Origin of the sequence: Janthinobacterium longum (genome assembly GCF_051380735.1) — a bacterium.
GTDB lineage: Bacteria > Pseudomonadota > Gammaproteobacteria > Burkholderiales > Burkholderiaceae_D > Janthinobacterium.
In genome coordinates this window covers 57,438-114,374 of the sequence record NZ_JBNYXQ010000003.1, presented here as the reverse complement: position 1 = coordinate 114,374, position 56,937 = coordinate 57,438, and the positions used below count along the sequence as shown (strand labels likewise).

53 protein-coding genes and 1 other RNA gene (1 of these 54 cut by a window edge) are annotated in these 56,937 nt (G+C 61.8%); 32 read left to right on the top strand and 22 right to left on the bottom strand.

Annotated elements, in window-relative coordinates; translation table 11 throughout:
- The 4 genes from ACQ4WM_RS11335 to ACQ4WM_RS11320 all read left to right on the top strand — a co-directional run.
- Positions 1-596 carry the 3' portion of a fumarylacetoacetate hydrolase family protein gene (locus ACQ4WM_RS11335; protein ID WP_436546775.1) on the top strand. Its footprint begins 271 nt before the window's first position, so only the last 596 of its 867 coding nucleotides appear in the window; the start codon falls outside the window, past its left edge; its stop codon occupies positions 594-596.
- A 79-nt stretch (positions 597-675) separates the two neighbouring features.
- Complete coding sequence (locus tag ACQ4WM_RS11330; RefSeq protein ID WP_436546774.1) at positions 676-2,187, top strand: sugar ABC transporter ATP-binding protein; 1,512 nt, start codon at positions 676-678, stop codon at positions 2,185-2,187.
- A gap of 19 nt (positions 2,188-2,206) precedes the next feature.
- Positions 2,207-3,181, top strand: a complete 975-nt coding sequence (locus tag ACQ4WM_RS11325; RefSeq protein WP_436546773.1) for an ABC transporter permease — start codon at positions 2,207-2,209, stop codon at positions 3,179-3,181.
- Positions 3,182-3,235: 54 nt separating this feature from the next.
- Positions 3,236-4,189, top strand: a complete 954-nt coding sequence (locus tag ACQ4WM_RS11320) for an ABC transporter substrate-binding protein (protein ID WP_436546772.1) — start codon at positions 3,236-3,238, stop codon at positions 4,187-4,189.
- An 11-nt stretch (positions 4,190-4,200) separates the two neighbouring features.
- On the opposite strand, the gene ACQ4WM_RS11315 is transcribed toward ACQ4WM_RS11320, so the two are convergent.
- A complete protein-coding gene (locus ACQ4WM_RS11315; protein WP_436546771.1) occupies positions 4,201-5,103 on the bottom strand; it encodes a LysR family transcriptional regulator in 903 nt (300 codons plus the stop codon).
- 92 nt (positions 5,104-5,195) lie between these two features.
- Here ACQ4WM_RS11315 and ACQ4WM_RS11310 point away from each other — a divergent pair, with 92 nt between their 5' ends.
- Positions 5,196-6,263, top strand: coding sequence for an SDR family oxidoreductase (locus tag ACQ4WM_RS11310; protein ID WP_436546770.1), 1,068 nt, complete (start codon positions 5,196-5,198; stop codon positions 6,261-6,263).
- 112 nt (positions 6,264-6,375) lie between these two features.
- Here ACQ4WM_RS11310 and ACQ4WM_RS11305 read toward each other — a convergent pair whose 3' ends face one another.
- Complete coding sequence (locus ACQ4WM_RS11305; protein ID WP_436546769.1) at positions 6,376-7,350, bottom strand: SMP-30/gluconolactonase/LRE family protein; 975 nt, start codon at positions 7,348-7,350, stop codon at positions 6,376-6,378.
- Between the two features lie 256 nt (positions 7,351-7,606).
- On the opposite strand from ACQ4WM_RS11305, the gene ACQ4WM_RS11300 reads away from it, so the two are divergent.
- From ACQ4WM_RS11300 to ACQ4WM_RS11270, 7 genes are all read left to right on the top strand, one after another.
- Complete coding sequence (locus ACQ4WM_RS11300; RefSeq protein ID WP_436546768.1) at positions 7,607-8,977, top strand: hybrid sensor histidine kinase/response regulator; 1,371 nt, start codon at positions 7,607-7,609, stop codon at positions 8,975-8,977.
- A 58-nt stretch (positions 8,978-9,035) separates the two neighbouring features.
- Entirely contained in the window at positions 9,036-9,452 is a 417-nt protein-coding gene (locus ACQ4WM_RS11295; protein ID WP_436546767.1) for a hypothetical protein, read from the top strand.
- Positions 9,449-10,894: an ATPase domain-containing protein gene (locus ACQ4WM_RS11290; protein WP_436546766.1), complete on the top strand. Its 1,446-nt coding sequence runs from the start codon at positions 9,449-9,451 to the stop codon at positions 10,892-10,894. The genes ACQ4WM_RS11295 and ACQ4WM_RS11290 overlap by 4 nt, the downstream gene beginning before the upstream one ends.
- A 99-nt stretch (positions 10,895-10,993) precedes the next feature.
- Positions 10,994-11,248 carry a hypothetical protein gene (locus ACQ4WM_RS11285; RefSeq protein WP_436546765.1) on the top strand — a complete coding sequence of 85 codons (255 nt, stop codon included), beginning with the start codon at positions 10,994-10,996 and terminating at the stop codon, positions 11,246-11,248.
- An 86-nt stretch (positions 11,249-11,334) separates the two neighbouring features.
- Positions 11,335-12,168: a hypothetical protein gene (locus ACQ4WM_RS11280; protein ID WP_436546764.1), complete on the top strand. Its 834-nt coding sequence runs from the start codon at positions 11,335-11,337 to the stop codon at positions 12,166-12,168.
- Positions 12,169-12,170: 2 nt separating this feature from the next.
- Positions 12,171-12,629, top strand: coding sequence for a GTP pyrophosphokinase (locus ACQ4WM_RS11275; RefSeq protein ID WP_436546763.1), 459 nt, complete (start codon positions 12,171-12,173; stop codon positions 12,627-12,629).
- A gap of 166 nt (positions 12,630-12,795) precedes the next feature.
- The gene (locus ACQ4WM_RS11270; protein WP_436546762.1) at positions 12,796-14,436 is read left to right on the top strand and encodes a diguanylate cyclase domain-containing protein; all 1,641 of its coding nucleotides are present in this window, start codon (positions 12,796-12,798) and stop codon (positions 14,434-14,436) included.
- Positions 14,437-14,558: 122 nt separating this feature from the next.
- On the opposite strand, the gene ACQ4WM_RS11265 is transcribed toward ACQ4WM_RS11270, so the two are convergent.
- The 8 genes from ACQ4WM_RS11265 to ACQ4WM_RS11230 all read right to left on the bottom strand — a co-directional run bounded on the left by ACQ4WM_RS11265 (position 14,559) and on the right by ACQ4WM_RS11230 (position 22,814).
- Positions 14,559-14,939, bottom strand: a complete 381-nt coding sequence (locus ACQ4WM_RS11265; RefSeq protein WP_436546761.1) for a hypothetical protein — start codon at positions 14,937-14,939, stop codon at positions 14,559-14,561.
- A complete protein-coding gene (locus tag ACQ4WM_RS11260) occupies positions 14,936-15,109 on the bottom strand; it encodes a hypothetical protein (protein WP_436546760.1) in 174 nt (57 codons plus the stop codon). Before ACQ4WM_RS11260 ends, ACQ4WM_RS11265 begins: the two co-directional genes overlap by 4 nt.
- Before the next feature lie 436 nt (positions 15,110-15,545).
- Positions 15,546-16,316 (bottom strand): hypothetical protein, encoded by a 771-nt coding sequence (locus ACQ4WM_RS11255; protein ID WP_436546759.1) that lies wholly within the window; start codon positions 16,314-16,316, stop codon positions 15,546-15,548.
- A 243-nt stretch (positions 16,317-16,559) separates the two neighbouring features.
- A complete protein-coding gene (locus ACQ4WM_RS11250) occupies positions 16,560-17,984 on the bottom strand; it encodes an MFS transporter (RefSeq protein WP_436546758.1) in 1,425 nt (474 codons plus the stop codon).
- 739 nt (positions 17,985-18,723) lie between these two features.
- Positions 18,724-20,271 carry a PepSY-associated TM helix domain-containing protein gene (locus ACQ4WM_RS11245; protein WP_436546757.1) on the bottom strand — a complete coding sequence of 516 codons (1,548 nt, stop codon included), beginning with the start codon at positions 20,269-20,271 and terminating at the stop codon, positions 18,724-18,726.
- Positions 20,268-20,537, bottom strand: a complete 270-nt coding sequence (locus tag ACQ4WM_RS11240) for a hypothetical protein (RefSeq protein ID WP_436546756.1) — start codon at positions 20,535-20,537, stop codon at positions 20,268-20,270. Before ACQ4WM_RS11240 ends, ACQ4WM_RS11245 begins: the two co-directional genes overlap by 4 nt.
- Positions 20,527-20,823 carry a hypothetical protein gene (locus tag ACQ4WM_RS11235; protein WP_436546755.1) on the bottom strand — a complete coding sequence of 99 codons (297 nt, stop codon included), beginning with the start codon at positions 20,821-20,823 and terminating at the stop codon, positions 20,527-20,529. Before ACQ4WM_RS11235 ends, ACQ4WM_RS11240 begins: the two co-directional genes overlap by 11 nt.
- An 11-nt stretch (positions 20,824-20,834) precedes the next feature.
- A complete protein-coding gene (locus ACQ4WM_RS11230) occupies positions 20,835-22,814 on the bottom strand; it encodes a TonB-dependent receptor (protein WP_436547033.1) in 1,980 nt (659 codons plus the stop codon).
- Between ACQ4WM_RS11230 and ACQ4WM_RS11225 the strand changes: the two genes are divergently transcribed.
- Positions 22,753-23,010: a hypothetical protein gene (locus ACQ4WM_RS11225; RefSeq protein WP_436547042.1), complete on the top strand. Its 258-nt coding sequence runs from the start codon at positions 22,753-22,755 to the stop codon at positions 23,008-23,010. The genes ACQ4WM_RS11230 and ACQ4WM_RS11225 overlap by 62 nt on opposite strands.
- A gap of 58 nt (positions 23,011-23,068) precedes the next feature.
- Here the strand turns inward: ACQ4WM_RS11225 and ACQ4WM_RS11220 are convergent, their stop codons facing one another.
- From ACQ4WM_RS11220 to ompA, 5 genes are all read right to left on the bottom strand, one after another.
- Positions 23,069-23,269 (bottom strand): transposase DNA-binding-containing protein, encoded by a 201-nt coding sequence (locus tag ACQ4WM_RS11220; RefSeq protein WP_436547032.1) that lies wholly within the window; start codon positions 23,267-23,269, stop codon positions 23,069-23,071.
- A 279-nt stretch (positions 23,270-23,548) separates the two neighbouring features.
- Positions 23,549-23,908, bottom strand: a transfer-messenger RNA (tmRNA) gene (gene ssrA / locus ACQ4WM_RS11215).
- A 260-nt stretch (positions 23,909-24,168) separates the two neighbouring features.
- Entirely contained in the window at positions 24,169-24,873 is a 705-nt protein-coding gene (locus tag ACQ4WM_RS11210; protein WP_436546754.1) for an HAD family hydrolase, read from the bottom strand.
- A 76-nt stretch (positions 24,874-24,949) separates the two neighbouring features.
- Positions 24,950-25,645, bottom strand: a complete 696-nt coding sequence (gene ubiG, locus ACQ4WM_RS11205) for a bifunctional 2-polyprenyl-6-hydroxyphenol methylase/3-demethylubiquinol 3-O-methyltransferase UbiG (RefSeq protein WP_436546753.1) — start codon at positions 25,643-25,645, stop codon at positions 24,950-24,952.
- A 124-nt stretch (positions 25,646-25,769) separates the two neighbouring features.
- Complete coding sequence (gene ompA, locus ACQ4WM_RS11200) at positions 25,770-26,477, bottom strand: outer membrane protein OmpA (RefSeq protein ID WP_436546752.1); 708 nt, start codon at positions 26,475-26,477, stop codon at positions 25,770-25,772.
- A 588-nt stretch (positions 26,478-27,065) separates the two neighbouring features.
- On the opposite strand from ompA, the gene gyrA reads away from it, so the two are divergent.
- The 16 genes from gyrA (at position 27,066) to ACQ4WM_RS11120 (ending at position 45,122) form a co-directional block, all read left to right on the top strand.
- Positions 27,066-29,744 (top strand): DNA gyrase subunit A, encoded by a 2,679-nt coding sequence (gene gyrA / locus ACQ4WM_RS11195; RefSeq protein WP_436546751.1) that lies wholly within the window; start codon positions 27,066-27,068, stop codon positions 29,742-29,744.
- 63 nt (positions 29,745-29,807) lie between these two features.
- Positions 29,808-30,359, top strand: a complete 552-nt coding sequence (locus ACQ4WM_RS11190) for a DUF2059 domain-containing protein (RefSeq protein ID WP_436546750.1) — start codon at positions 29,808-29,810, stop codon at positions 30,357-30,359.
- A gap of 26 nt (positions 30,360-30,385) precedes the next feature.
- Positions 30,386-31,477, top strand: a complete 1,092-nt coding sequence (gene serC, locus ACQ4WM_RS11185) for a 3-phosphoserine/phosphohydroxythreonine transaminase (protein ID WP_436546749.1) — start codon at positions 30,386-30,388, stop codon at positions 31,475-31,477.
- A 79-nt stretch (positions 31,478-31,556) separates the two neighbouring features.
- Entirely contained in the window at positions 31,557-32,627 is a 1,071-nt protein-coding gene (gene pheA / locus ACQ4WM_RS11180) for a prephenate dehydratase (protein WP_436546748.1), read from the top strand.
- A 151-nt stretch (positions 32,628-32,778) separates the two neighbouring features.
- Entirely contained in the window at positions 32,779-33,885 is a 1,107-nt protein-coding gene (hisC, locus tag ACQ4WM_RS11175) for a histidinol-phosphate transaminase (protein ID WP_436546747.1), read from the top strand.
- Between the two features lie 5 nt (positions 33,886-33,890).
- The gene (locus ACQ4WM_RS11170) at positions 33,891-34,799 is read left to right on the top strand and encodes a prephenate dehydrogenase (protein WP_436547031.1); all 909 of its coding nucleotides are present in this window, start codon (positions 33,891-33,893) and stop codon (positions 34,797-34,799) included.
- A 15-nt stretch (positions 34,800-34,814) separates the two neighbouring features.
- Positions 34,815-36,176 (top strand): 3-phosphoshikimate 1-carboxyvinyltransferase, encoded by a 1,362-nt coding sequence (gene aroA / locus ACQ4WM_RS11165; protein ID WP_436546746.1) that lies wholly within the window; start codon positions 34,815-34,817, stop codon positions 36,174-36,176.
- A 65-nt stretch (positions 36,177-36,241) separates the two neighbouring features.
- Positions 36,242-36,916, top strand: coding sequence for a (d)CMP kinase (gene cmk / locus ACQ4WM_RS11160; RefSeq protein ID WP_436546745.1), 675 nt, complete (start codon positions 36,242-36,244; stop codon positions 36,914-36,916).
- Positions 36,917-37,029: 113 nt separating this feature from the next.
- Entirely contained in the window at positions 37,030-38,742 is a 1,713-nt protein-coding gene (gene rpsA, locus ACQ4WM_RS11155) for a 30S ribosomal protein S1 (RefSeq protein ID WP_071650172.1), read from the top strand.
- An 18-nt stretch (positions 38,743-38,760) separates the two neighbouring features.
- Positions 38,761-39,066 carry an integration host factor subunit beta gene (locus ACQ4WM_RS11150; protein ID WP_008446215.1) on the top strand — a complete coding sequence of 102 codons (306 nt, stop codon included), beginning with the start codon at positions 38,761-38,763 and terminating at the stop codon, positions 39,064-39,066.
- Between the two features lie 133 nt (positions 39,067-39,199).
- Positions 39,200-39,505 (top strand): LapA family protein, encoded by a 306-nt coding sequence (locus ACQ4WM_RS11145; protein WP_436546744.1) that lies wholly within the window; start codon positions 39,200-39,202, stop codon positions 39,503-39,505.
- A 49-nt stretch (positions 39,506-39,554) separates the two neighbouring features.
- Positions 39,555-40,730: a lipopolysaccharide assembly protein LapB gene (lapB, locus tag ACQ4WM_RS11140; protein ID WP_436546743.1), complete on the top strand. Its 1,176-nt coding sequence runs from the start codon at positions 39,555-39,557 to the stop codon at positions 40,728-40,730.
- A gap of 79 nt (positions 40,731-40,809) precedes the next feature.
- Positions 40,810-42,177 carry a UDP-glucose dehydrogenase family protein gene (locus tag ACQ4WM_RS11135; RefSeq protein WP_436546742.1) on the top strand — a complete coding sequence of 456 codons (1,368 nt, stop codon included), beginning with the start codon at positions 40,810-40,812 and terminating at the stop codon, positions 42,175-42,177.
- Positions 42,174-43,124: a D-glycero-beta-D-manno-heptose-7-phosphate kinase gene (gene rfaE1 / locus ACQ4WM_RS11130; RefSeq protein ID WP_436546741.1), complete on the top strand. Its 951-nt coding sequence runs from the start codon at positions 42,174-42,176 to the stop codon at positions 43,122-43,124. Before ACQ4WM_RS11135 ends, rfaE1 begins: the two co-directional genes overlap by 4 nt.
- Positions 43,125-43,283: 159 nt before the next feature.
- Positions 43,284-43,610, top strand: a complete 327-nt coding sequence (locus ACQ4WM_RS11125) for a ComEA family DNA-binding protein (protein ID WP_436546740.1) — start codon at positions 43,284-43,286, stop codon at positions 43,608-43,610.
- Between the two features lie 135 nt (positions 43,611-43,745).
- A complete protein-coding gene (locus ACQ4WM_RS11120; protein ID WP_436546739.1) occupies positions 43,746-45,122 on the top strand; it encodes a M20/M25/M40 family metallo-hydrolase in 1,377 nt (458 codons plus the stop codon).
- Here the strand turns inward: ACQ4WM_RS11120 and ACQ4WM_RS11115 are convergent, their stop codons facing one another.
- On the bottom strand, positions 45,123-46,886 hold the full coding sequence (locus ACQ4WM_RS11115) for an FAD-dependent oxidoreductase (RefSeq protein WP_436546738.1): 1,764 nt from the start codon (positions 46,884-46,886) through the stop codon (positions 45,123-45,125).
- Between the two features lie 253 nt (positions 46,887-47,139).
- Here ACQ4WM_RS11115 and cysM point away from each other — a divergent pair, with 253 nt between their 5' ends.
- Entirely contained in the window at positions 47,140-48,042 is a 903-nt protein-coding gene (gene cysM, locus ACQ4WM_RS11110) for a cysteine synthase CysM (protein ID WP_436546737.1), read from the top strand.
- A gap of 94 nt (positions 48,043-48,136) precedes the next feature.
- Here cysM and ACQ4WM_RS11105 read toward each other — a convergent pair whose 3' ends face one another.
- The 5 genes from ACQ4WM_RS11105 to ACQ4WM_RS11085 form a co-directional block, all read right to left on the bottom strand.
- Positions 48,137-48,469: a hypothetical protein gene (locus ACQ4WM_RS11105; protein WP_034751784.1), complete on the bottom strand. Its 333-nt coding sequence runs from the start codon at positions 48,467-48,469 to the stop codon at positions 48,137-48,139.
- A gap of 438 nt (positions 48,470-48,907) precedes the next feature.
- Entirely contained in the window at positions 48,908-50,020 is a 1,113-nt protein-coding gene (mltB, locus tag ACQ4WM_RS11100; RefSeq protein ID WP_436547030.1) for a lytic murein transglycosylase B, read from the bottom strand.
- A 56-nt stretch (positions 50,021-50,076) separates the two neighbouring features.
- Positions 50,077-52,053 (bottom strand): transglutaminase TgpA family protein, encoded by a 1,977-nt coding sequence (locus tag ACQ4WM_RS11095; protein ID WP_436546736.1) that lies wholly within the window; start codon positions 52,051-52,053, stop codon positions 50,077-50,079.
- Positions 52,050-52,997 (bottom strand): DUF58 domain-containing protein, encoded by a 948-nt coding sequence (locus tag ACQ4WM_RS11090; protein WP_436546735.1) that lies wholly within the window; start codon positions 52,995-52,997, stop codon positions 52,050-52,052. Before ACQ4WM_RS11090 ends, ACQ4WM_RS11095 begins: the two co-directional genes overlap by 4 nt.
- 4 nt (positions 52,998-53,001) lie before the next feature.
- Positions 53,002-53,910 (bottom strand): AAA family ATPase, encoded by a 909-nt coding sequence (locus ACQ4WM_RS11085; protein ID WP_436546734.1) that lies wholly within the window; start codon positions 53,908-53,910, stop codon positions 53,002-53,004.
- A gap of 185 nt (positions 53,911-54,095) precedes the next feature.
- Between ACQ4WM_RS11085 and ACQ4WM_RS11080 the strand changes: the two genes are divergently transcribed.
- Entirely contained in the window at positions 54,096-55,022 is a 927-nt protein-coding gene (locus ACQ4WM_RS11080) for a histone deacetylase family protein (protein ID WP_436546733.1), read from the top strand.
- Here ACQ4WM_RS11080 and ACQ4WM_RS11075 read toward each other — a convergent pair whose 3' ends face one another.
- Positions 55,023-55,787, bottom strand: coding sequence for a hypothetical protein (locus ACQ4WM_RS11075; RefSeq protein WP_436546732.1), 765 nt, complete (start codon positions 55,785-55,787; stop codon positions 55,023-55,025). It lies immediately after the preceding gene.
- Positions 55,788-55,981: 194 nt separating this feature from the next.
- Here ACQ4WM_RS11075 and ylqF point away from each other — a divergent pair, with 194 nt between their 5' ends.
- A complete protein-coding gene (gene ylqF / locus ACQ4WM_RS11070; RefSeq protein ID WP_436546731.1) occupies positions 55,982-56,929 on the top strand; it encodes a ribosome biogenesis GTPase YlqF in 948 nt (315 codons plus the stop codon).
- The last annotated feature ends 8 nt before the right edge of the window (positions 56,930-56,937 follow it).

Genomic DNA, 56,937 nt, shown 5'->3' with positions numbered 1-56,937 from the left:
TACCGGCGGAACCGGTGCTGTTCATGAAGGCCACCAGCGCCGTGATCGGCGCCAACGACGCGGTGGTGATGCCGCAGGACTCAAAAAAGAGCGACTGGGAAGTGGAGCTCGGCGTGGTGATCGGCACCACCGCGCGCTATGTATCTGAAGCCGATGCGCTGTCGCACGTGGCCGGCTACTGCGTGGTGAACGACTTGTCCGAGCGCGAATATCAACTGGAGCGCGGCGGCCAGTGGGACAAGGGCAAGGGCTGCGATACCTTCGGTCCGATAGGCCCGTGGCTGGTCACCGCCGACGAAGTGGCCGACCCGCAAAACCTGGGCCTGTGGCTGGAAGTGAACGGCAAGCGCGTCCAGGACGGCAATACCAAAACCATGGTATTCGGCGTGGCCAACCTGGTCAGCTATATCAGCCGTTTCATGACCCTGTACCCGGGCGACATTATCAGCACCGGCACGCCGCCTGGCGTGGGCATGGGCCAGAAGCCATCGGCCGTGTACCTGAAGCCGGGCGACACCATGCGCCTGGGCATTACCGGCCTCGGTGAACAGCAGCAGACCGTGCATGCGTGGAATCCGGAACTGATCGACGGCTAACAAGGCAGGACCGGCGCGCAAGCAAGATGCACAGACATCGGCGCGCCCTTACATTGCAGTGCAGTGGAGGAGACCCACCATGAATCAATCCGAAGAGATACTGGCGCTCAATCGCGTCAGCAAACGCTTTCCCGGCGTGCTGGCGCTCGACAATGTCAGTTTCACCCTGCGTCGCGGCGAAGCGCATGCGCTGTGCGGCGAAAATGGCGCCGGCAAGTCCACCCTGATGAAGGTGATGAGCGGCGTGTACCAGGCCGACGAGGGGGAACTGGTCTACAAGGGCAAGGTGTGCAGCTTCGGCAGCAGCGTCGACGCGGAAGCGGCCGGCATCGCCATCATCCACCAGGAACTCAATCTGATACCCCACCTGAGCGTGGCCGAGAATATTTTCCTGGCGCGTGAACCGGTGCGCGGCTTTTTTATCGACCGCAAGAAGATGCGCCTTGATGCCCAGGCGCTGCTGGACCGGCTGAAATTGCGCATCGACCCGCGCCAGCTGGTGAAAAACCTGTCCTGCGCACAGCAGCAGATGGTGGAAATTGCCAAGGCCCTGTCGCTGAACACGGAAGTGCTGATCATGGACGAGCCCACGTCGTCGCTGACGGAAAGCGAAACGGGCCAGCTGTTCGAGATCATCAATGAACTCAAACGCAATGGCGTGAGCGTGGTGTATATCTCGCACCGCCTGGAAGAAATGCAGCATATTATCGACCGGGTGACGGTGCTGCGCGACGGCAAATTTGTCAGCACCGACGACTTTCATGCCACCTCGCTCGACGCCATCGTGGCGAAAATGGTGGGCCGCACCCTCGATGAAAAATTTCCCGAGCGCGTGTCGCAGCCAACCAGCGACGTGCTGCTGCGCGTGACGGATCTGCACCGCAAGGATGTCTTCGGCCCGCTCAGCTTTGACCTGCGGCGCGGCGAAATCCTCGGCTTTTCGGGGCTGATGGGGGCCGGGCGCACGGAAGTGGCGCGCGCCATTTTCGGCGCCGATCCGCTCACCGGCGGCGCAATCCATCTCGGTGACACGGAAGTCGTGATCGGCTCGCCGATCGACGCCATCGACCACGGCATCGCCTACCTGTCCGAAGACCGCAAGAGCCATGGCCTGGCGATCCGCATGTCGGTAGCGGCCAATCTGACGCTGACCAATGTCTCGGCATTGTCCAACCGTTTCGGCTTTATCGATTTTGCGAAAGAAGAGGCGGTGGCCAAGCAGTATATCGCCGCGCTGGGCATCAAGACGCCGAGCTCGAAACAGATTGCGCGCAATCTGTCGGGCGGCAACCAGCAGAAAATCGTGATCAGCAAATGGCTGTACCGCGAATCGAAAATTATCTTCTTCGACGAACCCACGCGCGGCATCGACGTGGGCGCCAAGTTCGCCATTTATCAACTGCTCGACAAGCTGGCCTCGCAAGGCATCGGCGTGGTCCTGATCACCTCCGAGCTGCCCGAGATCATGGGCATGACGGACCGCGTCGCGGTATTCCACGAAGGGCGCATCAGCGGCATTCTCAATACGCGTGAGTCGTCGCAGGAAGAAATCATGCATCTCGCATCGGGCCGCCAGGCAGCAATGCATTAACATCAGAAAGCACAAGAAAATGAATAAAGAACTGATCCAAAAATTTGCCGCGCTCGGCAGCCTGTCCTTGCTGCTGCTGGTATTTTCGCTGACCAGCGATGCCTTTTTCTCGGTCAGCAATGGCATGAGCGTGGCGCTACAGGTGACCTCGATTGCCTACCTGGGCATCGCCGCCACTTGCGTCATTATCACCGGCGGCATTGACTTGAGTTCCGGCTCGGTGCTGGCGCTGGCCGGCGTGGCTGCGGCCTTGCTGGTCAAGAGCGGCATCCCGGTGCCGGTCGCCATGTTGGGCGGCATTCTGGTCGGCGCCATGTGCGGCGCCGTCAACGGTTTCTGCATCACGCAATTGAAACTGCCGCCATTTATTGCGACCCTGGGCATGATGCTGATCGCCCGTGGCCTGGCCCTGCAAGTGACCGGTGCGCGTGCCATTTCCGGCCTGGGCGAATCGTTCGGCGAACTGGGAAATGGCGTGCTGTGGCGTATCGAGCGCGACACGGGCGGCACCTTCCCTGAAGTGATCTTCCCCGGCATTCCGTATCCGGTGGTGCTGATGGTGGTGATCGCCGTGGCGGTGTCCATCATGCTCAGCCGCACCACCTTCGGCCGCCATATCTATGCGGTGGGTTCGAACGCCGAAGCGGCGCGCCTGTCGGGTGTCAAGGTGGGCCGCGTGACCCTGATGGTGTACACCTTGTCTGGCGCCCTGTCGGGCCTGACCGGCTGCGTGCTGATGTCGCGCCTGGTGACGGCGCAGCCGAACGAAGGGGTGATGTATGAACTCGATGCGATCGCCAGCGCGGTGATCGGCGGCGCTTCGCTGATCGGCGGCATCGGCACCATTTCCGGCACCGTGATCGGTTCCTTCGTGATCGGCATTCTGCGCAATGGCCTGAACATGAATGGCGTATCGAGTTTTATCCAGCAAATCATTATCGGACTGGTCATTCTGCTGACCGTCTGGATCGATCAGAAGCGCAACCGCGCCTGAAGCAGTAGCTGAAAGTAGTCAAACCCATAAACTTATAATTAAACGAGGACGACAATGAAAACCATCAAAGCCGTGTCGCTAGGTCTGCTGACCGCAGCATTCGCATTGAGCACCAGCGCCGCAATCGCCGCGCCGAAAGAGATCGCCGTGATCGTCAAGACGACGAACTCGAACTACTGGCAGAACGTGAAAAAAGGCGCGACCGCCAGCGCGGCCGAGGCCAAGGGTTACAACCTGACCTTCCAGGGGCCGGCTTCGGAGTCGGCGATTGCCGACCAGGTCAGCATGGTGGAAAACGCCGTCACGCGCAAAGTGGCCGGCATCGTGCTGGCCGCGTCCGATCCGGACGCCCTGGTGCCGGCGCTGAAAAAAGCCTGGGAGGCGAAGATTCCCGTGGTGCTGATCGATTCGCTGGTGGCCGACAGCGGCAAGCGCTACTACCAGTCCTTCCTGTCGACCGACAATGAAGCGGCCGGCGAGGCCAGCGCCAAGGCGCTCATTTCGCAAGTCGGCAAAACGGGCAAGATCGCCGTGATGTCGTATGTGGCCGGTGCCGGTTCCGAGACGGGCCGCGTGGGCGGCTTCAAGCGCTATATCGAAAAGAACTCGCAGTTGCAGATCGTCGGCACGTATTACTCGCAGTCGCAGATGGCCACCGCCCTGAACCAGACCACCGACGTGCTGGCCTCTAACCCTGACCTGAAAGGCATTTTTGGCGCCAACGAGCCAACCGCTGTCGGCATGGGCCGCGCGATTGCGCAGGCTGGCAAGGCCGGCAAGGTGATCGCCGTCGGCTTTGACGGCAATGAAGACCTGAAAAACTTCGTCAAGGACGGCACCTTGTACGCGACCGCCGTGCAGGGCTCGTACTCGATGGGCGCGCTGGGCGTGAAAACCCTGGTCAGCCTGATCGAGGGCAAGAAGGTCGCGCCTTTCGTCAATACCGGCGTGGTGATCGTTACCAAGGCCAATGTCGACCTGCCGGAAGCGAAAAACGTGCTGTATTAATTGTCCATTAATTAATCGGCAATCGACAGCCGCTGCTTCAGTTCCTGCAGCAGCGTGCCGGTCTTGATGGTCAGCTGGCGCGCCAGCGGCCACGCCAGGTAAAGCGGCAAGCCTGGCGTGGCAAAGCCGGGCAATACTTCCACGATGGCGCCGCTGGCCAGATGTTCCTGGACCAGCCAGGTCGCCTGCTGCGCAATACCCAGGCCGGCCAGCACGGCGGCCGTCTGCGCTTCGGCGTCGCCGACCGTCAGCCGCGCCGTCACCACGCGCCGCTCCACGCCATTTTCTTCTGCAAACAGCCACGGCGCCGCCGTGCCGTCGCCACGTCCATAGGCGATGCAGTCGTGCTGTTCCAGCTGCGCGATGTCCTGCGGCGTGCCGCGCCGCGCCAGGTAGGCAGGCGCCGCGCAGAAGATCAACCGCTCGTCTCCCAGGTGCATCTGCCCCAGCGCTGCCGGCCAGTTGCCCGGCGCGCCGATGCGCACGGCGATATCGATGCGCTCTTCGAACAGGTCGACAAAGCGGTCGCTGAAGGCGATTGACGGCTGCAACTGCTGATATTTGTCGCACAGCGCGATCAACGCCGGCATCACGCGCATGCGCCCATACGAGGCCGGTACGCCGATGCGCACCGTGCCGGCCAATTCGCCTTGCTGCTCGGCCAGCACGTTTTCTGCATCGCTCAGTTCCTGCAATACGCGCTTGCAGGTGGCGTAATAGGCCTGGCCCGCGCTGCTCAGTTTCAAGCGGCGCGTGCTGCGCTCGAACAGGATCACGCCCAGCCGCTCTTCCAGGCGAGCCACGCTCTTGCTGACGGCCGAACTGCTCAGGTGCAGCCGCTCGGCCGCCCTGGTAAAACTGCCGGCATCGGCGGTGGCGAGAAAAGGGCTGATACCTTTCAGATGATCGGACATGATTGTAGAATATTTTTCATGAATAATGCGAAATACTATCGCGGATAAGAATTTCTGTCCGGTATATCATGGTTTTTTATACTGGAGAGCGTATGAACAAGCATGCATTGATTATCGGCGCCAGCGGCGTTATCGGCAGCAACCTGGCCACACACTTGCTGGCACAAGGCTGGCAGGTGACGGGCGTTTCTCGCGGCCGCACGCCAGTGCCGGCAGGCTGCGCTGCCCTGCAGCTGGACGCCACCGATGGCGCGGCCGTGGCCGCCGGCCTGGCCAATGTCGACGCCAGCCACGTGTTCTTTACGGCCTGGGCGCGCCAGGAAAATGAAAAAGAGAATATCCGCGTCAACGGTGCCATGGTCGCCAATGTACTGGCTGCCCTGGGGCCGCGCGGCCACTTGCGCCACGCGGCGCTGGTGACGGGCCTGAAGCACTACCTGGGACCGTTCGACGCCTACGGCAAGGGCTCGGTACCGGTCACGCCGTTCCGCGAAGAGCAGGGCCGCCAGGATGTCGAGAATTTCTATTACGAGCAGGAAGACCGCCTGTTCGACGCGGCTGCACAATATGGCTTTACGTGGAGCGTACACCGCCCGCACACGATTATCGGTTATGCGCTGGGCAACGCCATGAACATGGGCCTGACCCTGGCCGTCTACGCGAACCTGTGCAAGGCCAGCGGCCAGCCGTTCGTGTTTCCGGGCTCAAGCGCGCAGTGGCATGGCCTGACCGACATGACCGACGCCGGCCAGATCGCGCGCCAGCTGGCGTGGGCCGCCGAGAGTCCGCAGGCAGCGAATCAGGACTTCAATATCGTCAATGGCGACGTGTTCCGCTGGAAGTGGCTGTGGCCGCGCCTGGCCGCTTATTTTGGTGTCGAAGCGGCGGAGCTGCCCGCTACCATCTCGCCGCTGGCTGACCGCATGGACGGCGCAGCCGAGCAATGGCGTGCCATCGCGCAGCAGCATGGCCTGGTTGAAGCGGATGTCGGGCGGCTCGCTTCATGGTGGCATACCGACGCCGACCTGGGCCGGCCGATGGAAGTGATGACCGACATGGGCAAGAGCCGCAAAGCGGGGTTTCTTGATTATCAGGATACGCCGGAAGCGTTTTTCAACTTGTTTGACCGGTTGAAATCGGAGCGCGTGATTCCCCAATAACGCAACTGAAATCCGGGGACTCGGCGTCCCCGTCAGACCCGCCGGGGGAATACGTCCCAGTGGGACGTATTCCGATCGCGAAGCGACTGACCCCAGCCTTTACGCAGTTGGGTTATTGAGGAGGTACTGCGAGCGGATACGCCTTGCGCTCCTGCCCCCGCTGCCACTCCAGCCCTGGCCGGTCGACCCGGAACTGCAACAACCTGCCTTGCACTACTTCCGTCACATACGCGGTGCGCCCGTCCCGGCCGCCAAAACTGATGTTGCTCGGTTTCGCACCCGGTACCGTGATCTCGCGCAGCACGGTTCCCTGCGGCGACAGCTTGACCACCGTGCCCTTGCTGTAGCGCGTCACATACAGATTGCCATCGACATCGACGCGCATGCCGTCCATGCCAAAGTCGTCAAATGTTTTCAGCAGCCGTTTGCCGGTAAGTGTGCCGTCCATCTCGATGTTGTAGGCCCAGATATTGCGTTGCACGCTTTCATTGACATACAGTGTCTTGCCGTCTGGGCTGACCTCGATGCCATTCGCCGTGCCCATGGTGTCCAACGCCAGGGTCACCGTGCCGTCGCGCGCGATGCGCCACACGCGGCCGGTGTTTTCCTTCCAGTTCGGATCGCTCGCATACAGCACGTCGTCCTGCGTGATGGCGATATCGTTGGGCTGCGTCATGCGGGCGTCGCGCGCATGGATGCTGATGGCGCGCGTGACCGGGTCCACCACGTAAATCGTATGCTCGATATAGTCGGCCAAGTACATCTGGCCACGGCTGCCGAAGCGGATGCCGTTGGCGATGCTGGCGCCGGGCAAGGTGACGAACACCTCGCCCTGGCCGCTTGGGCTGACCTTGCCGATGGTTTGCTGGCGCGCGAAATTGACGGCGTAGATATTGCCGTCTGCATCGACGGCCGGGCCTTCGATTCCTTTGGTAAACGAATGCGGCGCCGTCAGGGCCGTGGTCACGAACAGCGTTTCGGGCACAGGCGGACTGGCGCAGGCGGTCAGCGAAGCGAGCGGCAGGGCCAGCGCGATGGTACAGCCCAGGGCACGCAGGCAGGGCAGGGCGGTACGGGGATGAGGCATGGAGTATCCTGAAAACGAGAGTGCAAAGGTACTTATCTTAACCGAGCAATATGGCCAGCTGAGCCTGTGTTGCCGTCAGGAATTCAGAGAAAGATTGTAAAGAACGCTAGTCAAGGTGATAAAGAGTGTATGGTAGGCTGGTTCCTGGACATATATAGTATGCAGCAATTTAGCTGACGTGCACGGCGATGCTTGAGTGAGCGCCGATGGGCGAGAGTAGTTGTCGAGGTTTGCCCACACAAACCGCTTCCCTGTCATGTACAACACCACATGCCCGTCCGATCCGGGCCGGGCCGGAGCCGAATCCTCTGTTGCTGCTGCGGGCCTGAATGGCGCATACGAACGCGAAATCACGCTGCTGCGCGAAACTGTCGACCAGTTGCTGGCCATGGCCTGCATACCGGCCCAGGACAAGGAAAAGTCCGAAGCATTTCACCTGTTGGTCACGCAGTTGCGCGAGGCCAACCAGAACCTGGTGCTGGCCACCTTTGGCGCGCAGGACAAGCTGGCCTATGCCCAGGCGGCTTCCTTGCGCCAGACAGAATTTCTTGCCATGCTGGCGCATGAGTTGCGCACGCCCTTGCAGCCGCTGGCGATGGCCAACGATCTGTTGTGCAAACGGGCCGCACCCGACCCGACGCTGGCGCACGTGCATGGCGTGATCAGCCGGCAGATAGGGCATATGTCGCGCCTGATCGACGATCTGCTTGACGCTTCGCGTGTCAGCAGCGGCAAGATCAACCTGCAGTTACGCCCTTTGCTGCTGAGCGACGTCATCGACAGCGCCGTGGAGGCCAGCCAGGCGGGCGTCGACAAACGGCAACAGATGCTGCGGGTCAGTTTGCCGAAAGAGCCTTTGGTCATCGAAGCCGACCTGGTGCGCATGACGCAGGTGTTGACCAATTTGCTGGTCAACGCCAGCAAATTCACGCAGGAAGCCGGCCATATCGATATCGTGGCCCTGCGCAACGGCGACATGGTGGGCATTACCGTCACCGATAATGGGGCCGGTATTGCCCGCGATGAGCAGCCGTTTGTCTTCGATCTGTTCACCCAGGGTTTTCGTTCTCTCGATCGGGCACAGGGCGGTCTTGGCATTGGCCTGTCGCTGGTACGCAGCCTGACGCAGATGCATGGCGGAACGGTCGAAGTCTTCAGTGCAGGCGTCGGCAGGGGTAGCCAGTTCATGCTGAAACTGCCGTTGTCGTCGCTGTCGCTGCCCGCCGCCAGCGTGGCACCGCCAGCACCGATTGCTGTTCTACCGCGCAGGATATTGCTGATCGAAGACAATGCCGATGCGGCGGAAATGCTGGGCCTCCTGCTCGAGTACGAAGGCCACCATGTCGACGTGTGCGTGGACGGCACCAGTGGCTTGCGCACCGCCTTGGACGCGCCATATGATGTGATAGTATGCGACATCGGTTTGCCTGGCATGGATGGCTTCCAGGTCGCCGGTTCGGTACGCGCCGCGCTGCACGCGCCGCTGCCATGTTTCGTGGCCGCTTCCGGCTACAGCGATGCCAGCGAGTTCGACCGGGCAGGCGATCCGGTATTTGACCACTATCTGGTCAAACCCATCAATATTGATACCTTGTCGAAAATCATCCTGGCACAGGAGCCGCGCTGAATCATGCGTGGTGCTTTGTTTAACCTGGTCCCAGCACCAATTCTGTAGAGAAAAAAAGATGGCCACAGTCGATGAACAGCGACGGCGCAAGATTGAGGGTGCCCTGCTGCGCAACCCGGATGCGGCGGTGGAAGTCAGCCTGTGCCTGTGGCAGCAGCTGGCTGCGGCCTTGAATCAGATTGTCGGCGAGCGCGGCGTGGAATCGATCTATGCACGCAGCTTGCACCAGAGCCAGAAACAGTTTTCCTGGCTGACGGTGCATGCGCCACAAGCGCTGGAGGCGGCCATGGCGCAGCTGCGCAGCGATTTGCTGGGCCAGCCAGCGGAACTTGCAGCCGAGGCCAGCACGGTGATGCTGATGCACTTCACCACTACGCTGAGCTTGTTGATCGGCGAACTTTTAACGAATAGCATCCTCCGGCAAGCCTGGGGCGATGTGGCAGTAAATCATGCTGGAACGGAGTCGAACGAATGAACAAAGTCACCATCCAACGCCTGGCCTCCGGAGTGCCTGGCCTGGACGAACTGCTGGGCGGCGGATTCCCGGAATTTTCCTTCAACTTGCTCGCTGGCACGCCGGGCAGTGGCAAGACCACCTTGGCGCACCAGATCATGTTTTCGCTCGCCAGCCCAGAGCGCAAGGCGCTGTTCTTTACGGTATTGGGCGAGCCACCGTTGAAGATGCTGCGCTATCAGCAGCAGTTTCCTTTTTTTGATATCGAAAAACTCAGCGACTCGATCAGGTTCGTCAATCTGTCGGCCGAACTGATCGATGGCGATTTCGAGCGCGTACTGGCGCGCATTGCCGAGGAGGTGGAAGCGTTTGCACCGAGCCTGGTGTTTGTCGACTCTTTCCGCTCGGTGGTACAGTCGGCAAAAACCATGGACATGGGCGCGGCCGGACTGCAGCATTTCGTGCAACAACTGGGCACGCAGATGACCAGCTGGCTGGCCACCACCTTCCTGATCGGCGAATACCTGACGCCCGAGGCCGAGTCCAGCGCCGTATTTACGGTCGCTGACGGCATCCTGTGGCTGTCGCAACTGGTACAGCGCGACGCCATGGTGCGCAAGATACAGGTGGTCAAGATGCGCGGCCAGTCGCAAAGCCTGGGGGTGCATACCTTCCGCATCAATGACGATGGCGTGGAAATTTTTTCGCGCGCCATCCTGAAAGCGAGCGGTACCGAAGGCACCAGCCTGGATACCAGCAAGCGCCTGTCGCTGGGTGTGCCCGAACTTGACGCCATGATGGGCGGCGGCTTGCCGGCAGGGTATTCCCTGCTGCTGGTAGGGCCGTCCGGTTCCGGCAAGACGGTGCTGGCCACGCAGTTCCTGACCGAAGGCGTGCGCTGCGGCGAGCCGGGCGTGATCGCCGCTTTTGAAAAGAGCCCGAACCAGTTGCTCAGCCTTCAACTGGATGGTCTGGTCACGTCGGGCCAGATCGGCGTGGTCAACACGCGCACGCTGGACCTGTCGCTCGATGAAATCCTGCACGACCTGATCAGCATGATCACGCGCATGAAGGCCAGGCGGGTGGTGATCGATTCGCTGTCCGGTTTTGAAATGGCCCTCGCTTCCATGTTCCGCGAGGATTTCCGCGAATCGCTGTACCGGCTGGTGGCGGCGCTGACGGACATGGGCGTGGCGGTGCTGATGACGGCCGAGCTGGAAGACCAGTACGCGACGCTGCGCTTCAGTTCCTACGGCAACGCCTTCCTGGCCGACGCGATCGTCATGCAGCGTTATGTCGAGCTCGCTGGTCAGTTCAAGCGCGTGCTGTCGGTGGTCAAGGTACGTGGCAGCGGCCACAGCAAGGATATTCGCTTCTACGACATCGATCAGGAAGGCATCCATATCGGCGAAACCCTGAGTGCCTATGAAGGCATCCTGTCGGGCCAGCCTTACCGGCCGTGACGGCACGCGCCGTATCGCGGTGTCGCGGTGTTGGTGGGCGGCTGAGTTCAGGCGTATGATGATCGGGTAGTTCTTCCGACATCACCACCAGGAGATATCATGGACAAACCCGAATTCATCCTGGCCGCCAAGGCCATGGAAACGCTGGAAATGTACCAGACCTTTTACGGCCATTCGCCCGAATACCAGGCGCACCAGCAAGAGGTATTGAAGCTGTTGCGGCACAAGGGTGCCTCCCTGCTGGTGACGGAGCATGGCCCTGCCAAGTTCCTGCTGGCGTTTGCCGATGCGCTGGAGACGGCCAGCCTGCCTGGTGAATACGTGCCGCTGGCACGGCGGCAAAATATTTCCTGAGCTGTTTGATGGCTGCCGGGGATGTTCCGCACGACAGACAGCCCCGGATCGCCGTATCCGTCCCTTGATTGCGGAGCATTCCTGACTTGAAAAAAACACTGTACACGTGGTCGCAGGCCTTGCGTGAAGCATCGGCCTGTATCGGCCTCGGGCTGCGCGACACGCGCCATGAGGGCATGTGGTGGCGCTCCAGCTTGCTGTGCATGGTGGTGCTGCTGCTGTGGCTGGGGCTGTATAGCTATTTTGGCCAGTTCTTCCTTGAACTGAGCGGCATGCTGGCGCTGGTGTCCGTTACCGGCCTGCTGGGCGTGGGTGTGCTCGATGGCGTGGGCACGCTGGCCAGCGGACCGGCCACCATCTCGCAGATGGGCAATCTCACCGGTGGCCTGGGCAGTTTTGTCAAATCGCTTGTGTCGATCGGCCAGATCGCGCTGGCCCTGCTGGCGCTGGCCGCCTTCTTTTATGTGCTGGTGTTTATCGTCGGCACCATCAGCACCGCGCGTTTGCCACTGCGTGCGCTGTTGCTCGGGCGCGCACGCAAGGTCGTGGCGCGCCGCTACCCATCGTGGCAGCCGCCACCGGATTTGTCCTCGCTTGTTTCCCGCCCGTCATGGGGAAAACGCCTGTTGCTGCTGTTGTCGCTGCTGATACCGGTCTGGGCCATGTGTGTGCTGATCGCATGGCTGCTGGCCTGGAATGTACGGCTGGTCTATGGCGCGGCGGCCGACGGCGTGCTGGACCAGGAGCAGCGGCAGGCTTCCAGCCGTATGCAAGGGCCGGCCATCGTTGCCCTGGGGCTGATGCTGTGCTTGCTGATGCTGGTGCCGGTACTCAATTTATTGGTGCCAGCCCTGCTGTGCACTAGCGTTTGCCATTTGCAGCGCCGTGGCTGGCGCAAGGTTTTGCTGGTGAAGGAGTGAAGATGAATCTGGAAACAAGTCATGGAACGCTGGAGCGGGCAATTGAAATCGCCGCCAGGGCGCATGCGGGCCAGGTAGACAAGGGCGGCGCGCCGTATATCCTGCACCCCTTGCGCGTGATGCTGCGCGTGGCGCCGGGGCCGCAGCAGATAGTGGCCGTGCTGCATGACGTAGTCGAGGACAGCAACGTGAGTTTCGAAGACCTTGCGCGTGAAGGATTTTCTGCGCAGGTGATCAGTGGTTTGCGTGCCGTAACGAAGGTAGAAGGCGAGTCCTACGAGGCTTTCGTGGCGCGCGCGGCGCTTGACCCGGTCGGCCGGGCAGTCAAGCTGGCGGACCTGGCGGAAAACAGTGATTTGTCGCGCATTGCACAGCCCTCGCAGAAGGATCTGGACAGGGTGGAAAAGTATCGGCGGGCGATGGCTTACCTGCAGGCACCGGGGAACTGCGCGCCAGGATAAGCAAGTGGGCCGGGCAAGAATACTCGCCTGGCGTGGCGTTTCCCCGTACACTGCACAGCAAGCGATGTTGCTTGCTTTCAACTTTACATCAATGTCCATGCAGAAGCTTTTTCACATAAGCCGGATACGACTTGCACTGCTGCTTGCCCTGGCAACCGCAGCGTTGATGCTGTCGCTGACGTTTGCAACCTCCAAACTCATCGGTTCCAGTGCGACCGCCCAGGTCGAAGAAGATATCGGCAACAGCCTGGCAGAACTGGCGTACCAGACTGTCGACAAGCTCGACCAGGGAATGTATGAGCGTTACCGCGAAGTCAGTTTGCTGGCAGAGCGCTACGAGATAGTCGAAGGCAGCGTCGCCCTGGCGGACAAGCGCCGCGTGCTTGATGCAATCCAGCGTACCTATCCGCTGTATGCCTGGATAGGGCTGGCAGATACAGCCGGCAAAGTGCAGGTTGCCAGCGGCGGCCTGCTGGAGGGAGCCGATGTGTCGCAGCGGCCATGGTTCGGTGCGGCCACGCGTGGCCAGCACCTTTCCGATGTGCACGAAGCCAAATTGCTGGCCAAGCTGCTGCCTGGCCCCGCAGGAGAGCCGAAACGCTTTTTTGATATCGCTTTTCCCTACCGAAATGTGAAGGGCGAGATCCAGGGCGTGCTTGGTACGCACCTGAGCTGGCAATGGGCGGCAGAAATCGAACAGTCTATCCTGCGGCCTTTGGCAAACCGCAAATCGGTCGATACGCTGATCGTCAGCGAAACCGGGGTGGTCCTGCTCGGACCGAAGCAGTACGCCGGCGTGGTCCTCGACCAGCCCAGTTTCAAACAAGCCAGGGCAGGGAAAATGGGCTCGCTGATCGAAACATGGCCGGATGGCAAGCGCTATCTGGTTGGCTATCATCACAGCAAGGGTTATCGCGGCGTCAAGGGCCTGGGCTGGAGCGTGCTGGTGCGCCAGGAACTGGAAAGCGCGTATCGCCCCGTGCGCGCGCTGGAGCGCAAGATCTTGCTGGGCGGCCTGCTGGCCTCGGTTGTAGCGCTGTTTCTCGCGCTGTTTCTTGCGCGCACCATCAGCCGTCCGCTGCGTGAGATTACCCAGTACGCTGGCGACCTCAATTCCGACAAACGCCATCTGATTCCGCAAATAGCGCATGCCTTTGCCGAGGTCCGGATATTGCACCTGACCTTGAACCGGCTGTTGAGCAAGCTTCAGCGAAATGAACGTGGGCTGCTTGAGCTTAACGCCAGTCTTGAAGCACGGGTAATGGATCGCACGGCGCAATTGCATATTGCCGTCGAAGAGCTGGGCCGGCTGGCGCGCTCCGATGCACTGACCGGGCTGCCGAACCGCCGATCGTACGAAGAGCGCCTGGTGCAGGCGGTGGCACGTGCTGCCCGGCAGAACAGCGCGATTGCCCTGATGTTTCTCGATATCGACCACTTCAAGCAGGTCAACGACACGCTGGGACACGCCGGCGGCGACCTGGTCCTGCAGGAATTCGGCCAGCGTGTCAGGTCGTCCGTACGGGCCACCGATACGGTCTGCCGCCTGGCTGGAGACGAGTTCACCATTATCCTGGAAGGCCTGAAAAGCGACGCCGAGGCCACCCTGGTCGCATCGAAAATACTGGCCAGCATCAACACGCCGTTCCAGATAGAAGGCGAAAGCCGGCTTGTCTCGACCAGTATCGGCATCGCCTATCACGCAGCGGGGCCATTCAGCACCGAGCTGTTGAATCTGCAGGCTGATGCGGCTCTCTACAGGGCCAAGGCGAATGGGCGCAATACTTTTGCGATGAATGTGTTGTAGATGCTGTGGGAGGGAGCGACTTTGCGCTCGTTGCGGGCTGTGACCATGAACGCCACCTTCTGGTCGCTGGACTTGGGAGGCAGCATTTTGGACAAACTGCCGCGGTTCATTCATGCTCCCGTTCAACAGCTGGCACCGGGAATATCCTTGCCTGTTCTCAGGTCATAACCGAGGAAGCAGCGGTACCCCGTGCCGGGAAGAAACGAGCACCATAGGTTTCCTTTGCTGCGCAAGCGTTCGCCTTGCTCACCGCTGCAATTAACTTTGGCGTCTGGATAGATGGAGTCAAAAATATCTTTCGCCGCCGGTCCGTTGATTTCGATTGCCAGCTTCCGGTCGCTCTTGCTTGGCGCTTGCTCGTTGCCGAGTTCGCCGGAGTAGATTGTGTACTCGGCCTGCAGTGGTTTGGTTCTGGCGGATTGTATGGGGTGCTCACGTTTCTCGGTGGCGTCAGCCGTGGGGAGCAGGACGATGAGCGAGATAATCAGCAGCAGGGGGTTCATTTTGGTGTCGCCCTTATATCGACGTGGAAGTGATCGTCATGATTTAACCAATGCTGGACGCGGGGGATATCTTTGTCATTGAACAGGCCGTAGACGTAATAACCCGAGTCTTCTGGCGCCTGCGGCAGCATGAAGTAGCCGCGTTTATCTCTGGGTTGAAGTTCCAGCATGTCGGGGTTCGGTCAGTCTGTAGGGTGGTTGGGAGCGGCTGCACTGCCGAATGGCGACCGTGTATGCCATTGTCGTTCAGTTGTTGTTTTGGAGATTGGTCTTGCTCAAGAGTGGGTATGCCGATCCATCATGACTTACCCAGCACAATGTTCGCTAGATCGAGGCCATGGGTGAGGATAGGGTTCTGGCCAAGTGGATGGAGCCGATTAACGCCCGGAAGGGCACCATTGATTAAGACCGCGATTTTCAGCGCGGAAATTTATACCGTACAAACAGCGAAGGTCCTTTGCCGCCGGGTGGCACCAGCAGTATCTCTTCACCCACCTTCATCTCCTCATGCATCACCGTGCAACAGGACGGCATTGAATGGCCGTGAGCCGGATCAGTGGCGGCGGCAAGTCTCCGGCTTGCCATGCGCTGTTGCTGCTGTCAGATTCACTTGCTCACCGTTGCATCGGCGGTGCCGTCAGAGGGCAATGCGAACTCGAACTCCACCAACGTATCATCGGGCCAGCTCGTGTCATGCAGTGGCGGCGCGTAGCGCGTGCGGTCCTTCGAGCTCAGGCGTTCGGACGGCAAGCTTTCGCGACGGGAATCCGATACGAGCGTGGCGCGAGCAATCGGCGCAGTGGTCGAGTAGAAAATCCTGCTTCTGGAGGTATGGCAGGCGCCGCCCAGAGGCATCAGGTAAGCGAGCTGGAGAAATGAGCTGTCAAACTTGTCTACAGCCCAGCGCACCTCACATTCCAGGCGCAGGTCACCCAGCCGGCGCGTGCCGGTTGGCAAGCCTGGCGTGTGTATATCGGGCCGCCAGCGAAACAATCCCTTCTTGCTGCTGAGCTGCACATCGGCGTCGTCGTTGGCAGCTGACTCGTCGCGTGGGAGCGAGAATGTATAGTCGGCTGCGATCGGAATGTCGATGCCGACATTGTCACCGACGATGCGCAGCTTCAGCCCTGCCACTGTCAGGTTCGCCTGTTGCGGGCGCAAGATGAATTTCAGTTCAGCCCGGGGGGCCAGCGAATGGTAGCGCTCGAACGCATCCATGCCGGCGAGCATTTTGCGGTAAGGCTTCCAGTCAGGGTCCCTGGTGCCGGAGACCGACACCTGCTGGGCTGCTTCGGATGGGGTATCTGCAGGAGCGGTGTCGGCAAAGACGGGCGCAGACAGGGCGAGCAACAGGACGGTGGCGAGCGGACGGCGCATGGAGGCAAATGTTTTCTGTGAGGAATGGTCAGGATAACGTATTGGGAATTGTAGTAGTTGGTAAATTGTAAGCGCTGGGCGGGCGGTATATGCATTGGGTGGATTTTCTGGCTGCGACATCGATGTTGGCTATTTTGTTGTTGGGTAAATATAAGCCGCGTAACCGGGACCACGTCCGCCATTCGTACACGATCTGCCCCCGTCTCTGCGTCCTGGCACGAGCGCAACCTGCAGGCGCTCGGCTCAACGCGAAATCGATTCCAGCGCGACGTTGCGGGTGCGCGGCCCGAATAAGCCAATCGACACCATCACCATCCCCATCGCGCCACTGATGAGTAGAAACACCGCTCCCACGCCGAAATCCTGCAGCACGCTGGCGATAATAAAGGCGGTGAAGATCGCCGAGAATCGGCTCCACGAATAAACGAAGCCAATGGCGCGGGCCCGTATCCCGGTGGGAAACAACTCGCTTTGGTAGGCGTGGTAGCTGTAGGAAATGATATTGCCGGCCAAGGTCAGGCAAACGCCCATGCCGATCAACAGCACGCTACCGGAGGCCTGGCTGAATATCAGGCCGCAAACGATGTTGACGGCGGCCATGCAGACGATCACATGCTTGCGCTCGAAGCGGTCGGCGATGAACAGGCCGATCAGTGGACCGAGCGGCGCGGCCAAGGCGATCAGGCTCGAATACATCAGGCTGGTCGTCACTGTGATGCCCTGCTTGACCAGCAACGACGGCACCCAGTTGGCGAAGCCATAAAAGCCAACGGTCTGGCAGATGTTAAATACGGTCATCATCGCAATCCGCTTCCCGTAGGGCGGAGCCCACAGATCGCGAAAGCGGCCGCGGTCGACCACCGGCTCGGGCGCGGCTGGCGGCGGTAGTTCGCGGCCATGCTCCTTGCGCACGGCGGCCTCCAGCGCGCACAGCACCCGGTCGGCCTCGGCGTAGCGGCCTTTCATGGCCAGCCAGCGCGGACTCTCTGGCAGACGGCGGCGGATCCACCAGACCAGCAGCGCGCCGTGGCAACCGATCACCACGACGATGCGCCAGCCGTCGAGGCCGAACACGGTGCGCGGTACCAGTTGGTAGGAAAGCAAGGCGACGATCGGTACCGCGCAAAAGCCAACCGCCTGGGACAGCGCGAACGCGCGTCCGCGTATGTGCTTGGGCACGATCTCGGACAGGTAGGTGCCCATGGTTACCATCTCAACCCCGAGGCCGAGGCCAACGATGAAGCGCCAGAAGTTCAGGCCGAAGGCCGTGGTCTGTGTCGCCATGATCAGGTTGGCGACCGCGTACCAGATCAGCGACCAGGTGAAGATCGCACGCCGGCCATAGCGGTCGGCGAGAAATCCGCAGCACATGGTGCCGATGAACAGTCCGGCGAACAACGCGGCGATGAAGCTGGCGACGCCGGTCATGCCGAACAATCCGACGGTGGTTGGGGTGAGGATGCCACTTTTGACCAGGCCGGGTGCGACGTAGCCCGTATAGAGCAAATCGTACAACTCAAAAAAGTAGCCGAGCGCTAGCAGCGCAACCAATTGCCAGACGGTTCGGGTGGCGGGCAGGCGGTCCAGCCGCGCGGCGATGGTGCCGGCGTCGTGAACGGAGCCGGGGGCGTTGGCCGCGAGCGGCGATTCCAGCGAGGTGCTTGGCATGAGGTGATCCTCAAAAGGTGGCTCGGCGTGGCCGGCGGTCGTGCTTCCGCGAGAACTTGCCGCCGTCCTGTCGGAATAGTACCGGATTTTCAAATTTGCAAATGCAAATGCAACTGTGTGGCAATAGTCGTCGGTTGCTCAGTTTTGGGTCGACCTGGACCAACGGTGCGCGGCCTGCAGTACTGGGGTCACACGAGCGCCGGGGGCAGGTTCGCCATTCAGGCACGGCCTGAGTAGCTGATGTTGTCGTTAGAAAAAACTGCCTGCGACCTAAAACCTGGTCAGAAGAATCGGAGGGGGTTGCGCTTGCAAGCGCAACCCGGTTTTGCGGCGCCGAGCTGCGCTCGGCGAAGTCCCGCAAAACCCCCACGTCCGTGCCGGACGCGGATTCGGTTTCGGCTGTTTCGCGTCCAGTGGTGAAGACGGCGGCTGTTTTTTCGCTGCACCACTGACCGCTGGCTGTCAGTTGATCGCTGCGGCGGCATGCGCCATCTACGAGTGGCGTATCAAAAGGAGCTACGTTGGCTGAGCAGGCTGGAGCGTTACTATGACGACAGTGTGCTTGGATCGCACGCCAGCTGGGCGGGCATACCCGGCACTATGGCCCAGCCCACCACTTTGCGGTAGTACAGATCAAGGACCGTCGCCAAATACAGCCAGATTCGTCCTGGATTCGTGAACCGTAGTTTCCCCCAACGACCTGCTGCCGTTCGCTAATGTGACAGAACCGCAGCAGGTCCTAGTTGGCGGTGGCCACGCGCAGCGCCCAAACGCTGTGCGGATCGCCGTGCAGGCCGCGGCGCAGCACCGCCCGCGCCATCTTCCAATACAGTGCCGCTGCCAGCAGCGACACCAGCGCCACGCCGACAGTCACACCGTCACCACGCATCAGCGCCAGCAGCGGACTGACGCCGGTTGCGATCCAGTGCGCGCACGGAATGGCCAGGGTTAGCGCCGCGCACAACGTCAGCAGCTCGTATGCCGCGCGTGCCGGCGCCCTCGCGAAGGCCCACGCCACCACCAGCCAAAACACCACGTAGTAGCCGCGCTCCTCCCACAACGGCAAATGCCCGGGCGCCGCCGGCGCCAGCTTGTTGATGACGAACATGGCCGACACGCCAGCCACGCAACCGAGGCACACGCCCAGCGTGGCCTGCGCCATCAGCCGTCCGCTGCGTGGCTGCACCAGATTGAGGCGCTTGCGCCGAGACTCGATCCACAACAGGTTCCCGCTGTAGAACAGGAAGGCGCCGGCGATGCCGAGCACGAAGTACATCCACTGCACCGCTGCATGGCCGAAATTGCCGAAGTGGAGCGACTGCAAACTGCGCAGAAAGCGCATGCCGGGGCTGTAGCTCTCTGGCGTGATCACGCGCAGCACCTTGCCGTTGCTGGCGTTGAGAACCACCGCCGCGTTGGCGGCCACGGTGCCTTGGCGCGCGTCGCCATATGCCTGGACCTGCGCATTGGCATCGCCGGCATCGCGGTAGAAGATACGCTTGACCTCCATCTCCGGCGCGGCGCGGCCGATGGCGGCCATCACCTGGGCCACCGGCAGCAGCGGCGCGGCCACGCCGACCGCCTTGGGCGGCGCAGCGGCATTGATGTCGGGGCCGACGAGCTTGAGCAGCTTGCCGTCGAAAACCATGTACTGGAATGGCGCCAGCAGGATGATGCCGAGCGCCAGCACCGCGCTGCTCCACGCGTACATGATGTGGAACGGCAGCGACAGGATGCCGATCGCGTTGTGCGCGTCGCGCCACATGCGCTTGAGGTTCTTGGCTATCCGCAGCGCGAACAGGTCCTTGAAGAAGCCGGGTGCGTAAATGACCACGCCGCTGACCAGCGCCAGACCATACAGCACGCAGACCACGCCCAGTGTGTACAGGCCAAACTGGTCGGGCAGCCCGGCCGAGTAATGCAGGCGGTATATGAAATCCATCAAGTGTGAGCGTTCCTCGAACTCCTCCAGTTTGCCGGCGGCGTCGAGGCGGAAATGGCGCTCGCCCACCGTCAGCGTTAATTCCGGTTCGTAGTTCGTCGGCATGTGCAAAGCGAACATCTTGGCCGCTTCCGCATGCGCGGCCAGCACGGCGTCGACCAGCGCCTGCGGTTGCACCGGGGCCATGGACGGCGTTGACTGGGGCAGCGGCGTCTGCCACGCGTGCAGTTCGCTGTGGAACAGCGTGACGGCGCCGGCGTAGAACGCGATAAACAGGCAAAAGCCCGCCACCAGCCCCACCCAGGTGTGGACCGCAATAAAGGTGCGCAGCGTGGACGATTTCATGCGCCCACCTTCAACAGGCCGGCAAGCTTGGCCCCATGCAGCGCCGCGTAGCCGAGCAGGGTCGCCCCGCCCATCCACAGCCACGCGCGCAGGCCGCTGCGAAACAGGAAGGCCAGCGCCATCACGGCGATCCAGACCGGAAAGAACGCCAACAGCCACGGCAGCGTGGTGCGCGCCTGGTCGCCGCTGAGCAGCGCGCACAAGCCCACCACGGCCACCGCCAGCGGCAGTCCGAGGAAAAAAGCGGCGGTCGATTTACCCCACATGGCGCGCTCCCGGTTTTGACGGCGGCGAGCGGCGGCCGCGCAACCATGCATCAATGTATGGCAGCAGCACCAGCGTCGTCATGAAACCGGAGAGCGCGATGCACACGCCGCACCAAAAACCATAGTCGCGTACCGCCGCAGCGATGGCGCCTGTGGCCATCGGCACCGCCAACCAGCGCAGCAAGTGCTTGCGCGCCAGAGCCGCAGGCCACAGCGCCTGATGCGGCGAAGCCAAATAAAGACACAGCGCGGCCAGCGCGGCCACCACAATGCTGATCCAGTTCATCGATCGCCTCTTTAGATGGAACCTTGCACGCCGAAGGCGAACTGGCGCGGATTGCCGAGTATGACGTTGTAACGGCCCGCCACTGTCGCGATGCGGTTGTTGGCGATGTAGGTGCGATCGGTCAGGTTGGTCCCGCTGGCGAACAGCGTCACGCCGTTGGCCAAGGTGTAGGCCAGCTTGGCGCCCAAGGTGGTGTGGCCGTCGTTGCGCTCGACGTTCTCGGGGCCGGTGTAGCTGCCGTCGGCGTGCACCAAGTTCGCGTTCACCAGCCAGCCGCCGGGGGTCCAGCTGAAACCGATCGACTGCGTCAGGCGCGGCGAGTCGGGGAAGCGGTTGCCGGTGAAGTCGCCCTGCGGCGAGACGAAGTCGATGTAGCGCGTTCTGGCCACGCCGACGGCGCCGAACAGCTCCAGGTTTTTGATCACGCGGCCGCGCACCTCGGCCTCCAGGCCTTGCAAGCGCGACTTGCCGGCGTTGACGAAATACGTGTCGAGCGAATTGCGGCCGACATCGACCTGCTGGTCGGTCCAGTCGACACGATAGGCGTTGAGCGCGACTACCAGGCCGTTGTCGAGCGCCCCTTTGAGGGACGCTTCGTAGTTGTTGGTGAACTCGGGATTGAAGGCTTTGGCGCCGCGCTGGTAGCTGTAATCGACGCCGCCGGTGCGGTAGCCGCGCTGCGCCGTCAGCCCGGCCACCCACGCCGGGGCGAGTGCATAGCGCACGCCCAGCTTGGGCAGCCATACCGAGGTGTCGGTGCCGAGATGCTGCGTGCCGTCGGCGGCGAATACACCGCCGGAAATCAGTCGCGCGAGCACGGTGCGCGCCAGCGCTGAGGTGCCGGTTGTCACGCTGGTCGGCACGCGGCTCTGGCTTTCGCCATCGTAGCGCAGGCCGGCCGTCACGGTCAGATTGTCGATCACGTAGTCGAACTCCGTGAACACGGCGCGGGTGCGGGTGCGGTCGGCTTGGGTGTTGCCGCGATTGATGAAATCCGCGCCGTATTGTGCGTCGCACGCCGCCTGTACCCTGCACTGGCCCGTCAATCCCAGCACATAAGACAGCGGCACGATGAACATGTTGTCGAAGTCGTAGCGCTGGTTGGCGTAGTAAAGGCCCGCCACGCCCTTGAGAGGACGGCCGAACAGCGTCGTTTCGATATTGGCGCGCGCCTCCTGGGTCCACTGGCCAGTGGTGTTCTCGCCGGTGCGGTAGCCCTGGTTCAGTTCCGTCGAATCGTAGTCGAACAGGCGCTTGTAGCGGTTGTGGGAATAGGTCGACAACAGCGTGACGTCGGCCGCGCCGAGGCGGAAGGTCTGCTCGAGCGCCGCCGAGCGAGCGCGGTTGTCCGAGTCGCGCGCCACGTTCGACAGGTTCACGCGCGCCGAAGCCGGATAGCTCACCGCTTCCACGTGCGGGCTGCCGAACTTGCGCTCTTCGTCGACCAGTGTGATCAAGGCCTGATAGCGATCGCCCCACGGCGTCACGCGCAGCTTGGCACGCAGCGTGTAGCCGTCGTCGTGGTTGAAGCGGTGGTCGTCGCGGGTCGGATCATAGGTGCCGCCGTCGTTGCGGCGCTGTTCGAATGCGATGCGCCCGGCCAGAACCTGGTCAACGATTGCGCCGCCGCCGGCCACCGCCACGCGGTGCGAGTTCTGGTTGCCGGCGCTGGCGCGGTAACTCAAATCGGCGTTATCGGACGGATCGCGCGTCTTGACCACCACTGCGCCGGCCAGCGAGTTGCGGCCCTGGTTGGTCGATTGTGGCCCGCGCAGCACCTCCAGGCGGTCGGCGTCCCACACGCTGATGCCGCCGATATCCTGGCCGAAGCCGTCCTGCGCCACACCGTCGACGACAACCGTGATGGTGCGCCCGCCGCCGCCGGTGGGCCCGCTCAAACCGACGCCGCGGATCGACAGGCCCTCGGCGGTGCCGACGTTGGCCATTTGCGCGGCCACGTCCTCAATGGTGGCCGCGCCCGACTCGGCGATCTGGCGCCGGTTGCGCGCGCCGACGCTGGCGGCGCTGTCAATCTCCGTGCGCTGGAGCTTATCGCCGGAGATGATGACCTGCTCGACCGGCGCCGCCTCGTCGGCCGCCGCCTTCGCCTGCCACCCGGCCGTCACCACCGCCATTGCCAACACCATCACCTTGATACGCATGCAAATCCCCTTTTTATTGGAATAAGAACCATTCTCATTTAATAATTATTTTAAATGAGAATCGTTTACAGTCAAAGGAAATTTTATGGTTTTGGCACCTTGTTGTGCAAATGCCCGAGGCGCTCTTGAGTCGCGGCTCCGGTACGTTCCCACTGCGGGGCGGGGATGTCTTGCCACGACGCCTCGTCGTTGCCAAGAAAACGCCAGGCCGCACAGGTTTCGCTGCCATTGTCGCCGGCCTCGGGAATGCTGGCCGTCGGCTTTGCCGTAAATTGTTCCATCAGCGCAGCACGCCGGGGTCAGGTCCGCCATTTGCACACCGCCTGAGCAGTTGATCTTGTCGTTAGGAAAAACCGCCTGCGGCGCAAACCTGGTCAGAAGAATCGGAGGGGGTTGCGCTTGCAAGCGCAACCCGGTTTTGCGGCGCCGAGCTGCGCTCGGCGAAGTCCCGCAAAACCCCCGCGTCCGTGCCGGACGCGGAATCGGTTCCCGCGGTTTCGTCGTTGGATTAAAAAATAAAGGCCCCGTCGCTTGCGCTTGGGGGCCTTTATTTTTTAATCCAGTGGTGGAGACGGCGGGAATCGAACCCGCGTCCGCAAGCACTCTACAGACAGTTCTACATACTTAGCACTATCATTTAATTTAACCGGCCCAGCACGGATGTGCACGTTATGGACAAGCGATTCACCTTAGATTTAACGTTCCGCTAAGTGACCCATTGGAACGCGATTCCCTGTAAATGACTCCTTGACTTTTAACGGTCCGCCCCAGGGAAGAAGCGTTTAGGAGCTAACAGCAATTAAGCTGCCAGTGCGTACGAGTTATCGTTTGCAGTTAAGTTTTTCTGGGTGTATTTACGAGGTAACCAGCCCTCGGTATGCCCTGCGCTGCTTTGCAACCCACGTCGAAACCAGGTCGTCCCCACAGAACGTTCATTGTAGCGCAAACTTCACAGTCTTGCATGGTGCATTCGTGCGTGTCTCTGGAAGATGTAGTGAGGCGATCAGCAGGCTGAGAGAATTCACTGCTTCACGATATGAATGTTTCGTAGACTAGTGGTGGACGTAACCTTTAACCTAACGGCAACTGCTGGCGTCAGACCCGACGGGTCTCGGCGACCCCGTCTGACCCCGGATTTCTGCTGCGGGCCGAAAAATCTCGTGTGGCCTCGAACGGCCGCAAATCAAGCCGCCAACTGCCTTTCCCGCTCGGCCAGCACCACCTCGCTCACCAGTTCCAGCAAGGCCTGCGGCGTCTCCAGCAAATAATCGGCACTCCACGTCAGCGGCTCGACCGGGCCGCAGTAGCCCCAGGCGCAGGCGATGGTGCGCATGCCGGCGGCGCGGCCGGCCTGGATGTCGCGCAGGTCGTCGCCGACGTACCAGCATTGCCCGGGAGCCAGGTTCAGGCGGCGGGCTGCTTCCAGCAGGGGGGCGGGGTGGGGTTTCGGGTGGGGCATGGTGTCGCCCGAGATCACGCAGCCGGCGGAAGCCAGGCCGATCTGGCCCACCAGCGGGTCGGTGAAGCGGGCTGCCTTGTTGGTTACAACGCCCCATTGCAGACCGAGGGCTGTCAGGCCGTCGAGCAGGTCGGGCACTCCATCGAACAAGCGGCTTTCCACGGCCAGGGCGGCTTCGTAGTTGTCGAGGAAACCGTTTTTCAGGGACTCGTAGCCGTTTTCACCGGGGGCGATGCCGTAGGACGCGCCTATCATGCCGCGCGCGCCGGCCGAGGCTGTAGGGCGCAATACCTCGTAGGGCGTGGGTGCCAGGCCGGCGCGGGTGCGCATCAGGTTGATGGCGGCCGCCAGGTCAGGTGCGGTGTCGGCCAGGGTGCCGTCAAGGTCGAACAGGATGGCGCGCGGGGCTGGCAGGTGGTCGGTAGTCATGTCGGGCGCAGGCTCGGTAAAAATAAGTAAAAAATGAAAAATGGCGGCCGTAGCCGCCTAGAGTGTGGTTTTTGCGTTACAAAGGGCGGGTGCAGGCCACCAGATAGTTCACGCTGGTGTCGTTATTGAGCGAATAAATCTTGGTCAGGGGGTTGTAGCCCAGGCCGCGCATGCCGTTGATGGCTAGCCCGGCGCTGCGCGCGTATTGCGACAGCTCGGCCGGGGTGATGAATTTATCGTAGTCGTGGGTGCCTTTTGGCAGCAAACGCAGCACGTATTCAGCGCCCAGAATGGCGAACAGATAGGCTTTCGGGTTGCGGTTCAGGGTCGACATGAAGATATGGCCACCCGGTTTGACCAGCGCCGCGCAGGCCTGGACGATGGCGGCCGGGTCGGGCACATGCTCGAGCATTTCCATGCAGGTCACCACGTCGTACTGGCCCGCTTCTTCGGCGGCCATGGTTTCGGCGGCAATCAGCTTGTAGCGCACGTTCACGCCGGACTCCAGGCTGTGCAGGTCGGCCACCTTCAGGGCTTTTTCGGACAGGTCGATGCCCGTCACGTCGGCGCCTTTGCGGGCCATCGATTCGGCCAGGATGCCGCCGCCGCAGCCGATGTCGATCACGCGCTTGCCGGCCAGCGGCACTTTCGCGTTAATCCACTCCAGGCGCAGGGGGTTAATTTCGTGCAGGGGACGAAACTCGGAAGTGGGGTCCCACCAGCGGTGGGCCAGCTCACTGAATTTTTGGATTTCTAGAGGGTCGGCGTTCATGGGTGGAATGATAGCGGCATTTTTCAAAACGGGCAGCCACGGACGAAAAAAAACCCCGCCGGGGCGGGGTTTTTGTCGATTGCGCTTGATCTGACCGGCAGATCAGGCGCAGCCGGCAGGGCAATTACTTGCGGGTACCGACAACTTCGATTTCCACGCGACGGTTTTTCGCACGGCCTTCGGCAGTTTTGTTGTCAGCAACTGGCTGTTTCTCGCCTTTGCCTTCGGTGTACACGCGGTTGCTTTCAACGCCTTTGGAGACCAGGTAGGCTTTGACAGCATCAGCACGACGTACCGACAGTTTTTGGTTGTAAGCATCGGTGCCGACCGAGTCGGTATGACCCACAGCGATGATGACTTCCAGGTTGATGCCGCCCAGTTGGGTGGTCAACTGATCCAGTTTCGACTTGCCTTCTGGTTTCAGGGTAGCTTTGTCGAAGTCGAAGAATGCATCAGCGGCGAAGCTGACTTTTTCCGAGGTCGGTGCTGGTGCTGGCACAACTACTGGCGCTGGTGCTGGAGCAGGCGCTGGTGCTGGTGGCGGAGGTGGTGCCACGCATTTGCCGTTTTGCAGGGTCTCTGGCTCTACGCACAGTGGCACGTCGCAACCTGGCACCGCGTCAGCAGGTGTCCAGTAGCCGGTACGCCAGCACAGGCCGAATGGGTCACGCACGATGATGCCGCGTGCATCTTGCACATAGGCGCTCTTTGGCGTTGGTGCTTTGATGTCGGTGGTCACTGGAGCGAACGGTGGCGAGGTAGGGGTTTGAGCCGAAGCCGAGCCGGCAATCACTGCGGATGCAGCGAAAAACAGCGATACAAATTTATTCATTCTTTTTTCCTTTCGGGGGGTGATATCCGCAGAACAACACGGCGCTACTTGTCTTACATGCCGGGATTTTATCATGTCGACCACAACGCTCGTTCAGATTGCGAAACTAGCAATTAACTTCTACTTCATTTTGCCACACGCATCCGTAGCGCACGACCGTGGGCAAATCAAAGCTTCCGCGATTTTAGACTGCATGTTGTAACTGCGCAACGATAATGCCCAATTATGACGCGTCCGTGACATTCAGTTACATCTACTGTCTCTTTTTCAGGCGGCTTGCCTGCATGAAAGTTACTTATTTACACTATTGTCAAGCAGTCATGCACGACCTCGGTGCATTATCGCCAGGCGTTTGCATTTTTCCGCGAGTCCGGCATTTTGTACTTTCGGCGGGGCGCGCATGCTAAAATCGTGCGCTTGACTGTTGGGCGTGCCTGACAAAAAGCCCATGGCGGCGCTGCACTTCTGCAACCGTCCTGCCCCTTTTGCCAGCCACTCCATGACGACAGCCGCCTAGGATATGCAGTATTGCGTCATTACATTGCGTAGCAGTAAGTTAACCACAGCCTGAGATCAGTCGAACCGCCAATGGATCAATTCGCAAAAGAAACAATCCCTATTTCCCTCGAAGAAGAGATGCGCAAGAGCTACCTCGATTACGCCATGAGCGTGATCGTCGGTCGGGCCTTGCCTGACGCGCGTGATGGCTTGAAGCCAGTGCACCGCCGTGTCCTGTTCGCGATGCATGAATCGAACTACGTGTGGAATCGCCCTTACGTCAAGTGCGCCCGCGTGGTCGGCGATACCATGGGTAAATATCACCCGCACGGCGACGCTTCGATCTACGACACCCTGGTGCGCATGGCGCAAGATTTCTCCTTGCGCTACACGCTCGTCGATGGCCAGGGCAACTTCGGTTCCGTCGACGGCGATGCTGCCGCCGCCATGCGTTACACCGAGTGCCGCCTCGACAAGATCGCCGGCGAACTGCTGGCCGATATCGACAAGGATACGGTCGACTTCGTGCCCAACTATGATGGCAAGGAAAAGGAACCGTCGGTACTGCCGACCAAGATCCCCAACCTGCTGATCAACGGCTCGTCCGGTATTGCCGTCGGCATGGCAACCAACATTCCGCCACACAACATCACCGAAGTGATCCACGGCGCGCTGCACGTGCTGCGCAACCCGGACTGCACGATCGACGAGCTGATCGAACTGATCCCGGCACCAGATTTCCCGACCGCCGGCATTATCTACGGCGTCTCGGGTGTGCGCGATGGCTACCGTACCGGCCGCGGCCGCGTGGTAATGCGCGCCAAGACCCACTTTGAGGAATACGGCAAGGACGGCGGGCGCATCGCGATCATCGTCGACGAGCTGCCATTCCAGGTCAATAAAAAGTCCTTGCTGGAACGCATCGCCGAAAACGTGCGCGACAAAAAGCTCGAAGGCATTTCCGACATCCGCGACGAGTCCGACAAATCGGGCATGCGCGTGGTGATCGAGCTGAAACGCGGCGAAGTGCCGGAAGTGGTGCTGAACAACCTGTACAAGCAGACCCAGTTGCAGGACACCTTCGGCATGAACATGGTGGCGCTGGTCGATGGCCAGCCGAAGCTGCTGAACCTGAAACAGCTGTTGCAGTGCTTCCTGTCGCACCGCCGCGAAGTGGTTACGCGCCGTACCGTGTTCGAACTGCGCAAGGCGCGCGAACGGGGCCATGTGCTCGAAGGCCTGGCCGTTGCGCTGGCCAATATCGATGACTTCATCGCCATCATCAAGGCTGCGCCTACGCCGCCGATCGCCAAGGTCGAGCTGATGGCGCGTCCTTGGGATTCGTCGGTAGTGCGCGAGATGCTGGCCCGTACCGGCGACGGCACGACGCCGGGCGGCGTGGACGCCTACCGTCCGGAAAACCTGCCGAAGCACTACGGCATGCAGGCCGACGGCCTGTACAAGCTGTCGGACGACCAGGCGCAGGAAATTTTGCAGATGCGTCTGCAACGCCTGACGGGCCTGGAGCAGGACAAGATCGTCAACGAGTACAAGGAAGTGATGGAGCATATCGCCGACCTGCTCGATATCCTGGCCAAGCCGGAACGCGTGACGGTCATCATCACCGACGAAATGACGCTGGCGATGAACGAATACGGCGCCGGCAAAAAGGATGTGCGCCGCTCGCAGATCGAACTCAATGCGACCGACCTCGAGACGGAAGATCTGATTACGCCACAGGACATGGTGGTGACGCTGTCGCACACTGGCTACATGAAGGCGCAGCCGATCAGCGAATACCGCGCGCAGAAGCGCGGCGGACGCGGCAAGCAGGCGATGGCCACCAAAGAGGAAGATTGGATTGACCAGCTGTTCATTGCGAACACGCACGACTACATCCTGTGCTTCTCGGACCGTGGCCGCATGTACTGGCTGAAGGTGTGGGAAGTGCCGCAAGGCTCGCGCAATTCGCGCGGTAAACCAATCGTCAACATGTTCCCGCTGCAGGACAACGAAAAGATCACCGTGATCCTGCCATTGTCCGGCGAGAACCGCACGTTCCCGGAAGACCATTATGTGTTCATGTCGACCAGCCTGGGCACGGTCAAGAAAACGCCTCTGAAAGACTTCAGCAATCCACGCAAGGCCGGCATTATCGCGGTCGACCTGGACGACGGCGACTTCCTGATCGGCGCTGCGCTGACTGACGGCAAGCACGACGTGATGCTGTTCTCGGATTCGGGCAAGGCAGTGCGCTTCGACGAAAACGATGTGCGTCCGATGGGCCGCACGGCGCGTGGCGTACGCGGCATGAACCTGGAAGAAGGCCAGCACGTGATCGCGCTGCTGGTGGCCGAGAACGAACAGCAGTCGGTACTGACGGCCACCGAAAACGGCTACGGCAAGCGTACCCCGATTCTCGAGTACACGCGCCATGGCCGTGGCACGAAGGGCATGATCGCCATCCAGACCAGCGAGCGCAACGGTAAAGTGGTTGCCGCCACTCTGGTCAACACGACGGACGAAATCATGCTGATCACCACCGGTGGCGTGCTGATACGCACCCGCGTGTCGGAGATCCGCGAAATGGGCCGCGCCACGCAAGGCGTGACCCTGATTGCAGTCGAAGACGGCACCAAGCTGTCTGGCCTGCAACGCGTGGTTGAAACCGATATCGACGAAGTCGAGCTGACGACGGAGGCCGCTGCGGTGCTGGCGCCAGCCGATCCGGTGGTCGACGACGGAACCGACCCGGCGCAGCCGGAGTAAGATAATTGGGGCTCCTCGCGGAGCCCCAATTGCTATGGATTACCCTTATCGATGGTCTATAAAATGAAGAAATTTCTCGCAGTGTCGTTTGCCTCGCTCGCTTTGCTTTTTACTACTGCGCCTGCCTGGGCCAGTGATGATGTCACGCCCGAGATGCGGGTGGTCGTTGAGCAGCTGCTCGATACCATGCGGTTCAATGACATGGCGCTTAAAACCATGGATCAGATGTCGCAGATGTTGCCCACCATCATGCGTCAGTCAGCCATGCAGGCTGCCAAAACGGGTCGCCAGCTGAGCGCCAGCGACGAGGCAAAAGTGAACAGCTTGCTGGAAAAGTTCATACCTGAAGCGGCCGTGGCGCTCAGGCAGGTGATAACAGATCCGGCCATGATCAAGGAAATGCGGATGGAAATGGCGCCCTTGTATGCGCGTTATTACACGCTTGATGAAGTGCGCGGCCTGACTGCATTCTATGCTTCGCCACTGGGGAGAAAGATGATCAGCGTTATGCCTCAACTGAGCGTCGATTCGATCGCAATCAGCCAGCGCGTGATGATGCCGCGTGTTGATGCCGTGATGCAGCCGCTTCTGAAAAAAATGCTGTCGTCGCAATGAACCAACCATCAGCCAAGGACAGCATCGTGAGCCCCATCTATAATTTCTCCGCCGGCCCGGCCGTCTTGCCCAGGGAAGTGCTGGCCCAGGCGGCTGCTGAAATGCTTGACTGGCATGGCAGCGGCATGTCGGTGATGGAAATGAGCCATCGCGGTCCCGAATTCATTTCCATCTACAAGCAGGCCGAAGGCGACCTGCGCGAACTGCTGGCCGTGCCCGCCAACTACAAGATACTGTTCCTGCAGGGCGGTGGCCTGGGGCAGAACGCGATTATTCCGATGAATCTGGTGGGCCTGGCCGCCACGCAGCCGGCCACCATCGACTTCGTGCATACCGGCTCGTGGTCGGGCAAGTCGATCAAGGAAGCGGCGAAATACGCCACTGTGAATGTGGCTGCTTCGTCGCAGGCCAGCGGCTTTGCGGGCGTGCCGCCGGTCGACGAATGGAAGCTGACGCCGGGCGCCGCCTATCTGCATATCTGCACCAACGAGACCATCGACGGCGTGGAATTCCAGCACGCGCCGCAGGTGCCGTCGGGCACTACTGTGGTGGCCGACATGTCCTCGCATATTTTGTCGCGCGTGATCGACGTGTCGCAGTACGGCGTGATCTTTGGCGGTGCGCAGAAGAATATCGGCCCGGCCGGCCTGACGGTGGTGATCGTGCGCGAAGACCTGCTGGGCCATGCGCTGGCGATCTGCCCGTCGGCGTTTGACCTGGCCAATGTGGCCGCGCACGAGTCCATGTACAACACGCCGCCCACCTATGGCATCTATATCGCCGGCCTGGTATTCCAGTGGCTGAAAAAGCAGGGTGGCGTGGCTGCCATGGAACAGCGTAATATTGAGAAAGCGGCGCTGCTATACGCGGCGCTGGACGCGGACGACTTCTACCAGAACCGTGTCGCACCACCATACCGTTCGCGCATGACGATCCCGTTCTACCTGCGCGACGAAAGCCTGAACGACGCCTTTCTGGCCGGCGCGAAACAGCGCGGCCTGCTGCAGCTCAAGGGCCACAAGTCCGTTGGCGGCATGCGCGCATCGATCTATAACGCGATGCCGATCGAAGGCGTGCAGGCATTAGTGAATTATCTGAACGAGTTTGCCGGACGCTGACGTCGCATCGACGAGCGCCGGCGCGCCGCCGGCGCAGGCCGCGCGGCCATGATTGAAGTACAGCCGACGAAACAACACCATGACCGATAAACTGAAACCCTTGCGCGAACAGATCGATGCGATCGACGCGCAGATCCTCGACCTGCTGAACCGCCGCGCCCTGATTGCCCAGGAAGTGGGCCATGTGAAAGCCGAAACACAGGCACCCGTGTTCCGCCCCGAGCGCGAAGCGCAGGTGCTGCGCGGCGTGGCCGAACGCAATCCCGGTCCGATGGGCAACCGCGAAGTACAGACCATTTTCCGCGAAATCATGTCGTCCTGCCGCTCGCTGGAAAAGCGCGTCACCGTCGCCTATCTGGGGCCGGCCGGCACCTTCAGCGAACAGGCCGTATATCAACAGTTCGGCAGTGCCGTCGAAGGCCTGCCATGTGCCTCCATCGATGAAGTCTTCCGCGCGGCCGAAGCCGGCACGGCGGACTTCGGCGTGGTGCCGATCGAGAATTCCTCGGAAGGCGCCGTCAACCGCACGCTGGACATGATGCTGCAAACGAGCTTGATCATCAGCGGCGAAGTGGCGATCGCCGTACACCACAGCCTGATGTCGAAGAGCGGCAATATGGATGGCGTGACCTCGATCTGCGCCCACTCGCAGGCGCTGGCGCAGTGCCAGGTGTGGCTGAACCAGCATTATCCGAACATAGCGCGCCACGCCGTGGCCTCGAACGCGGAAGCGGCGCGCCTGGCTGGCGAAGACGGCACGGTGGCGGCGATTGCCAGCGAACTGGCCGGCGCCCAATACAAGCTGGGCGTGGTCAAGGGCCATATCCAGGATGACCCGCACAACCGCACTCGCTTTGCCGTGGTGGGAACGCTACAGACCGCGCCATCGGGCAAGGATCAGACCTCGCTGGTGCTGGCCGTGCCGAACAAGGCCGGCGCCGTGTATCAGTTGCTGGCGCCGCTGGCGAAACACGGCGTGTCGATGACCCGTTTCGAGTCGCGCCCGGCCCGCATGGGCAGCTGGGAGTATTATTTCTACGTCGATGTGGAAGGCCATGTGCACAACCCTGCCGTGGCGCAGGCGCTGGCTGAATTGCAGGGCAATGCGGCGTTCTTCAAGGTGCTGGGGTCGTATCCGGTCAGTTTGTAGGGGGATGACCCCGGGGTCAGACCCGCTGGGTCTGACCCCAGCCCTCCGCTGCTCCGCTGTTATCTCTGCATCACCTTTATAGCAAGCATACTGAAATGCCGGGGTCAGACCCGACGGGTCTGACCCCGGTCTTAACTTTAAAGATCACACCATGTCAAAAAATATCGGTCCTGAATACGTCCGCGCCATCGCTCCTTACCAGAGCGGCAAACCGATCGCCGAAGTTGCGCGTGAATTCGGCCTCGACGAAGCGGCCATCGTCAAGCTGGCCTCGAATGAAAACCCGTACGGCATGCCGGACTCGGCCAAGCAGGCGATGATCGCCGCCATCGATGACCTGGGCCGCTACCCGGACGCCAACGGCTTTGACCTGAAAGCCGTGCTGTCGCAGCGTTATGACGTGCCGGCCGACTGGATCACACTGGGCAACGGCAGTAACGATATCCTGGAAATCGCCGCCCACGCCTTTGTGCAGCACGGCCAGGCCGTGGTCTATTCACAGTACTCGTTTGCCGTGTATGCACTGGCCACGCAAGGCCTGGGCGCGCGCCATATTGTGGTGCCGGCGCAAGCCTATGGCCATGACCTCGACGCGATGGCGGCCGCGATTACCGACGATACGCGTCTGCTGTTTATCGCCAACCCGAACAACCCGACCGGCACCTTCCTGTCCGCCGCGCAGATCGAAGCGTTTTTGCAGAAAGTGCCGCAGCACCTGGTGGTGGTGCTGGACGAAGCCTATAACGAGTTCCTGTCGGCCGAAGACCAGTACGAATCGACCGCCTGGGTGCGCCAGCACCCGAACCTGGTGGTGTCGCGCACCCTGTCGAAAGCCTATGGCCTCGCTGGCCTGCGCGTGGGGTTTGCCATCGCCCAGCCGGCACTGACCGACCTGATGAACCGCATCCGCCAGCCCTTTAACGTGAATTCGATGGCGCAGGTGGCCGCGATTGCCGCCCTGAACGACAAGGAGTTCCTGGAAAAAAGCGCGCGCAACAACGCCGCCGGCTACCAGCAGTTTACGCAAGCGTTCGACGCGCTGGGCCTGGAATATGTGCCGTCGCATGGCAATTTCGTGCTGGTCAAGGTCGGTGATGACGACGAAGCGGGCGCGCGTGTCAACCTTGCGCTGCTGAAGCAGGGCGTGATCGTGCGCCCGGTCGGCAGCTATGGCTTGCCGCAATGGCTGCGCATTTCCATCGGCCTGCCGCAGGAAAACGCCATCTTTATCGCCGCGCTGACGAAAGCGCTGGCTTGAAGCAGATGCTGACGCCTGTATTGAACAAGGTTGTCATCTTTGGCGTGGGGCTGATTGGCGGCTCGTTTGCGCGTGCCTTGAAGCATGCAGGTGCGGTGCACACGGTGGTTGGCATCGGCCGCTCGCAGGCGTCGATGGCGCGCGCCCTGGAACTGGGCATTATCGACGTGGTGGGCGGTGACATGGCGCAAGCCCTGGACGGTGCCGACCTGGTGCTGCTGGCGGCGCCCGTGGCGCAGACCGGCACCATCCTGGCGTCGATTGCACCGCATCTGCAACCGGCCACCATCGTCACCGACGCGGGCAGCACCAAGAGCGACGTGGTGGCGGCGGCGCGCGCGGCATTGAAGGGCAAGGTGGCGCAGTTCGTGCCCGGCCACCCGATCGCCGGGCGCGAAACGAATGGCCCCGACGCGGCCATTGTCGATCTGTACCAGGGCAAGAAAGTGGTGCTCACGCCGCTGGCGGAAAACCGCGCACAGGACGTGGACAAGGTGGCTGCCGCCTGGCGCGCCTGCGGCGCCATTTTGCACACCCTGAGCCCGGAAGAGCACGACAAGGTGTTTGCCGCCGTCAGCCATCTGCCGCATCTGCTGGCCTTTGCGCTGGTAGACGATATCGCCAACAAGCCGCACGCCGGTTTGCTGTTCCAGTACGCGGCCAGCGGCTTTCGCGACTTCACGCGTATTGCCGGCTCGTCGCCCGAAATGTGGCGCGATATCAGCCTGGCCAACCAGCCGGCGCTGCTGGCCGAGCTCGATTCCTATATGGCGCAGCTGGCCGCCTTGCGCGCGCATCTGGCAGCCCATGATGGCAAGGCAATTGAACAGGTCTACGCCAGCGCCCAGCACGCGCGCCAGCAATGGATAGAGGCGATCGAGACGGCCGAAGTGCCGGCCGCGCCCACACAATAAATAAAGGATACCCGCATGACCCAGACCAAACACTATCCCCACCATATCGATCTGAAACCGGTGATGCACGTCGAGGGCACGGTGCGCCTGCCCGGCTCGAAAAGCATCTCGAACCGCGTGCTGCTGCTGGCCGCGCTGGCCAGGGGCACGACCAAAATCGTCGACCTGCTCGCTTCCGACGACACTTTCGTCATGCTGACCGCATTGACCTCGCTGGGCGTGAAATGGACCCAGAATGAACTCGATCTGAATGCGGACGCAGCCAGCTTGCACCAGGTGCACCATGTACAGGGTTGCGGCGGCGTGTTGCCGAATCACGAAGCGGATCTGTTCATGGGCAACGCCGGCACGGCGATCCGCCCGCTGACGGCGGCGCTGGCCGTGATCGGCGGCGATTACACGCTGCATGGCGTGTCGCGCATGCACGAGCGCCCGATCGGCGACCTGGTCGACGCCTTGAACGCTGTCGGCACGCAGATCGAGTACACGGGCGAGCACGGCTTTCCGCCGCTGCGCATCCGCCGTGGCCATATCCACGCCCAGCGCATCGCCGTGCGCGGCAATGTGTCGAGCCAGTTCCTGACAGCCCTGTTGATGGTGGCGCCTTTGATGGCGCGCGACCATGCGGTGACCATCGATGTCACTGGCGAACTGATTTCGAAACCGTATATCGAGATCACCCTGAACCTGATGCAGCGCTTCGGCGTGACGGTCGAGCATGACGGCTGGCAGTCGTTCACGGTACAGCCGGGCCAGCAGTATCAAAGCCCGGGCACCATCCACGTCGAAGGCGATGCTTCCTCGGCGTCGTACTTTCTGGCCGCTGGTGCCATCGGTGGCGGCCCGGTACGGGTCGAAGGCGTGGGGCGCGACAGCATCCAGGGCGACGTGCGTTTCGTTGAAGCGCTGCAGCAGATGGGCGCGACGATTACCATGGGCGAAAACTGGATCGAGGCGCGCTCAAACGGCCCTTTGAAGGCGGTCGACATGGACTTCAACCATATTCCCGATGCCGCCATGACGATCGCGGTGGCCGCGCTGTATGCGGACGGCACCAGCACGCTGCGCAATATCGCCAGCTGGCGCGTGAAAGAGACCGACCGCCTGTCGGCTATGGCGACCGAGTTGCGCAAACTCGGTGCAGAAGTGGAAGAGGGCGCCGACTATCTGCGCGTGACGCCGCCGGCTGAAATTGCCGCCGCCACCATCGACACCTATGACGACCACCGCATGGCGATGTGCTTTTCGCTGGCCTCGCTCGACGGCGCCGCCCGGCGCGGCAACGCCATGCGCATCAATGACCCGAAATGCGTGGCCAAGACCTTCCCCGAGTATTTCGCCACGTTTGCGGGGATAGCCAGGGATAGTCTGATCTAACCGCAGGCAAATTCCGGGGTCAGACCCGCCGGGTCTGACCCAGCTTTACTCTGATTGATACAACTATGTCTACATCCCATATCCCAGTCATCACCATCGACGGCCCCACTGCTTCAGGCAAGGGCACGGTGGCCCACCGCGTGGCCGACAAGCTCGGCTTTCATTATCTCGATTCGGGCGCCTTGTACCGGCTGACGGCCCTGACAGCCCTGCGCCGCGGTACCGACCTGCGCGACGAGCACGCGCTGGCCAAGCTGGCCGAACATCTGCCTTGCCACTTTGCCAATGGCGAGATCCTGCTGGCGCATGAAAACGTCACCGAGCAGATCCGCGCCGAAGAGGTCGGCAATACGGCGTCGAAGATTGCCGTGCTGCCTACCGTGCGCCATGCGCTGGTCAGCCTGCAGCTGGGTTTTCGCAAGACGCCGGGTCTGGTGGCCGACGGGCGCGACATGGGCACGGTGATCTTTCCGCATGCCACGCTGAAAGTGTTTTTGACGGCCAGCGCCGAGGCGCGTGCGCAACGCCGATATAAGCAATTGATAGACAAGGGTTTTTCTGCTACTATGGAAGACCTTCTGATGGATTTGCAGGCGCGGGACGAACGTGATACTCACCGTGCGATTGCGCCTCTGGCTCCCGCAGAAGGGGCGCATATCCTCGATACCTCGGCCATGACGGCAGATGTTGCTGTCGAAACCGTGCTGAAATGGTATGCAGCTGCAGCAAAAATAGCCTGATGTTCAGCTATGTGGTGCCCGTTGACGGCTCCTGGCCTGTCCGGGTGTGTCAAAAACCTAACCCAGTTTAAGTCGCATGGTGCGATCTCTGCTGGCTAACTTGTGTAAACCCTATGTCTACTGTTACAACTAACGAATCTACCGGTATGGAAAGTTTTGCTGCGCTCTTCGAGGAATCGTTGTCGCGTCAAGATATGCGCTCCGGCGAAGTTATTTCCGCTGAAGTCGTGCGCCTCGACCACAATTTCGTGATCGTTAACGCCGGCCTCAAATCCGAAGCATTCATCCCTGTCGAAGAATTCAAGAACGACCACGGCGAACTGGAAGTCAAAGTTGGTGACTTCGTTTCCGTGGCGATCGAATCGCTGGAAAATGGTTTCGGCGATACCATCCTGTCGCGCGATAAAGCCAAGCGTCTGGCTTCGTGGCTGGCTCTGGAAAAAGCGATGGAATCGGGCGAGATCGTCGTCGGTACCGTCAATGGCAAAGTCAAAGGCGGCCTGACCGTCCTGACCAACGGCATCCGCGCATTCCTGCCGGGTTCGCTGGTTGACACCCGCCCAGTGAAAGATACCACCCCATTCGAAGGCAAGACCCTCGAATTCAAGGTCATCAAACTGGACCGCAAGCGTAACAACGTGGTTCTGTCGCGTCGCGCTGTCATCGAAGCTTCGATGGGCGAAGAGCGTCAGAAACTGATGGAAACGCTGAAAGAAGGCACGGTCGTGACCGGCGTCGTCAAAAATATCACCGACTACGGCGCGTTCGTGGATCTGGGCGGTATCGATGGTCTGCTGCACATCACCGACCTGGCATGGCGCCGTGTACGTCACCCGTCGGAAGTTCTGACGGTTGGCCAGGAAATCACCGCCAAAGTCCTGAAATACGATCAAGAGAAAAACCGTGTTTCGCTGGGCGTAAAACAACTGGGCGACGATCCTTGGACCGGTCTGTCCCGTCGTTACCCACAAAGCACCCGTCTGTTCGGTAAAGTAACGAACCTGACCGACTACGGCGCATTCGTGGAAGTGGAACAAGGTATCGAAGGTCTGGTACACGTTTCCGAAATGGACTGGACGAACAAAAACGTTGCTCCTAACAAAGTTGTCCAACTGGGCGACGAAGTAGAAGTAATGGTTCTGGAAATCGACGAAGAGCGTCGTCGTATTTCGCTGGGCATGAAACAGTGCAAAGCCAATCCATGGGACGACTTCGGTGTTACCCATAAAAAAGGTGACAAAGTCCGCGGCGCGATCAAATCGATCACCGACTTCGGCGTGTTCATCGGCCTGGCCGGCAACATCGACGGTCTGGTGCACCTGTCCGACCTGTCCTGGACCGAAACCGGCGAAGAAGCCGTGCGTCGCTTCAAGAAAGGTGACGAACTGGAAGCCATCGTTCTGGCCATCGACGTTGAGCGCGAGCGTGTTTCCCTGGGTGTCAAGCAACTGGAAGGTGACCCATTCAACAACTTCGCAGCCATGAACGACAAAGGCTCGCTGGTAACCGGTACCGTTAAATCGGTTGAGCCTAAAGGCGCCGTGATCCAACTGTCCGAAGAAGTTGAAGGCTACCTGCGCGCTTCCGAAATCTCGCGCGACCGCGTTGAAGATGCTGGTACGCACCTGAAAGTCGGCGACACCGTTGAAGCAATGGTGCTGAACATCGACCGCAAAGCCCGTGGTATCCAACTGTCGATCAAAGCGAAAGACAATGTTGAAACCCAGGAAGCAATGCAGAAGATGGCAGCTACCGACAACAACGCAGCTTCGGGCACCACCAGCCTGGGCGCCTTGTTGAAAGCCAAGTTCGATAACAAGAACTAAGACTGCGGAAACCGGCAGATGACAAAATCCGAGCTGATCAACCGCCTGGCCGAGCGTTATTCTCAGCTGGTGGCGAAAGATGCGGAGTATGCCGTCAAGACCATTCTCGATGCGATGACCAACGCCCTGGCGACCGGCCAGCGCATCGAGATCCGCGGTTTTGGCAGTTTTGCCCTGAACAGCCGGCCACCGCGCATCGGCCGCAACCCGAAGTCGGGCGACAAGGTGATGGTGCCTGAAAAACGGGTACCCCACTTCAAGCCGGGCAAACAGTTGCGCGAGCGCGTGGACGCGATGGTCGGCCAGCCGATCATCGAGGATTAATCGTCTGCTGGAAGGCGGAAAATAAAGAGCGGCATCCTTGGATGCCGCTTTTTTTTTGCTATGATGTCGAAGCTCTGTGCCATGTGGCACGAACACCGTTTGTATTGCCGTTTCTCTCTGTCTGGACCTATCGATGAAAATCATCTCCACCATCGTTGGCTGTGTTCTTTTCGTCCTGTTCTTCGGCTTTGCGCTGAAGAATGTGCAGGTGGTCGACCTGCATCTGTTCCTCAATTATGAAATCCGTGGCCCGCTGGTGCTGATGCTGCTGGGCTTTTTTGTCGCAGGTGCGAGCCTGGGCGTACTGGCCCTGACGCCGACCGTGTTCCGTCACCGCCGTGAAGCGAGCCGGCAAAAAACCACGATCGCTGCGCTGCACGCCGTCGGCACGTCTGCCAATGTACAGCCGCAACCGGACGGCGTCAGCGCCCAATCCTGAGCGCCACTGTCTTTCCGTTTTTCCCTCTTATACGAATAAAAACTATCGCATGGAATTTGAATTCTGGTGGCTCCTGGGCATCCCCCTGTTTTTCGCACTGGGCTGGATCGCCGCACGCGTCGATATCCATCAACTGGTGTCGGAATCGCGCAGCCTGCCGCGCAATTATTTCAAGGGCTTGAATTTCCTGCTCACCGAACAGCATGACAAGGCGATCGACGCGTTTATCGAAATCGTCAAGCTCGACCCCGAATCGGCCGATATGCACTTTGCGCTCGGTAACCTGTTTCGCCGCCGTGGCGAGACCGAACGCGCCATCCGCGTCCACCAGAATCTGCTGGCGCGCCCGGATCTGCCGCAGGAACAGCAGGTGCACGCCGCCTATGAGCTGGGCATGGACTACCTGAAAGCGGGCCTGCTGGACCGTGCCGAAGAAACCTTCAATGGCCTGGTAGAAACCCAATACGCGGTGCAGGCACGCCGCGCGCTGCTGGAAATCTTCCAGCGTGAAAAGGAATGGCCACGCGCCATCGAAGCGGCGCTGGGCTTGCAGGAATCGGGCGCCGGTGCGCGCCAGAAGGAAATCGCGCAATTCTATTGCGAACTGGCGCATGACGCTCTGGTGCATCTGAAGCCGGACGAAGCCATGCCGCTGCTCGAAAAAGCCCTGCAGACCGACCGCAAGAGCGTGCGCGCCACGATATTGACGGGCGACGTGTTGCTGGCGCGCGGTGATGTGGAAGAGGCGATCATGGCCTGGCGCCGGGTCGAGCAGCAAAGCGTGCCGCACGTCGCGCTGGTGGCGCAGCGCCTGATGGATGGCTACACCAGGGTGGGCCGCCCGCAGGAGGGCATCAACCTGTTGCGTTCCTACCTGGAAGAAGCGTCGTCGATCGACCTGATCGAGGTGGTGTTCAAGGCGGTGCTGGACCTGGACGGCGTCGATGCCGCCAAGCTGCTGGTGAGCGCCGAACTGCGCCGCACGCCAACCCTGCTGGGCCTGGACAAGCTGCTCGAAGCACGCATGATGGATGCGCCGGCAGCCGTCCTGTCGGAACTGGCGATGGTGAAAAATCTGGTGCACGGCTATACGCAGAAGCTGGCCCGCTACCAGTGCAGCCACTGCGGCTTCAAGGCGCGCCAGTTCTACTGGCATTGCCCCGGCTGCAACAAGTGGGAAACCTACCCTCCGCGCCGCACCGAAGAATTGAACGTCATGAACTGATACCTACACGTCACCTTGCCCACAGCAATGTGGCGTGTAATTCCATGCAAGACCTGCTTTTTATCCATACGGTACAACCATGAAAATTACCATTATCGGCACCGGCTATGTCGGCCTTGTCACCGGCGCCTGCCTGGCCGAGTTGGGCAACGACGTTTTTTGCCTCGATCTCGACGCGAAAAAAGTCGAGCTGCTCAACAACGGCGGCATCCCCATCCATGAACCTGGCCTGGAAGAAGTCGTGTCGCGCAACCGCGCTGCCGGCCGCCTGACCTTTTCCACCGACGTGGAAGCGGCCGCCCACCATGGCGTGCTGCAGTTCATTGCCGTTGGCACGCCGCCCGACGAGGATGGCTCGGCCGACCTGCAATACGTGCTGGCCGCCGCGCGCGGCATTGGCAAGTACATGAAGGAATACAAGGTCATCGTCGACAAGTCGACCGTGCCGGTCGGCACCGCAGAAAAAGTGCGCGCCGCGATCCAGGCCGAACTGGACTTGCGCGCCACCTACGCCACCTTCTCGGTCGCCTCGAACCCGGAATTTCTGAAGGAAGGCGCGGCTGTCGAAGACTTCATGCGGCCCGACCGCATCGTGATCGGTGTCGACACCACGCCGGAAGGCGAGCGCGCGCGTGACCTGCTGCGCACCCTGTATGCACCGTTCAACCGCAACCGCGAACGCACTTACTGGATGGATGTGCGCTCGGCCGAGTTCACCAAGTACGCCGCCAACGCCATGCTGGCCACGCGCATCTCGTTCATGAATGAACTGGCCAACCTGGCCGACAAGGTTGGTGTCGATATCGAAGCGGTGCGCCGTGGCGTCGGTTCCGACCCGCGCATCGGCTACAGCTTCCTGTACGCTGGCTGCGGCTATGGCGGCTCGTGCTTCCCGAAAGACGTGCAGGCGCTCGAGCGCACGGCGCGCGGCCACGGCCAGGAGCTGCTGATACTGCGCGCCGTCGAAGCGGTGAACGACCGGCAAAAGCATATCCTCGGCAGCAAGGTCGTCAGCCGCTTCGGCAACGACCTGGCCGGCCGCCACTTCGCCATCTGGGGCCTGGCCTTCAAGCCCAACACGGATGATATGCGCGAAGCGTCGGCGCGCGTGCTGCTGGCCGACCTGCTCTCGCGCGGCGCCACGGTGGCCGTGTATGACCCGGTGGCGATGGCGGAAGCGCAGCGGGTGCTGCAACTGGACCTGGTGCCGGAGCAACTGGCCCGTATCCGCTATGCCGACAGCCCGGCCGACACCCTGCTGGACGCCGATGCGCTGGTGATCGTCACGGAATGGAAGGCCTTCCGCAGTCCCGACTTCGAGCTGATCAAGAAGCGCCTGAAGCAGCCGGTGATCTTTGACGGCCGCAACCTGTACGAACCGGACATCATGCAGGCCTGCGGCATCGAATACCACGGCATCGGCCGCTCGCTCCAGGTGCCGGCATGAGCGCGCACGAGGTGGCATTGACCGCGTCCGACAGCCTGGCCAAAGTGCGCCTGATGGTGGTGGGCGACGTGATGCTGGACCGTTACTGGTTTGGCGACGTCAGCCGCATTTCGCCGGAAGCGCCGGTGCCCATCGTGCGCATCGAGAAGCGCGAAGAGCGCCTTGGTGGCGCGGCCAACGTGGCGCGCAATGCGGCTGCGCTGGGTGCGCAGACCAGTTTGCTGGGCGTGGTCGGCGACGACGAGGCCGGCAGCCAGGTCGAGCGTCTGCTGGGCGAGGACGGCATACGCAGCCACTTGCAGCGCGATGCGGCCATTTCCACCATCATCAAGCTGCGCGTGATCGGCCGCCAGCAGCAGATGCTGCGCATCGATTTCGAGGATGCGCCCAGCGATACGGTGCTGCGCGACAAGCTCAAGCAGTTCAATACTCTGCTGCCCGACTGCGACGTGGTGATTTTGTCCGACTACGCCAAGGGCAGCCTGGTGAATGTGGCGGACATGATCAAGGCGGCGCGTGCGGCCGGCAAGATCGTGATGGTGGATCCGAAAGGCGACGATTTTTCGCGCTACGCGGGTGCGTCAGTGCTGACTCCGAACAAATCGGAGCTGCGCCGTATCATTGGCAACTGGAGCACGGAAGAGCAGCTGACCGAGCGTGCCCAGCAGATGCGCTCGCAGCTGGGCCTGGACGCCTTGCTGCTGACCCGTTCGGAAGAGGGCATGAGCTTGTACACCGCCGATGAAGTGCTGCACATGCCGACCGACGCGCGCGAAGTGTTCGATGTGTCCGGCGCCGGTGACACCGTGATCGCCACCATGGCCGCCATGCTGGGCGCCGGCATGAACCTGGGCGACGCCGTGCGCACGGCCAACCGCGCCGGCGGCATCGTGGTGGGCAAGCTGGGCACGGCCACCGTCACGCGCGCGGAACTGTTCCCGCAATAAATCTTCCTCACCATCTGCGCCAGTTCGCTTGATCTGGCGCAGCTCTTCCTCTGTGCATCCTCCGCCGGGCCATGCCGCGTTCGCTACACTGTCATCACGGCCAGGCGCTGTCGTGTCAGCCGTTTCAGTGTTCTTCAACCACACTACGGAGATTTCCCCATGTTTAAACAACTTGTTATGGCCGTGGCAACCCTGGCCGCGACGATGGGCCTGGCCATGGCCCAGGTAGACGTCAACAAGGCCGACCAGGCCGCGCTCGACAGTGTCAAGGGCATCGGCCCGGCCACCTCGAAAGCCATCATCGATGAGCGCGCCAAGGGACCTTACAAGGACTGGGCAGACTTTGAAACCCGGGTCAAGGGCATCGGCCCGAAAAGCGCTATCAAGTTGTCCGAGGCGGGCTTGCAGATCAACGGCCAGGGCAAGCAAGGTGCAGCGGCACCAGCCAATGTGAAGAAAGATGCGAAGCTGGCCGAGAAGAAATAGTCCACTGCTGGTCCTGTCTGCGCCGGCCAATGAGCGACTTCCATGGCAAGCGTGCCGACATTATGTTGACCGAAGAATGCATGTGCGGCGTGAACAGTGCGAAAATGCCTGCCATAACTATCTTCAGGAGACACAATGAACAGGATGTTGACAGGCATGGCGGCAAGCTTGCTGTGCGGCGTGACGGTGGCCGCTGAAGCACCGGCCACGGCCGCAGCGGCGCAGGACCCGCTGCAGCCGGCCATCGCGCAGGTCGTGGCCGGCATTTCGCCGCAGCGCATCGAAGGCTATGTGCATAAGCTGGTCAGTTTCGAGACGCGCCATACCATGTCCGATACCGTGTCCGACACGCGCGGCATCGGCGCGGCGCGGCGCTGGATCAAGGCCGAACTGGAGCGTTGCGGCGCGCAGGCGGGCGGGCGGCTGCAGGTGGCGTTTGACAGCCATGTGACGCCGGTGTCGAAACGCATCTCGCGCCCGACCGAGATCGTCAACGTGGTGGCAACGTTGCCCGGCAGCGACCCGCAGTCGGCGCAGCGCATCTATGTAGTCAGCGGCCACTACGATTCGCGTGCCACCGATGTGATGGACGCCAGCGGCAAGGCGCCGGGCGCCAACGACGATGCCTCCGGCACGGCGGCCGTGATCGAAATGGCGTGCGTGATGGCGCGCCAGCAGTTCGATGCAACGCTGGTATTCATGGCGGTGGCGGCTGAAGAGCAGGGGCTGCTCGGCTCCGGCCACTGGGCGCAGCAGGCAAAAATGAAACAGCTCAATATTGCCGGCATGCTCAACAACGACATCATCGGCAGTTCGCGCGCCGACGACGGTACCGTCGATGGCGGCCAGGTGCGCCTGTTTGCCGAAGGCATCCCGGCCGTCAGGGAAATGAGCGACGGCGTGCGCGGCCTGGTGGCCACCGGTGGCGAAAACGATTCCATTTCGCGCCAGCTGGCGCGCCATGTGAAACAGATCGGGGAACGCTATGTGCCGGGTTTCAAGGTCAACGTGATACAGCGCGCCGACCGCTACCTGCGCGGCGGCGACCATATGCCATTTCTGGCGCAAGGCTATGCGGCGCTGCGCTTTACCGAGCCGAACGAGGATTTCGCGCACCAGCACCAGGATGTGCGCGTGGAAAACGGCGTGCAGTATGGCGACCTGCCGCAATTCGTCGACTACGATTACGTGGCCAAAGTAGCGCGCGTCAACGCCGCCGCGCTGGCCTCGCTGGCGCTGGCGCCGGCCGCGCCGGCCCAGGTGCAGGTACGTACAGACAAACTGGAAAACGCCACCACGCTGGTGTGGCAGGCGAACACGGAACCGGACCTGGCCGGCTACCGCGTGGTCTGGCGCGCCACCACGGCCGACCAGTGGCAGGGCGCGCAGGACGTAGGCAATGTGACGCAGGCGCGGCTGGCGCTGTCGAAAGATAACTACTTCTTTGGCGTCCAGGCGATAGACCGCGATGGCAATGTCAGCGTGGCTAGCTACCCGATGCCGCTGCGCTGATCAGTCGGTGGCGGCTGCCGGCAGGCGTGCCAGGAAGCTGTGGATCTGCGATACCACGGCCGCGCCTTCACCGACGGCGGCCGCCACCCGCTTGGTCGAGCCGGCGCGCACGTCGCCAATCGCAAACACGCCCGGCACGCTGGTTTCCAGTGCGGCCCGGTCTGGCAGCTCGGCCGGCGAGATCGGTTTGTCGCCGAGCTTGCTGCACTCGGCGCGCGTGACGTCGAAGCCGGTGCGGATAAAGCCCTGGGCATCGACCGCCACCGCGCAGTCTTGCAGCCAATCCGTATTCGGGTCGGCGCCGACGAACAGGAACACGCGGCGCACGGCGCAATCGGCTTCCTCGCCCGTTTGATTGTTGCGCCAGCGCACTTCGCTCAAGCCATCGTCATCGCCTTCGAGCGCGATGATTTCCGTGTGCGTGTGCAAGGTGATATTCGGCGTGGCGGCGATGCGCTCGATCAGATAAGTCGACATGCTGGCAGCGAGCCCGGCGCCACGGATCACCATATGGACCTTGGCGGCGTGGCCGGACAGGAACACGGCCGCCTGCCCTGCCGAATTGCCGCCGCCCACCAGGACGATTTCCTCCTGGCGGCACAGCTTGGCTTCGATCGGCGAGGCCCAGTAATAGATGCCGCGTCCTTCATAGGTCTTCAGGTTGGCCAGTGAAGGGCGGCGGTAGCGCGCACCGCACGACAGCACGACGGTGCGGGCACGCACGGTGACGCCATCAGACAAGGTCAGGCGCAGCGGCCAGCCATCGCAATCGAGCCTGGCGGCGTTGGCCGGAGTGGCCACTTCGACGCCGAATTTTTGCGCCTGCACGTAAGCGCGCCCGGCCAGTGCGCGGCCAGAGATACCGGTCGGAAAGCCAAGATAGTTTTCGATGCGGGCACTGGCGCCGGCCTGGCCGCCATAGGCGCGCTGTTCCAGTGCCAGCACCGACAAGCCTTCCGAGGCCGCATACACGGCCGTGGCCAGGCCAGCCGGACCGGCGCCCACCACCAGCACGTCGAAAATCTTGTCGCCGGACAGGTCGGGCAGCATGCCCAGGCAGCGGCCTATTTCTGCGATGCCGGGGTTTTTCATCACGTTGCCGTCGGGGCAGACTACCAGCGGCCATTCTTCCGCCGTCGGCTGGTAGCGCGTGCGCAGGGCGCTGGCGGCCGTGTCGCTGTCCGGATCGAGCACGGTGTGCGGATGGCCGTTGCTGGTCAAAAAACTTTGCAGATGGAACATATTGGCATTGCCGCGTGGCCCCACCAGCACCGGCCCACCCGAGTTCGATTCGATCAGGCCGACGCGGCGCAAGATCAGCGCGCGCACGATGCGTTCGCCCATTTCCGCTTCCGCCACCAGCAAGGCGCGCAAGGATTCCGAGCTGACCTCCAGCAATTGCACCGCGCCCACGGCCACGCCGTTGACCAGGGTCGGCCGTCCCGACAGCTGCGCCACCTCGGCGATGAAGTGGCCCCGGCCTATCTCGCGCAGCAACGTGTCCTGGCCCATGACTTCATGGCGCGTGACGGCGACCCGTCCCGACAAAATGACCAGCATGCCGAAGCTGCTGTTGCCCGCCTGGAACAAGGTAGCGTCATCGGCAAAGTGTTTGACCTTGCCGTAGCGCTGCAGGCGTTCGAGCTCAGCGTCGTTGAAGACGGGCGAAATCTGGTGGCTACGGCCCCGCAGGTCCAGGGTATTGGCCTGGTGCTGATCGTCCGGCGTGGCTTCGGGGATGAATTCGGGTGCGCTGCTGTGCATGACTGATCCGTCTGGTGGAGAGTGAATAAGCAAATAAGAAAAATAACTGATGCCGGCAAGTCTAGCGCAAGCCTGCGCCGCGTGCCGAAAGCCTGCCGTGCGGCAGCGAAAAATCGCTGAAAGCAAGCAACCATGCGGCCCGGCGCGGTGCTTGCTGCCGCTGCCGCGCTGCTGGCCGTTCGCTGCCATCAGCGACACGCGGCCCTGCTTCTCATATTAGAATGGGTCTTTGTTGATTACGCGAAGCGACACGATGGCTTACAAGACACTTGAAGATACGATAGGCAATACTCCGCTGGTACAGCTGACGCGTTTGCCCGGCGCTGACGCGCTTGCGCGCAACAACGTTATCCTGGGCAAACTGGAAGGCAACAACCCGGCCGGTTCCGTCAAGGACCGCGCCGCCATGTCCATGCTCAAGCGTGCCGAAGAGCGCGGCCAGATCAAGCCGGGCGACACCCTGATCGAAGCGACCAGCGGCAATACCGGCATTGCGCTGGCCATGGCCGCTGCGTTGCGCGGCTACAAGATGGTGCTGCTGATGCCGGACAACCTGAGCGTCGAGCGCCGCCAGAGCATGGCCGCGTACGGCGCCAGCATCTTGCTCACCCCCAAGACCGGCGGCATGGAATATGCGCGCGACCTGGCCGAGCAGATGCAGAAAGACGGCCGCGGCATTATTCTCGACCAGTTCGGCAATGAAGACAATTCGCGTGCCCACTATGAAAGCACGGGGCCGGAAATCTGGCGCGACACGGAAGGACGGGTCACGCATTTTGTGAGCGCGATGGGCACCACAGGCACCATCATGGGCGTGTCGCGCTATCTGAAGGAACAGAACCCGGCGATCCAGATCATCGGCGCGCAGCCGGAAGAGGGCTCGCAAATTCCAGGCATCCGCAAATGGCCGGAAGCGTATTTGCCGAAAATCTACGACAAGACGCGCGTCGACCAGATCGAATACGTGAGCCAGGGCGTGGCTGAACGCATGGCGCGCAGCCTGGCGGCGGAAGAGGGCTTGTTCTGCGGTATTTCAGCGGCTGGCGCCTGCGAAATCGCGCTGCGCATTTCGCAAACGGTAGAGAATGCGACCATCGTGTTTGTCGTCTGCGACCGAGGAGACAGATATTTGTCGACGGGCGTGTTTCCGGCATAAGGTGTGATTCAGGTCGGCCAGAACGGCCTGGACATACGGTGGTAAAAATACCCCCTCCCCGGGCGGGGAGGGAAAACCTGCGGAACTGGCAGGATCAGCCTTGTGGCGTTTCGCCTTCTTTCGGCTTGAATTGCTTGTCGCTGATGCGGAATTTGTTGCGACGGTCACCCATCAGGTAGCGCAGGTCACGAATGCTCAGATCGCTCACTTCGTGCATGCGGATCAGCAGCGAAGCGCCGACCGGCAGGCGGTGGTGGCGGATTTTGCTGATGACTGGCGGCGCCACTTCAAGTGCGCGGGACAGGGCTGCGTCATTTTTCAGGCGCAGGTTTTCGATCAGGGTGTCGAGCAATCTGTTTGGGTTGTACTGCAACAGATCGTCGGAGTCCGAATCGCTGTTCATATCAATGCCGACTTGATTAGTCATGATGTTGTTTGTTCCTTCTGTAGTTGCACTGCAAAGTAAAAACACTCGGAGCTCGCTCTTGCTGCGTTCATGTTCATTCTTTACTTAAAGGAACGAATTCACACACGGTACGATCCGGGATACAGGTTTTCATGATGAATACACAATTGTACAGCAGGATTTAGTTTCACGTTAGAAAGTGTGACAATCGTGTGACGCCTGTGATTTTTGTTGTCTTGCTGCAACAGCCATGTATTCTTTATCATTTACATGATAGACCAAAAATTGTACTTTGACAAAAGTTAAGTGAAAAACCATTTCCAATTTTAGTGCTCTCGGATCGCTGGCGAGCTCAGCGAGCGCGATGTTGATCGGTGCACCATAAACCGGTTCCGGAGCCGCTACAATCGCGCTTACGCTTTCTTACAAGTAACATTATAACTTTACACGGAGTTCAGGTTAGCGAGCGCGCGCTTCGCTGACAGCCCTTCCCAGATCGATGACAGACATGGCATAGAAGTAACTTCTGTTGTATTGAGTTATAGCAAAGAAGTTATTGCTTGCCAAGCTGTACTCTGTTGCTTCTGATCCATTTTGCAAGTCGATCAAACCGTACAACATGTTCTGTGGCGCTGTCGCCACGCTGGTCACGCCAGCCTGTTGCAGCTCTGCCAGAGTGAATTTTGCTTCCAGTCCCTGGCCGAGGAATTTTTCCCAGGCGCGGTTGGGCGAGACGCTCACCGGATACACGCTGGTGGCCGGGTCGCCGCGTTTCCAGCCATGTTCGACCAGGAAATGGGCCACGCTGCCGATCGCGTCGGCAGTCGAGTTGCGCAGGTCGATATGACTATCACCATCGAAGTCCACCGCATATTTCATGATGCTGCTGGGCATGAACTGCGGCAGGCCGATGGCGCCTGCATAAGAGCCGAGCAGGGTCAGCGGATCGATGCCATCCTTGCGCGCAAACAGCAGTGCGTTTTCCAGTTCGCCCTTGAAATAGGCCATGCGCGCCGTCCGGTTCGGGCTTTCCGGGTAGGAAAACGCCAGGGTGGTCAGCGCGTCGAGCACGCGGAAGCGCCCCGTATTGCGGCCATACACGGTTTCCACGCCGATAATGCCGACGATGATATTGGCCGGCACGCCATACTCGCGTTCGGCGCGCGCCAGCGCTTCGGCATTTTCCTGCCAAAACCTGACGCCGGCATTGATGCGCACCGGTTCGATAAAACGCGCGCTGTAGGCTTGCCAGTTCTTCGGCTTGCCAGGCGGCGCAGGTTTCATCAGTTGCACCGTGGTGTCCACATAGCGCACCTTGCCGATCAGGACATCGAGTTCGGCGCGGTCAAAACCGTGCCTGGAGGCCATGTCATCGAGAAAGGCACGCACTTCGGTCCAGTTGGCGTAGTTGACGAACTCGCCTTCGAAGTCAAACTTGGCGGGCGCCTTTTTGGCGGCAGCTTTGTTGCTGCCCTGTTTCGCGGCCTGGATCGCCCGCGCACGGTCGGCGGCGGAAATCTGGCTGTTTTGCGCCGCATGAGTCATGGAAGAGCCGGCCAGCAGCAGGGACATCAACAGGGACGACAGGGCGGCGGAGGTGGTCGGGGTAGTGGTAGGCAAGAAGCGTCTCATCGGCATAGTGTTAACAGGCGGCGCAGTTCGCGCCGCGCACGGGTGTGTTCGTCTGGGCTGGCGTTACCATACTTCATCGCGGCATAGATAGCCAGAAAGCGCGCCATCGCATCGTGTGCGCGCGGCGAGGCCGGGCTGGCCGCCAGTCGTGCAGCATAACCGTGCGGCCCTTCGTGCGGCGCACGGCTGTGTCCGCGACGCGCCTGCAGGCGGCAAAAGCGCGCATATAACTGGTCGAGCGCGGCGCCCGGATGCCGGCCTGGCCGTTGCTGCCACCACAGCAGGGCGCCGGCCGTCGCTGCCAGTGCGGCCAGCAGCGCGCAAGCAGCCGCGACCTGCCTGGCCTGCAGCGCCAGCACGGCATCGAACAGGGCGCGCTGGCGCTCGGGCGTGTAATCGATTACCCAGCGTTGCCAGCCCTGTTCGGCCCGCTGCCAGGCATGGTTCAAGCTTTGCAGCGGGCGCCAGCCGCCGGCCTGCGCTGGCGCGGCCGGCAATGCTGCGTCCAGGTTGCGCTCGGTGCGCATCGGTGCCACCTGGCTGGTCGGGTCGATGCGTACCCAGCCTTGATCCGGCAGCCAGACTTCGCTCCAGGCATGGGCGTCGGACTGGCGCACCGTGATCGACCTTGCCGTATCGTCGCGCAAGCCGCCCTGGTAGCCGGTCACCACGCGTGCCGGGATGGCCATGGCGCGCATCAGCACGACAAAGCTGCCCGCATAGTGTTCGCAAAAGCCGGCCCGGGTACGGAACAGGAAGTCGTCCACGCCGTCCTTGCCCAGCAGCGGTGGCTGCAAGGTGTAGCGGAACGGCGCCTGGCGAAAGTGGGCCAGCACGGCGGCAATCGCCGCCTGCTGCGTGGGCTGGCCGGCGCGCAACTGCCGCGCCCAGGCCAGGCTGCGCGGATTGGCGCCCGGTGGCAGCGCCAGCCATGGTTGTTTTTGTTGCGGCGTCAGCTGCGCCTGCAGCCGGTAGCGTATCTGCGAACTGGCGCGGTAGCGCACGGCGCTGGAGATGGGCTGGACGGTCAGCAGTTCCAGCGCCGGCGACACCACATAGGGGTTGCCGGGCAGGCGCTGTATGCTGCGCGGCAAGTCCAGCGCAAAGATGCGCCGCTGGCCGCTGGGCAACAGATCGACCTGGTAGTCGAGGCGTTCGCCGGCCAGCACGATATCGATCTTGCCTGGCGTCCCGGACGCGGCGCTGCGGGTCCAAGTGGCGCCGTCGTAGTCGCCCAACACCACGCCGCGCCAGTACAGCGCGCCTTGCGGCGGCAGCGCCGTGGTGAAATGCGCCGTGAAGACGGGATCGTTGGAGCGGGCCAGTTGCGCGATCGCGCCCGGCTGCATGCTGTCGGACAAGCCCGTCATGCCTTGGGTACCCATGCCGGCCTTGCCCCAGAGCGGACTGGCCAGGCGCGGCATCATGAAAAACAGCAGCGCCGAGAGCGGCAGGGCCAGCGCCAGCAAGCGGCCCAGCAAGCGCAGGCGTGCCGGCCAGCGCGGTTGGACGGGGCCAAAGTGAAACGACAGCAGGGCCGCCAGCAGCACGATCAAGGTGGCCAGCATCCAGACCGCACTGAGCAGGCCCTGGGCATGGAAGAAATTGGCCAATAGCAAAAAAAAGCAGATAAAGACCAGCACGAACACATCGCGCCGTCCATGCATTTCCAGCGATTTCAGCGACAGCAGCAGGGCCAGCATGGCCACGCCGGGATCGCGTCCGAGCAAGCTGCCGTAGCTGAGATGCACGCCACTGATGGCCAGCATGGCCAGCAGCATCAGCCAGCCCAGCGGCGGCTGGCGCTTGTTGCCCACGGCCAGCGCCGCGCGCCACAGCAGCGGCACGGCCATGGCCACCGACAGCCACGGCGGGAAATGCCCGGCATGCGGCGCCAGCACCATGGCCACCGCCAGGAGCAGCAACAATATGTCAGCCCGCTCGCGCGGCAAATCACGCAGCCAGCGCATCATGAAGCCTGCGGCAATGATGGCTGCGAAAGGCCGTGCAGCGCCAGTGCGCGCAGGCAGGCGTCCAGGTGAAACGAACCCTGGCCAGGCGCGATCAGCGTCTGCTCCAGGCGCAGGCCGTACGGCAGGTGCAGGCTATCGGCCTCCAGCACCCAGGCGCACAGGCGCGACAGCCGCGCTTCGATATCCAGTTGCGGCGGCAGGGTGGCGTAGTCAAGCAGCAAGTCATCGTGGTGCTGGCCGCCATCGAGGTCCTGGAACTGCTTGCTGTATAAATGTTCGTCATCGTGGCGGGCGATATGGCGCCAGGCCAGGCGCCGCAGCGGGTCGCCGCTCCGGTAGGCGGCGACGCCCGTCAGTTCCGCTTGCTGCAAGTGGGGCGCAGCGAGGCTGGCCGGCAGCGCAGGCGCCGCTGCTTCCGGGCGCGGATACACCAGCACCCGCGCTTCCGGCTGCCAGTGGCACCAGGCGTGGAACAGGCCCAGCGGAAAGTTGCTCGACAGTCGCACGGTGGGCGCCTGCAGCCAGCCCCGTGCGCCGGCGGGCAGCAGCACGCTGACGCTGGCGGCGCCGCCGGCGTCGACGTCGACCAATTCAGGCGCCGCCTGCGGCAGGGCCGCCACCACCGCGATTGCATGGCGCGCGCGGGCGCTGCGGTTGACCAGGCGCAGTTCGAAGCGGGCATTGCCGCCAGCGGCCACCATCGCGCCCGGCGTGGCCGACAGCGCCAGGCCGGCCAGGTTGCGGCTGGCAAACAGCATGTCGGTGATGGCGCAGGCGACGGCGAACCAAGTCAGCGCATGGCCCAGGGCCAGCTGGTAATTGACGGCGGCGATCCACAGCGCCAGCAGCAGCAAGGCGAACGCCAGGCCGGCGCGCGAGGGCCGGATATGCACGCGGTGCGCGCCCAGCCAGGGGCGCGTGGGCAACAGGGAAGCGAGCCGCATCGTGTCAGGCAGGCGTGGCCAGCAGCAATTGCCGCAGCAGCGCAGCGCTGCTCTGGCCGCCTTGCCTTGGCCGCAGCCGGTGCGCGCAGACGGGCAGCAGCACGGCTTGCACATCGTCGGGCGTGACGTGGTCGCGTCCGGCCAGCGCTGCCCAGGCGCGCGATGCCTGCAGCAGGGCCAGCGCGGCGCGCGGGCTCAGGCCTTCGGCAAACAGCTCGCCGCTGCGCGTGGCGTGCACCAGCGCCAGCACATAGTCGGCCAGCACGCCGGAAACGTGAAGCTGGCGCAGCGCCGCCTGCATCGCCAGCAGTTGCACAGGCTGCATCACCGGCGCCATCGACTGCAGCATGGCGCGCCGGTCCAGCCCCAGCAGCAGGGCGCGTTCGGCAGCCGCATCCGGGTAGCCCAGGGTAAGGCACATCAGGAAACGGTCCAGCTGCGATTCGGGCAGTGGAAAAGTGCCGGCCTGGTGCTGGCTGTTCTGCGTGGCGATCACGAAGAAGGGCTGCGGCAGCGCATGGGTGACGCCGTCCAGGCTGACCTGCCGCTCTTCCATCGCTTCAAGCAGGCCGGACTGGGTTTTGGGTGTGGCGCGGTTGATCTCGTCGGCCAGCAGCACTTGCGTGAACAGGGGGCCGGGATGGAAGACGAAGCTGGCGCTGGCGCGGTCGTAGATCGACATGCCGGCCACGTCGGCCGGCAGCAGGTCGCTGGTAAATTGCTGGCGCTTCCATTGCAGGCCCAGCGACATGGCCAGCGCGTGGGCCAGCGTGGTCTTGCCGACGCCGGGCACATCTTCGATCAGCAAATGGCCGCCGGCCAGCAGGCAGGCCAGCGCCTGGCGTATCTGCAAATCCTTGCCGACAATCACCTCGCCGACCTGGCGCGCGGCCTCGTGTAATGTTGAAAACATGGAACCCCTGTCGTGGTACTGGTAATTATTTAATGTGCAATCGCCAGCTGCGGTCAAATCCTGCACCTGTCACCGCGCCCGCGCGCCGCCTGTCCGTGGTAGATTATGCGATCGAGACCGTGGCGGCGCGGGCCAGTCTGTGATTTTACCCGCGTGGACAGAGACAAAGCGAACAAGTACAAAGAATGAGCACAGCTATTTATACCCACCCCGATTGCCAGCGCCATGAAATGGGTGACTGGCATCCCGAATCACCGGCACGCTTGCAGGCCATCAGCGACCAACTGATCCTGGCCCATATCAGCGACCTGGTCGAACACCGTACGGGCGCCTGCGCGCAGCTGTCCGATATCGAGCGCAACCACAGCGCCACTGCCATCAGCCTGGTGCGCGACAATCTGCCGGCGCCGGGCGACTACTATCCGCTTGACGGCGATACCCTGCTCAACGCGTACAGCTACCAGGCGGCGCTGGCGGCGGCCGGTGCGGCCGTTTCCGCCACCGACGCCGTGATCGATGGCGAGATCTCCAACGCCTTCTGCGCCATCCGTCCGCCCGGCCACCATGCGCGGCCCAGCGAACCGATGGGTTTCTGCCTGTTCAACAATATCGCCATCGCCGCCAAGCATGCGCTCGACGTGCGCGGCCTGGAGCGGGTCGCCATCGTCGACTTCGACGTGCACCATGGCAATGGCACGGCCGAATCGGTGGCGCACGATCCGCGCATCCTGATGGTGAGTTTTTTCCAGCACCCGTTTTATCCCTACAGCGATGTCGAGTCCTATACCGACACGCGGGTCAACGTGCCGGTGCCGGCCCGCTCGAAGGGCGACGTGGTGCGCCAGCTGGTGCTCGATCACTGGCTGCCGGCATTGCATCGCCAGCGGCCGCAGATGGTGTTCATTTCCGCCGGTTTCGACGCCCACCGTGAAGACGAGGTGGGCGGCATGGGCCTGGTCGAGGCGGACTACAGCTGGCTGACGCAGCAGATGATGGCGGTGGCCGAGCAGTATGGCGAAGGGCGCATTGTCAGCTGCCTGGAGGGCGGCTACAACCTGTCGTCGCTGGGGCGCAGCGTGGCCGCGCACGTCAAAGCCCTGGCCGAACTTTAGTTACAAGGTTTTAAGCGGTGGCGTGGCGGCGTGTTCCTCGTCGACATAGCTGAAGGTCAGCAAGGCATCGTCATTCCATCTGCTGTCGTGCAAGGGCGGCGTATAGCGGTTGCGGTCCTCGCTCAAGGGAAGGTTCGCGCTGCGTTCCCCCGAGCGCAACAGCACGCCGCTCAAGGTGCGTCCGGCCGGATACGGCACGTTGATCATGGCCGAATGGCAGGGCCCGCCCGCCAGCTTGAACAGGTTGCGGCGCATGAACGGCAAGGCGTCCTGTTCCACCGCCCAGCGCACCTCGCATTCCAGGCGCAAGTCGCCCAGGCGGCGTACATTGGCCGGCAGGCCAGGCGTGACGATATTCGGGCGCCAGCGCACCGTGCTGCGTTTCTTGTTGCTGACCAGGTCGGCATTCGCATCATAGGCTGTCTTGTCACGCGCCAGGGCAAACGTGCCGTCGCTGGCAAGGGGGATGGCGACCGACAGATTGTCCGCTTCCAGGCGCAAGGCCACGTCCGCCATCGAAACGGCCGGCGTGGCGGCCATCAGCTTGAAACGCAGCGGCGCGGTGGGCGCCAGGCGCTGATGGTCGGCGTAGGCATCGAGGCCCTTGACCATGGTGCGGTACGGTTGCAGGTCCGGATCGCGCATGGCGCGTACATCGATGACCTGCGCGGCGCTACTGTCTTGCGGCGTGCTGGCGTCTTGCGCATGGGCAGGTAGCAGGCAGGCGGCGAACAGGACAAGCAAGGGCAGGCGGGCAAATGGCATGGGTCGGTCGGGCTCAGGGGCGGGAGGTGGGCGGCAGGCCCAAGAATGCGGATGGTAGCATTATGGTTAGCATGGAATTATCACCAATTGTCTCGTTTCACGCCCGATAGCATGTGTGGGCGCCGGTAAACCGGACGCTGCGCCGTCAACCACGTAAAATAGCGGATTGACTGAACGATTCTGAAGGCAAGAGCATGGCGATACAATGGTACCCAGGACATATGAACGCGGCCCGCAAGAAAGCGGCCGAGACCATGGAAAACACCGACCTGGTGATTGAAGTGGTCGATGCGCGCCTGCCGGCAGCCAGCTGCAATCCCATGGTGGACGAGCTGCGCCTGTTCCGCCAGCGTCCTTGCCTGAAGATCCTCAACAAGACCGACCTGGCCGACCCGGCCGCGACCGCCGCCTGGGTGGCGTATTTCAACGCCCAGGAAGGCGTGACCGCGTATGCGATGACGACCAAGAAGCCCGGCGACGTGGCGCGCATACCGGAGCTGGCCAGGTCGCTGGCGCCGCACCGCGGCGTGCCGACGAAGCCGCTGCGCATCATGATCATGGGCATCCCCAACGTGGGCAAGTCGACCCTGATGAATGCGCTGCTGAAAAAACGCGTGGCCAAAGTCGGCGATGAGCCGGCTGTGACGAAAATGCAGCAAAAGCTGTACCTCGACAAGAACACCATCCTGGTCGACACGCCCGGCATGCTGTGGCCGAAGATCGCCATCCCCAGCGACGGCCTGATGCTGGCGGCCAGTCACGCGATCGGCTCGAACGCGCTGATCGAGGAAGAAGTGGCAGTATTCCTGGCCGAGGAATTATTGAAGCGCTATCCTGATCTGCTGGCCGCCCGCTACGGCACCAGGACCGGCGAAGTCGACGCCATCGGCGTGGTCGAAGGCATTGCGGCCAAGCGCGGCTTTCGCATCAAGGGCGGCGACTACGATTTCGAAAAAGCCTCGCACACCCTGCTGCTGGACTATCGCAGCGGCATCCTGGGACGCATCTCGCTGGAAACGCCGGACACGCGCGCGGCCTTGTTGGCCCAGCATGCGGCCGAGATGGCCGAAAAAGCGGCGGTAGCGGCAGCGATCGCTGCTGAAAAAGCCAAGAACGCTACACGCGGCAAGCGCGGAACCTGAAGTCTGGG

Bases quoted from the DNA above. Each gene is read 5' to 3' on its own strand.
- ACQ4WM_RS11330 (WP_436546774.1), top strand. From the start codon at position 676: ATGAATCAATCCGAAGAGATACTGGCGCTCAATCGCGTCAGCAAACGC.
- ACQ4WM_RS11325 (WP_436546773.1), top strand. From the start codon at position 2,207: ATGAATAAAGAACTGATCCAAAAATTTGCCGCGCTCGGCAGCCTGTCC.
- ACQ4WM_RS11320 (WP_436546772.1), top strand. From the start codon at position 3,236: ATGAAAACCATCAAAGCCGTGTCGCTAGGTCTGCTGACCGCAGCATTC.
- ACQ4WM_RS11315 (WP_436546771.1), bottom strand. From the start codon at position 5,103: ATGTCCGATCATCTGAAAGGTATCAGCCCTTTTCTCGCCACCGCCGAT.
- ACQ4WM_RS11310 (WP_436546770.1), top strand. From the start codon at position 5,196: ATGAACAAGCATGCATTGATTATCGGCGCCAGCGGCGTTATCGGCAGC.
- ACQ4WM_RS11305 (WP_436546769.1), bottom strand. From the start codon at position 7,350: ATGCCTCATCCCCGTACCGCCCTGCCCTGCCTGCGTGCCCTGGGCTGT.
- ACQ4WM_RS11300 (WP_436546768.1), top strand. From the start codon at position 7,607: ATGTACAACACCACATGCCCGTCCGATCCGGGCCGGGCCGGAGCCGAA.
- ACQ4WM_RS11295 (WP_436546767.1), top strand. From the start codon at position 9,036: ATGGCCACAGTCGATGAACAGCGACGGCGCAAGATTGAGGGTGCCCTG.
- ACQ4WM_RS11290 (WP_436546766.1), top strand. From the start codon at position 9,449: ATGAACAAAGTCACCATCCAACGCCTGGCCTCCGGAGTGCCTGGCCTG.
- ACQ4WM_RS11285 (WP_436546765.1), top strand. From the start codon at position 10,994: ATGGACAAACCCGAATTCATCCTGGCCGCCAAGGCCATGGAAACGCTG.
- ACQ4WM_RS11275 (WP_436546763.1), top strand. From the start codon at position 12,171: ATGAATCTGGAAACAAGTCATGGAACGCTGGAGCGGGCAATTGAAATC.
- ACQ4WM_RS11270 (WP_436546762.1), top strand. From the start codon at position 12,796: ATGCTGTCGCTGACGTTTGCAACCTCCAAACTCATCGGTTCCAGTGCG.
- ACQ4WM_RS11265 (WP_436546761.1), bottom strand. From the start codon at position 14,939: ATGAACCCCCTGCTGCTGATTATCTCGCTCATCGTCCTGCTCCCCACG.
- ACQ4WM_RS11260 (WP_436546760.1), bottom strand. From the start codon at position 15,109: ATGCTGGAACTTCAACCCAGAGATAAACGCGGCTACTTCATGCTGCCG.
- ACQ4WM_RS11255 (WP_436546759.1), bottom strand. From the start codon at position 16,316: ATGCGCCGTCCGCTCGCCACCGTCCTGTTGCTCGCCCTGTCTGCGCCC.
- ACQ4WM_RS11250 (WP_436546758.1), bottom strand. From the start codon at position 17,984: ATGCCAAGCACCTCGCTGGAATCGCCGCTCGCGGCCAACGCCCCCGGC.
- ACQ4WM_RS11245 (WP_436546757.1), bottom strand. From the start codon at position 20,271: ATGAAATCGTCCACGCTGCGCACCTTTATTGCGGTCCACACCTGGGTG.
- ACQ4WM_RS11240 (WP_436546756.1), bottom strand. From the start codon at position 20,537: ATGTGGGGTAAATCGACCGCCGCTTTTTTCCTCGGACTGCCGCTGGCG.
- ACQ4WM_RS11235 (WP_436546755.1), bottom strand. From the start codon at position 20,823: ATGAACTGGATCAGCATTGTGGTGGCCGCGCTGGCCGCGCTGTGTCTT.
- ACQ4WM_RS11210 (WP_436546754.1), bottom strand. From the start codon at position 24,873: ATGACTACCGACCACCTGCCAGCCCCGCGCGCCATCCTGTTCGACCTT.
- ubiG (WP_436546753.1), bottom strand. From the start codon at position 25,645: ATGAACGCCGACCCTCTAGAAATCCAAAAATTCAGTGAGCTGGCCCAC.
- ompA (WP_436546752.1), bottom strand. From the start codon at position 26,477: ATGAATAAATTTGTATCGCTGTTTTTCGCTGCATCCGCAGTGATTGCC.
- gyrA (WP_436546751.1), top strand. From the start codon at position 27,066: ATGGATCAATTCGCAAAAGAAACAATCCCTATTTCCCTCGAAGAAGAG.
- ACQ4WM_RS11190 (WP_436546750.1), top strand. From the start codon at position 29,808: ATGAAGAAATTTCTCGCAGTGTCGTTTGCCTCGCTCGCTTTGCTTTTT.
- pheA (WP_436546748.1), top strand. From the start codon at position 31,557: ATGACCGATAAACTGAAACCCTTGCGCGAACAGATCGATGCGATCGAC.
- hisC (WP_436546747.1), top strand. From the start codon at position 32,779: ATGTCAAAAAATATCGGTCCTGAATACGTCCGCGCCATCGCTCCTTAC.
- ACQ4WM_RS11170 (WP_436547031.1), top strand. From the start codon at position 33,891: ATGCTGACGCCTGTATTGAACAAGGTTGTCATCTTTGGCGTGGGGCTG.
- aroA (WP_436546746.1), top strand. From the start codon at position 34,815: ATGACCCAGACCAAACACTATCCCCACCATATCGATCTGAAACCGGTG.
- cmk (WP_436546745.1), top strand. From the start codon at position 36,242: ATGTCTACATCCCATATCCCAGTCATCACCATCGACGGCCCCACTGCT.
- rpsA (WP_071650172.1), top strand. From the start codon at position 37,030: ATGTCTACTGTTACAACTAACGAATCTACCGGTATGGAAAGTTTTGCT.
- ACQ4WM_RS11150 (WP_008446215.1), top strand. From the start codon at position 38,761: ATGACAAAATCCGAGCTGATCAACCGCCTGGCCGAGCGTTATTCTCAG.
- ACQ4WM_RS11145 (WP_436546744.1), top strand. From the start codon at position 39,200: ATGAAAATCATCTCCACCATCGTTGGCTGTGTTCTTTTCGTCCTGTTC.
- lapB (WP_436546743.1), top strand. From the start codon at position 39,555: ATGGAATTTGAATTCTGGTGGCTCCTGGGCATCCCCCTGTTTTTCGCA.
- ACQ4WM_RS11135 (WP_436546742.1), top strand. From the start codon at position 40,810: ATGAAAATTACCATTATCGGCACCGGCTATGTCGGCCTTGTCACCGGC.
- rfaE1 (WP_436546741.1), top strand. From the start codon at position 42,174: ATGAGCGCGCACGAGGTGGCATTGACCGCGTCCGACAGCCTGGCCAAA.
- ACQ4WM_RS11125 (WP_436546740.1), top strand. From the start codon at position 43,284: ATGTTTAAACAACTTGTTATGGCCGTGGCAACCCTGGCCGCGACGATG.
- ACQ4WM_RS11120 (WP_436546739.1), top strand. From the start codon at position 43,746: ATGAACAGGATGTTGACAGGCATGGCGGCAAGCTTGCTGTGCGGCGTG.
- ACQ4WM_RS11115 (WP_436546738.1), bottom strand. From the start codon at position 46,886: ATGCACAGCAGCGCACCCGAATTCATCCCCGAAGCCACGCCGGACGAT.
- cysM (WP_436546737.1), top strand. From the start codon at position 47,140: ATGGCTTACAAGACACTTGAAGATACGATAGGCAATACTCCGCTGGTA.
- ACQ4WM_RS11105 (WP_034751784.1), bottom strand. From the start codon at position 48,469: ATGACTAATCAAGTCGGCATTGATATGAACAGCGATTCGGACTCCGAC.
- mltB (WP_436547030.1), bottom strand. From the start codon at position 50,020: ATGTCCCTGCTGCTGGCCGGCTCTTCCATGACTCATGCGGCGCAAAAC.
- ACQ4WM_RS11095 (WP_436546736.1), bottom strand. From the start codon at position 52,053: ATGATGCGCTGGCTGCGTGATTTGCCGCGCGAGCGGGCTGACATATTG.
- ACQ4WM_RS11090 (WP_436546735.1), bottom strand. From the start codon at position 52,997: ATGCGGCTCGCTTCCCTGTTGCCCACGCGCCCCTGGCTGGGCGCGCAC.
- ACQ4WM_RS11085 (WP_436546734.1), bottom strand. From the start codon at position 53,910: ATGTTTTCAACATTACACGAGGCCGCGCGCCAGGTCGGCGAGGTGATT.
- ACQ4WM_RS11080 (WP_436546733.1), top strand. From the start codon at position 54,096: ATGAGCACAGCTATTTATACCCACCCCGATTGCCAGCGCCATGAAATG.
- ACQ4WM_RS11075 (WP_436546732.1), bottom strand. From the start codon at position 55,787: ATGCCATTTGCCCGCCTGCCCTTGCTTGTCCTGTTCGCCGCCTGCCTG.
- ylqF (WP_436546731.1), top strand. From the start codon at position 55,982: ATGGCGATACAATGGTACCCAGGACATATGAACGCGGCCCGCAAGAAA.